Source organism: Aeromicrobium flavum, assembly GCF_007992115.1.
Classification (GTDB): domain Bacteria; phylum Actinomycetota; class Actinomycetes; order Propionibacteriales; family Nocardioidaceae; genus Aeromicrobium; species Aeromicrobium flavum.
The window spans coordinates 1-57,671 of the sequence record NZ_BJZQ01000017.1 but is presented as its reverse complement, the minus strand read 5'-3'; the positions used below and the strand labels follow the sequence as shown (position 1 = coordinate 57,671).

The following is a 57,671-nucleotide window of genomic DNA, read 5'->3' as shown; positions in this document are numbered from 1 at the left end:
CTGATCGCCTTCGACGAGACGAAGAAGATCATCCCGCAGCTCGTCGGCAAGGGTGTCGGCCCGCAGGACGTCGCGACGTACTTCGTCGACGGCAACGTGGCCGACTACTCCAAGGAGTCGTTCGCTCCGCAGCTCAAGGGCGTCAAGGGCACGGTCCCCGGCGCCGACGCGGGCGACGAGTTCAAGAAGCGCCTGCTCGAGATCAACCCGAAGCTGACGGACTACTCCTACGCGGCGGAGTCCTACGACGCGGTCGTCACGTCGGCCCTCGCGGCCATCGCGGCGGACAACGAGTCGGGCGAGGCCATCGCGGCCGAGCTGGTCGAGATCACCAAGGGCGGCGAGAAGTGCACGACGTTCCAGCAGTGCGCCGACTTGCTCGCCGAGGACAAGGACATCGACTACGACGGTGTCTCCGGTCCGATCGAGTTCGGTGAGACGGGCAGCCCCACGTCCGCCTCGATCGGCATCTACGAGTACGACGCCAAGGGCACCTACAAGGGCGTCGACTACATCGCGGGCGACATCTGAGTCGATGACTCAGCGTCCACGTGACGCGTAGGGGAAGGGCCCGGGGCACATGCCCCGGGCCCTTCCTCCGTTCCCGGAGGCTCGCCCCGGGAACGACGAACGCCCCGCCTCCTCACGGAGGCGGGGCGTCGCGGTGTTCGGGGTCAGCTGGCCTCGCGGCCCAGCGTGCCGAGGTAGAGCTCGATGACCTTGGGGTCGTTGGACAGGTCGCGTCCGCTGCCGCTGTAGGCCGTGGTGCCCTGGTCGAGCACGTAGCCGCGGTCGCAGATCTGCAGGCAGCGGCGTGCGTTCTGCTCGACCATGATGATCGAGACGCCGGCCTGGTTGATCTTGCGCGTCTGCACGAAGACCTCGTCCTGCATGACGGGGGAGAGGCCGGCGGACGGCTCGTCGAGCAGCAGCACCGACGGGTCCATCATGAGCGCGCGGCCCATCGCGACCATCTGGCGCTCGCCGCCGGACAGCGACCCGGCCCGCTGCTTGGCGCGCTGGCCGAGCGTCGGGAACAGATCGGTCACGAACGCGAAGCGGTCCTTGAACTTCGACGGGGCCTGGTAGCAGCCCATCTCGAGGTTCTCCTCGATCGTCAGGCTCGGGAAGACGTTGTTCGTCTGGGGGACGAAGCCGATCCCCTGGCTGACCAGGATGTCGGCGCGCTTGTTCGTGATGTCCTCGCCCTTCAGCGTGACCTCACCCGAGTGCACCTTGACCAGGCCGAACAGCGCCTTGAGCAGGGTCGACTTGCCGGCGCCGTTCGGGCCGATGATGCCGACCAGCTCGCCGGGCTGGCAGTACAGGTCGGCGCCGTTCAGGATGTTGACGCCCGGCAGGTAGCCCGCGATGAGGTTGTCGGCACGGACGACGGCGCCGTCGGCGCCGAGCCGGTGCTTCTCGCGCTCGGACTCGGGGGTCTGCGGGGTGGGGATGGCGTCGCTCATGCTTCGTTCTCCTCGGCGTTGATCTCGGCCTCGACCTGGGCGGCCAGGGCCTCCTCGTCCATCTCGCTGAGGTCGGCGTCGTGGTGCGCACCCAGGTAGGCGTCGATGACGCGCTGGTCGGCCATGACGGCCTCGGGGGTGCCCTCGGCGACGATCTGGCCCTGCGCCATGACGATGACCCAGTCGGAGATGTCGCGCACCATGTCCATGTCGTGCTCGACGAACAGCACGGTGCGGCCCTCGTCGCGCAGCGACTTCACGTGGCCCAGCAGCGACTGCTTGAGGGCGGGGTTCACGCCGGCCATGGGCTCGTCGAGCATGATCAGCTCGGGGTCGACCATGAGGGCGCGGGCCATCTCGAGCAGCTTGCGCTGGCCGCCGGACAGCGATCCGGCGAAGTCGCCGCGCTTCTTGTCGAGCTTGAACCGCGCCAGGAGGTCGTCGGCGCGGGACGTGATCTCGTCCTCCTGCGCTCGCCAGAACGCCTTGAAGATCGAGGGGAAGAACTTCTCGCCGCGCTGTCCGGTGGCACCGAGCCGCATGTTCTCGATGACCGTGAGCTTGGACAGCACCTTGGTCAGCTGGAACGTGCGCACCATGCCCAGGCGCGCCACCTTGTAGGCGGGGACCTTGGCCAGCGACTGGTCGTTGAAGGCCCACGAGCCGCTGTCGGGGACGTCGAAGCCCGTGAGCAGGTTGAACAGCGTCGTCTTGCCGGCGCCGTTCGGCCCGATCAGCGCGGTGATGACACCGCGCTGGATCTCGATGTGCTGCACGTCGACGGCCTTGAGTCCGCCGAACGTGCGGGTGATGTCGTCACCGACGACGATCGGGTCGGGCTTGCGCACTCCCGGATCGTTCGGCAGTGCGGCGAGCGCCTCGCGGGCGCTGGTGATGTCAACGGGCATCGAGCGCGATCTCCTTCCGGTCGCCGAAGATCCCCTGGGGTCGGTAGATCATCAGCAGCATGAGGCCGAGGCCCATGAGGATGTAACGGATGAGGCTGGCCTGCGTGTCGGTCATGACCGAGGCGGGGATCAACGGATCGATGCCGCTCGTGGCCTGGCTGAAGAACGCGCCGAGGCCACTGATGAGGAACCAGAAGATCATCGAGCCGACGACGGGACCCAGGACGCGGGCCGCGCCGCCGATCAACAACGCCGTGTAGGCGAAGAAGGTGAGGTTGGTGCTGTAGTCCGACGGGACGACCGAGGCCTGCTTGAGGGCGAAGAAGATGCCGCCCAGGCCGCCGATCACGCCACCAAGCATGAGCGCCTGCATCTTGTAGAGGAAGACGTTCTTGCCCAGGGAGCGGACGGCGTCCTCGTCCTCACGGATCGAGCGCAGGACGCGACCCCACGGGCTGCGCATGAGCGCCCACGTGAGGAGGCAGCACAACGCGACGACGACCCAGCCGACCGTCATCGCCCAGAGGTCGTTGCGACTCCAGGAGGCGAAGCCGACGTCGATGCCCTTGCTGTACGGGTTGAGGCTGTTCCACGTCTCGGTGAAGCCGTTGAGGCCGTTCGAGCCGCCGAAGACGGCCTTGGTCTCGACGGCGCCGAAGACCAGGCGCAGGATCTCGGCTGCGGCGATCGTGACGATCGCCAGGTAGTCGGCGCGGAGCCGCAGCGTGGGCACGCCGAGGATCAGGGCCAGCACGGCCGAGGCGACCAGGCCCACCAGGATGCCGACGGGCAGGGGCAGGTCGAGCCTGACCATGGCCACGGCCAGACCGAAGGCGCCGACGGCCATGAACCCGGCCTGACCGAAGTTCAGCAGGCCCGTGTAGCCGAAGTGGATGTTGAGGCCGATCGCGGCGAGCGCGAACACGATGGCCTGGGGGCCGAAGGCGTTGGAGAACGCCGCGTCGATGATGCTTCCGAAGTCCATGGGTCAGCCGATCCTCTCCGCGCGGCCCAAGATGCCCTGCGGCCTGATGAGCAGGATGAGGATGAGCACGACGAGCGCACCCACCTCCTTGATGGAGCCGGGCACGCCCAGCAGGGGGCCGACCTCGGTGATCACACCGATGATGAGCGAGCCGAGCACGGCGCCCCAGACGGTGCCCAGACCGCCCAGGATCGTGGCGGCGAAGACCATCAGCAGCAGCTGGTAGCCCATCATGAAGTTGACCTGGCTGTTGAGGCCGAGCAGGACGCCGGCCAGCGCCGAGAGCGCGGCGCCCATCGTCCACACGGACGAGATGACGCCGTCGACGCGCATGCCCGACGAGGCCGAGAGGGCCGGGTTGTCAGAGACAGCGCGCATCGCCTTGCCCAGGCGCGTGCGGGTCATGATCGTGGCGACGATGCCGATCGTGACGATCGCGATCACCATGATCGCGACCTCCTTGTCCGACAGGTCGAACAGTCCGTAGTCACGGGCCCGCTGCGACGTGTAGTCGGTGTAGGAGCGCGTGGAGGCGCCGAAGAAGAACTGGTACAGGTTGCGCAGCAGCAGCCCCAGGCCGATCGACACGATCATCATCGCGATGATGCCGGTGCCGCGGGAGCGCAGTGGTCGCCACAGCACCCGGTCCTGGCCCCAGCCGAACAGGCCACCGATGCCGATCGTCAGGATGCCGGCGAGGATGACCGGCAGCCCGAGTGTCGAGTTGAGGAAGTAGGCGGTGATCGCGCCGAAGGTGATCAGCTCGCCGTGCGAGAAGTTCGTCAGGCCGGTGGTGCCGAAGATGAGCGACAGGCCCATGGCGGCCAGCGCGATGATCAGGCCGTACTTCAGGCCCGAGACCACACTGTCGACGAAGCGCTCGACGAACGGGGTGGCCTCGACGACCTTGCCGTTCAGCGGGAACGCGACGTTCTGACCCGAGGTCAGGTTGACCGAGACGTCGAGGGTCTTCTTGCCGGTGAGCTTGACCCCGTCGGGGAGGGTCGACTCGTCGATGGAGACCGAGTACTTGCCCTTGCCGGGGATCGCCACGGCGGCGACGCCCGCGTCGTTGGTGACGGCCCGTCCGATCTCGGTGTCGGAGTCGTCCGACACGGTGACGGTGACGCCCGGGACCGGGGGCGGGTTGTTGCCCGCCTTGCCCTCCTGCTGGTCGAGCAGGCGGACCCGGATGGCGGGTCCTGTCACGGGAGCATCGGAGGCCGGCGCCGAGGCACTGGGTCCGGGGGAGGGGGACGTGGTCTCGGCCGAGGCGGGGGTCGCGAGAAACACGAGCCCGGCCATCATCACCGAGAACAGCGCCGCTGTTCGCAGTCGCACACATTCTCCTGTCGCAGTCTGCGCACCGGTCGGGCACGCCAGAGTCGATCTCGAAGAGCATAGCCATCAGAACGCTGCGCTGCCGGGCTCTCGGGCGCCCCGTTGGTAACAGTTCGGTTTCGATTCGACGGCCGGACCGGCCATTCCCCGCACGCATCCGGGGGCGTAGGCTGTCGCCCGTCCCGTTCCCCCGTCCGGAGGTGCCACGTCCGATGGCCTTGCGCCAGCCTGTCGAGATCCGCGACGTCGAGCCTGACGACGCGTCGTCCCTCATCGAGCTGTGGACGGCGTGTGCGGAGGCGGTCCAGGACGAGGGGTCGGAGGCCTACACGCAGCAGACGCTGTGGCGCTGCCCCAGTGAGGCCGAGGCCCGCGAGGCCCTCGCGTTCAACGCCCGCGAGCATCGCCGCCGGGTCTTCGTCGCCCTGGTCGGCGACGAGCTCGTGGGGTGCGCGGCGGCCGACCTGGCCACGTTGAACCCGATCACGATGTGCAAGGTCATGATCGTGTCCGACCTGCAGGTCAAGCCCACCCACCGGCGCCGCTCGATCGCCTCCGGCCTGCTGGCCGTCGTGGCGGCACACGCCGAGGAGCAGGACTGCGAGCTGGTGCTGTCCAACTCGGCCGCGCACGCGCGCGAGCCCAACCGCTACCTGACCAAGCTCGGCTTCAACCAGATCGCCGTCCTGCGCGCGATCCCGGTGGGCAAGCTGAACGCGCGGCTCGCGGCCAAGTCGTCGGGCTCGCGCGAGACCGGCCGCCTGCTGGCGGTCCGGCGGTCGCTGCGCCGCCGCGCGGCCGTCCGCGGCTGAGCCTGTCGGACCGGCCCATTAGGGTCGTGGCGTGGACCGACTCCTGCTGATCGACGGCCATTCCGTGGCCTATCGCGCCTTCTTCGCACTCCCGGTCGAGAACTTCGCGACCTCCACCGGCCAGAGCACGAACGCCGTCTTCGGCTTCACGTCGATGCTGATCAACGTGCTGCGCGACGAGGCCCCCACGCACGTGTGCGTCGCGTTCGACCTCTCGCGCCAGTCGTTCCGCACCGAGGAGTACGCCGAGTACAAGGCCAACCGCTCCAAGTCGCCCGAGGAGTTCTCCGGCCAGGTCGCCCTGGTCAAGGAGGTGCTCGACGCGATGGACATCCGTCACGTCGACAAGGCCGGGTACGAGGCCGACGACATCATCGCGACGCTCACGACGCGCGCCGAGGCCGCCGGCATGGAGGTCCTGGTCTGCTCGGGCGACCGCGACGCGATCCAGCTCGTCACCGACCAGGTCACGCTGCTGTACCCGCGCAAGGGCGTCTCCGACCTGGCCCGGATGACCCCGACGGCGGTGCAGGAGAAGTACGGCGTGCTGCCCGACTTCTACCCCGACATCGCCGCGCTCGTGGGCGAGACCAGCGACAACCTGCCCGGCGTGCCCGGGGTGGGTCCCAAGACCGCGGCGAAGTGGATCAACGGCTACGGCAGCCTCGACGCCCTCATCGGCCACGTCGAGGAGGTCCCGGGCAAGGCCGGCCAGTCGCTGCGCGACCACCTCGACTCGGTCATGCGCAACCGCCGCCTCAACGCCCTCGTGCGCGACCTCGACCTGCCGCTCGGCCCCGCCGACCTCGCGCTCGACACCGCGTTCGACCGCGAGAAGGTCCACACGGTCTTCGACTCCCTCGAGTTCACGGCCCTGCGCGAGCGGCTCTTCACCACGTTCCCCGGCACCGCCGACGAGGTCGAGCCCGAGGCCGGGTTCGACCTGTCCGGCCGGGTGCTGGCGTCCGGCGAGGTCGCCGGCTGGCTCGAGCAGCACGCCACCTCCGACGTGGGCCTGCACGTGCAGGGCTCCTGGGGTCGAGGTGGCGGCGACGTCGTCGCGCTCGCCCTGGCCACGCCCGACGAGGCGGCGTGGATTGACGTCGCCGACGTGTCCCCGGAGGACGACGCGGCCGTCGGCGCCTGGCTGGCCGACCCCGCGCGCGGCAAGGTCCTGCACGACGCGAAGGGACCGATGCTGGCGCTCGCCGAGCGCGGCTGGGGACTGCGCGGCCTGGTCGCCGACACCGCCCTGTCGGCCTACCTCGTGCGGCCCGACCAGCGGTCGTACGACCTGGCCGACCTCTCGGTGCGCTACCTCAAGCGCGAGCTGCGTGACGACGCCGCCGACAGCGGCCAGCTGTCCCTCGACACCGACGACGACGCCGAGGCGGCGATGCTGCGGGCCCGGGCCACGCTCGACCTGTCGCTCGCGCTCGCCACCGAGGTGGACCAGTCCGGCGGCACCACGCTGCTGGCCGAGGTCGAGCTGCCGCTGGTGTCCACCCTCGCCCGGATGGAGCAGGCCGGCATCGCCGTCGACGACGAGGCGCTGCTGACGCTCGAGTCCGAGTTCGCCTCGCGGGCCCAGGAGGCCGCCGACGCGGCCTACGCCTCGATCGGCGGCAAGGAGATCAACCTGGGGTCGCCCAAGCAGCTGCAGGTCGTGCTGTTCGACGACCTGGGCATGCCCAAGACCAAGCGCACCAAGACCGGCTACACGACCGACGCCGACTCGCTCCAGCAGCTGTACACGAAGACGGGCCACCCCTTCCTCGAGCACCTGCTCGCGCATCGCGACGTCACCAAGCTGCGCCAGACGGTCGAGACGCTGCGCCGCTCCATCTCCGACGACGGCCGCATCCACACCACGTACGCGCAGACGATCGCCGCGACGGGACGACTGAGCTCGAACGACCCCAATCTGCAGAACATCCCGATCCGCACGGCGTCGGGTCGTCGCATCCGCGAGGCGTTCGTGGTGGGCGAGGGCTACGACACGCTGCTCACCGCCGACTACAGCCAGATCGAGATGCGGATCATGGCCGACCTCTCCGAGGACGCCGACCTGATCGAGGCGTTCAACTCCGGCGAGGACTTCCACACCGTCATGGCCGCGAAGGTCTTCGAGCGCGATCCCGAGGACATCGGCACCGAGCTGCGCGCGCGGATCAAGGCGATGAACTACGGCCTCGCGTACGGCCTGTCGGCCTACGGCCTCAGCCAGCAGCTCTCGATCTCGACCGGTGAGGCCCAGGGCCTCATGGACGACTACTTCCAGCGGTTCGGCGGCGTGCGCGACTACCTGCGCAGCCTGGTCGACGAGGCCCGACAGACCGGCTTCACCGAGACGATCATGGGCCGGCGCCGCTACCTGCCCGACCTGCAGAGCGACAACCGCCAGCGCCGCGAGATGGCCGAGCGCATGGCGCTGAACGCGCCGATCCAGGGATCGGCGGCCGACATCATCAAGGTCGCGATGCTCAACGTCGAGCGCGCGATCGACGAGGCGGGCCTGTCGTCACGGATGCTGCTGCAGGTGCACGACGAGCTCGTGCTCGAGACCACCGACGCCGAGCTGGAGCAGCTGACGGCGCTGGTGCGTCGGGAGATGGCGGCCGCGGCCGACCTGTCAGTCCCGCTGGACGTGTCGGTCGGCGTCGGTCGCACCTGGCACGACGCCGGTCACTGAGCCGTCCCGGGCCGATCCGGGCCGCAGCAGCGGCCACACCAGCAGCAGGGCGGCGGCGACAGCGCCGGTCGCCGCCATCGTGACGACCAGGCCCACGATGCCGATCGACCAGAACCAGGCGATCGCGAACACGACGGCCGAGGCGATCCACAGCAGCACGGCGACCCCGGGGGAGCGGCGGGCCAGGGCGTCGAAGACGAGCAGGTAGACGATGGCCAGGAACGTGCCCGACAGCGCGAACAGCCACAGGTCGTCGGCCACCTCGCGGTACTGGTCGCCGCCGACCAGGATCAGCGCCAGCCGGGGCAGCAGGGCGCTGCCCGCCACCACCGCGAGGCCGAGCAGGGCGACCAACCCGGCGGCGCGGAGCCGGGTGCGGTGCGAGGAGTCGCGCGCGAGGCTGGGGAAGAAGACGACGCTCACGAACTGCGGCAGGAACATCGTCGACTTGGTCAGGATCAGCCCCGACGCGTACAGACCGCTGTCGTGCGCCGAGAACCCGCCGCGCGCCAGCAGCGCGTCGACGTTGCTGAACGCGAAGTAGGCCAGCAGGGTCGAGGCCGACGCCACCGTCTCGAACACGAGGGGACGGCGGCTGTGCACGTCGCCCTCGCCCGTGGCCTTGAGCAGCCCGGACCCGAGGATCACCGGCAGCCAGGCGCCGATCGCCAGACCGAGCATCGCGTTGGTCGCGGTCGGCTCGATCGCCACACCCGCGACGCCGCCGAGCAGGCGGCCGAAGCCGTTGCCGATGTACAGCGCGGCCAGCTTGCCCCATCGGCCGGTGCCCTGCGCGACGCCCAGCTGCGCGCCGGCGAGGGTCAGCGGCACGAGCATCGCGCCGCACCAGACGACCGCCCAGAGGGAGTCGAACGAGAACGCCGGCGTCAGCGCGGGGCTGGACAGGGCGACGGCCAGCCCGACGACCAGGGACACGGCCAGCGCGACCCGCGACGCCGTGTGGACGATCTCGGTGGTCTGGCCCGGGTGCACCGAGATCCGCCGGGCGATCGAGGCCTGCAGGGCCAGCGCCACGACGTTCGCGATGAGGATCAGGCTCAACAGTGCGGTCAGGGCGCCGAACTCGGCCGGGACGAGCAGGCGGGCGGCCACGAGGTTGAACCCGTACGTGGCCACGTTCATGACCATCATGGCGATCGCGACGATGGACCCGCTGGAGACGGCGGCTCGGGTGGAACGGTTCACGGTGCCTCCCCGTGGGCTGCGTCGGCGAATCGGAGGACCTGAGGCATCATCCAGGCCCAGACCAGCGGCGCGGACTCGCTGGTGAAGTGGAGCCCGTCCTCGTAGAGGGGGTCGTCGCCCAGCAGTGGCTGGTAGGTCCCTCCGGGACACAACGTGGCGAACGAGTCGATGATCGGCACGTCCTTCTCGGCGGCCCAGTCCGCCACCACGGCGTTGACGGCACGGACCCGCCGGACGTCGCTGACCTGCTGTGCCTCGGGGTTGTCGTAGGGGATGTGGTGGCAGGCCAGGGTGGACACGGCGATGGATCGTGCGTCGCGCGACTTCGCGGCCACCTCGTCCAGGGCTCCACGGATGAACTCGTCGTGCCGCGACGTCCCGAACGTCGCGACCTCGTCGTCGCGCACGAGGTCCGAGACGAAGGTCTGGGGGATGAAGAACAGCAGAACGTCGGGTCGGTTCGCCTCGACGGCGTCCGGCCAGGTGCGTCGCCAGTCCGTGCAGCTGCGGGTCGGCTCGGTCGGCTCCCCGTCGACGACCTTCTGCAGCTCGAAGGGATCGCAGCCGAAGTGGGTGGACTCGCTCAGGGACAGCTGACGGAACTCGCGCGTGGCGACGTTGCGATACAGGCTGAACGGGATCGAGTTGCCCAGGAGCATCGCCGACCGGCGAGCCTCGGCCGTGTACGGCGTGGGCGTGAGGTCCAGCGGTCGCTGGTTGGACGAGGCGGGCGGTGCGGCCACGTCGTCGTGGAGGGGCTGGGAGTGCGCGACCACGACGGCACCGGCCACGACCAGCGGCGCGGCGACCACCGTGACGGCCCGCGACACGCCGCGCAGGGAGCCGCCGAAGATGGGACGGCGACCCCGGATCGGCGCCTCGACGTAGCGGTACGTGAGCCACGCGAGCAGCACCGAGAGACCGACCCGGACGAGGTCGAGCGCGAGGCCGTCCAGGGGCGTCGTGTCCGGTCGCAGGAACACGATGATCGGCCAGTGCCAGAGGTACAGCGGGTAGCTGATCAGCCCGAGGAAGCGGGGCACCGGGCTGCCGAGGACCTTCGTGAAGGTGCCGGGGCGGCCGCCGGCGGCGCCGAGGATCGCCACCAGGGCGCTGACGCACACGACCACGAGGCCGCCGGTGAACACGACGCCGGAGTCCGAGCTCAGCAGGGCCATCGCGGCCACGACGCTCAGCAGGCCGGCCCAGGCGAGGGCGTCGCGCGCGTGCGACGCGGGCCGCTCGGCGAACGCGGAGCGGCCCAGCAGCAGCGCCGCGCACACGCCGATGAGCAGCTCGAACCCGCGGGTGAAGGTGCTGTAGTAGAGGTCGGTGATCTCGGCGCCGTTCACGTACCCGGACGCCATCGTGCCGGCCGACGCGACGGCCAGCAGGGCGAAGACCGCCGCCTGGCGGCGCCGCGTGCGCACCACGACGGCGACGGCGATCAGCAGCAACGGGAAGACCAGGTAGAACTGCTCCTCGATCGACAGCGACCAGGTGTGGCGCACCGGCGAGGGGAGGGCGAGCTCCTCGAAGTACTGCTCGTCGCCCAGCATGAACCGCCAGTTCGAGACGTAGAACAGCGACGAGACGATGTCCCATGCCACCGCCGACCGGCGGCCGGGAACGGTCCAGATCCAGGACGCCACCGCCACGGCGAGCAGGACGGTCAGCAGCGACGGCAGCAGCCGCCGCATCCGCGCGCCCCAGAACCGCACCAGGCTGATCCGGCCCCAGCGGTCCTGCTCGGTGATGAGCAGTTGGGTGATCAGGAAGCCCGAGAGGACGAAGAACAGGTCGACGCCGAGCCAGCCGCCGGGCAGCAGGTTCTCGTCGAGGTGGAACACCAGGACGCCGAGGATCGCGACCGCTCGGAGCCCGTCAAGGGCGGGGCGGTACGGCAGCCGCGCGCGCGGCGAGGGGGACGGAGTCGACATCGAGGCAGGTGGCGCCGGGCGCCGCCGTGGTCAGCGACCGTCGTCGAGGAGACGGCGTCGGGCCCCGCCGTCCGAGTAGTAGTCGTCCTCCTGCAGCGTGCTCTGCGGCTGCTGGGCCTGCTGGGCCGACGAGTCGCCGTGGCCGGAGCGGCCGATGGCGCGCTCGACCTGGTGGCTGAACCCGAACAGCGCGGCGCCGACGCCGGCGATGCCGAGGGCCGCGACGATCGACGCGATGCTGCGGTAGAGGTACTGGGTGTTGATCGTCCCGCAGACGGCCTCCTGGAAGTCGTCCGTCGGCGGCTGCAGCGCCGAGCCGCACTCGAAAATGGCTCCGGAGCTGGTCTGGATGTCCGTGATGGGCGTCAGCAGCAGGTAGATGCCGTAGGCCAAGAAGGGGATGGCGGCGAGGATCGCGACCTTCGTCCCCAGGTTGGGCATGGGGCGAGTACGCACATCGGAGTCGTCGAGCATGTGACGCATACTACTATGACGAGCGCCGTGCTTACGCACGGGTAACCAAGAGTTAAGGCAGGGATCTGTGCGACGAGGGATCGTCCTGGCGGGGGGTCTGGGCACCCGGCTGCGACCCGCGGTCGGCGACCTGCCGAAGCCCCTCGTCGACGTCGGGGGAGAGCCCCTGGTCGCCCATCAGATCCGCCGGCTCGTGGCTGCCGGTGTGCCCGATATCGTGCTCGCCGTGGGCTTCGGGGCCGACCGGGTCGAGCGCGAGCTGGGCGACGGCTCGCGCTGGGGAGCCCGACTGACCTACAGCCGCGAGACCGAGCCCCTCGGCACGGGCGGGGCGCTCGCGCTCGCCGCCCGGTCGGGCGTCGGCCGCTCCGACACCGTGGTGGTCGTCAACGGCGACCTGCTCTCGCGCCACGACCTCGTCGCGCACGTCGACGCCTTCGAGCGGTCGGGGGCCGACCTGTCGCTCCACGTCCGTGAGGTCGAGGACGCCCGGGCCTACGGCGTGGTCAGCGTCGACGCCGCGGATCGCGTCACCGGATTCCACGAGAAGCCGATCGATCCCGCCCCGGGTCTGGTGAACGCCGGCACCTACGTCGTGCGCGGCTCGGTGCTGCTGGCGCTGCCGGGCACGGTCCCGCTCTCGCTCGAGGTCGACGTCTTCCCGGGACTGGCCGCGGACGCGGACGTGCGTGCCCATCGCGACGACGCGCCCTTCCTCGACGTCGGCACCCCCGCCGCGCTCGAGCAGGCCCGGCAGGCGTGGGTGTGACGACAGCCACCGAGCGCCGCCCCCGGATCACGTCGCTGGACGGCATCCGGGGCGGCTTCATGCTCCTGTTCATGCTCTACCACCTCGGCGTGCCGGGGCTGCCCGGAGCCTGGACCGGCCTGAGCCTGTTCTTCGTCCTGTCCGCCTTCCTGATCACGCGGCTGCTGCTGAAGGAGCGCCGACGGTTCGGCCGCGTCGACGTGGCCGGCTTCTACCGCCGCCGGGCGCGCCGCCTGATGCCGGCGCTCGTGCTGCTGCTGCTCGTCCTCGGGGCCTGGGGGCTGTTCTTCGCGGACGAGTTCGCGCGCCGCCAGCTGCGCGGCGACATCCTGGCCACCCTCGGGTTCGTCATGAACTGGCGACTGGTGCTCGAGTCCGACCAGTACTTCTCGACCTTCGGCTCGCCGTCCCTGCTGCGGCACGCGTGGACGCTGTCGGTCGAGGAGCAGTTCTACCTGTGCGTGCCGCTGCTGCTGGCGATCCTGGCGCTGATGAGCCGCCGGCTCGGCCTCGCGGTGCTGGTCGTCGCGGCCGTCGGCTCGGCGTGGTGGACGGCGCAGGTCGGCCTGGGCGACGCCTCGGCCGTCGCCCACTCCTACTACGGCACCGACACCCGCGCCCAGTCCCTCCTGGTCGGCATGATCGTGGCCTTCGTCGACGACGGCTGGCGCGAGCGCACGCCCGCGTGGCTGAGTCGCGTGGGCACGCCGCTGGCGTGGGTCACGCTGGCCGGCGCGCTGGCGTTCGTGCTCCTGGTCGATCCGATGCAGCCGTTCATGTTCCTGCAGGGAGGCCTGCTGGCCCAGGCCGTCGTGGTGGGTCTGCTGATCCTGGCACTGTCCCGCGGGGTCGCCGGCTCGGCCGGCCGGGTGCTCGGCTGGGCACCGCTGGCCTACCTCGGCGTCCACAGCTACGGCCTCTACCTGTTCCACTGGCCGATCACGGTGTGGTTCGACGAGGCGTTCCCCGACCGCTCCGTGTGGATCGCCGTCCCCGTCGTGCTCACGCTGTCGGTGGGTGCCGCCGCCGCCAGCTACCGGTGGATCGAGGAGCCGGTCATGCGACACGGAGTCCGCGGCCTGTTCCCGCGCCTGCGCCGACCGGGCCGGGTCGCGCTCGCCGCACCCGTCGCCGTCGTCGCGGTCGCCGTCGCCGTCGGCCAGGTGGGCGCCACGGCGTCCCAGGTCGGCGGCCGCTCGGTCGACGTGCCGCCGCTCGTCGCGGGCAGCCCGGCGTACGAGCCCAGCGAGAAGCCGACCCGGATCGCCCTCTACGGCGACTCCGTGGCCGAGAACCTCGTCACCTACTTCCCGACCGCGGACTACCCCGACCTGCTGGTCAGCGGGCTCGCCGTGCCCGGCTGCGACCTCGTCGACCTCGAGCCGGCGTGGAACGAGGAGCTCGGCGGTGCGCCCGACGCGGAGTGCCGGCGCAGCTGGACCAACCTGGGGGAGCGGCTGAGGGACGTCGACGCCGACACGGTCGTGCTCGTGCTGGGCACGCTGCTGTCGATCCCGCACTACGCGCCCGACGGCGAGGTCTGGTGGCTCGACGACCGGCCGTACCGCGACGTCGTCGAGAAGGCGCTCGACGACCTCGTGTCGCAGGCGCAGGACGCCGGGGTCACGGCCCAGGTCGCCACCGTGCCGTGCCGCATCGACGGCCGGCGCGGGCAGTCGCCGGCGCTGCGCACCTACTTCGAGCAGAACCCGGAGGTGGCCGAGGCGACGTCCGACCCCCAGGTCGTGAACCGCTGGATCCGCGCGTGGGCGCGCGACCGCGACGTCGAGGTCCTCGACCTGTACGAGGTGCTCGAGTGCTCCGAGGGTTTCCGCCCCGAGGTGAACGGCGTCAACCTGTACGGCGACCAGCTGCACTTCTCGGACGAGGGCGCCGCGATGGTCTGGACGTGGCTCGCGCCGCGGATCCGCGACCACGCCGGCCGGGAGCCGGGCGAGTGAGGCTCGAAGAGCAGCTCGCACCCACCCAGGGCTCCCGCAGCAGCGCGCTCGACGGCGCTCGCGGCTACGCCGTGCTGGTGCTGCTGGCCTATCACTTCGGGGTCGAGGCGTTGCAGGGCGCGTGGGTCGGACTCAACCTGTTCTTCGTCTTCTCCGGCTACGTCATCGTCATGATCCTGCTGAAGGAGCACGCCCGCTTCGGCCGGGTGAGCGTCCTGGACTTCTACAGGCGCCGCGCCCGGCGACTGCTCCCCGCGCTCACGCTGCTGATCCTGGCGGTCGGCACGTGGGCCGTCGTGGCGGCGGACCACGCCACCCGCCGGCCGATGAAGGACGACATCCTGGCCACGGTCGGGTTCGTCATGAACTGGCGGCTGGTCTCCCAGGCCGACCAGTACTTCGCCGAGTTCGGCAATCCCTCGTTCTTCCGGCACGTGTGGACCCTGTCGGTCGAGGAGCAGTTCTACATCGTCGCTCCGATCGCCGCCGTGCTGCTGGTTCGGATGGTCGGCTCGCGGGCCCTGCGGGTGGGCATCATCCTGGCGGTCGCGGTGGCCTCGGCGGTGTGGACGGCCCAGATCGGCCTGGCCACCGCGGAGGCGCAGGCGCACGCCTACTACGGCACCGACACGCGCATCCAGGCGCTGCTCGCGGGCATGGCGATGGCGTTCGCCGTGGGGCCCGACCGGGAAGGACGCCGACCTCGCCAGATGAGCCCGCGAACCGCCGGCCTGCTGGCGTGGACCGCCACGCTCGTCACCACCGCCGGGTTCTTCCTCGTGCCGCCGATGGCGCCGCTGATGTTCGAGCGCGGCGGCATGCTGGCCCTGTCGCTGCTCACGGCGCTCGGCATCGCCGGCATCGTGCAGGTCGGCCCGGGCCCCTACCGCCGCATCTTCACCTGGGGTCCGCTGGTGTACCTCGGCATCCTGACGTACGGCCTGTACCTGTGGCACTGGCCCGTGAAGCTGTGGCTGGACCGGTACGCGGCCGACCTGCCGGTGGTCGCCGAGCTGCTCGTCGGATCGGTGGTGACCCTGGCGGTCGCCGCGCTCAGCTTCCACCTGGTCGAGGTGCCGGTGATGCGCGGCGGGCTGGGCCGCCTCACCGGCAGCCTCCGCAAGGGACGCGTCCTGGCGGTGGCGGCGACCGCCGTCGTCCTGGTCCTGGCGTTCAGGGTCGGCGCGGTGCCGACCGTCCAGGAGGACCTCGCCGCCGGCCGGATCCCCGAGCTCACGCCCGAGACCGCGCCGTACGAGCCGGGATCGGCCCCCCTGCGGGTGGCGATCTACGGCGACTCCGTCCCGTACTACCTGTCCGACGGCTTCCCGGCCGACCGCTACCCCGACCTCGAGCTGACGAACCTCGCCGTCGAGGGATGCGGGCTGCTGCCGCTGACGACCTACTGGTCGCCCGGCTATCGCGAGCCCGTGAAGCCGGAGTGCCGCGCCAGCCGCGAGGAGATGACCGAGCGGTTGCGCGACGCCCGCGCGGACGTCCTCGTGCTCATGGTCGGCACCGACCTGGGCACCCTGCACGAGCGTGACGACGGAACCCTCATCGGGCCCGACGACCCCGAGCTGGGCTCACTGGTCGACGAGCAGCTCGACGACCTGCGCGCCGCCGCCGAGGCCGCCGGGGTGCGCCAGGTGCAGGTGGCGACGCTGCCCTGCCGCGAGGTCTCGGTCGAGCGGCTGCCGTCGCCGCCCTTCGACCGCGACTGGATGCGCGAACACACCGAGGTCACGCGCAACCTCGCCGAGCCGGACCGCGCCAACCGCTGGCTCACCGAGTGGGCGAAGGGGACGGACACGCCCGTGCTCGACCTCAACGGGGCCCTCGGGTGCGACGATGGCTTCCGCAGGCAGATCAACGGCATCACCCTCTTCCGCGACGCACTCCACTTCTCGGACGAGGCCGCCCCGATGCTCTGGACCTGGCTCGCTCCGGCGGTCCGTGACGCGTGGGACGAACTCGCGTGACCGGCTCCGCGAGCGCACACCGACCGATAGGCTGATCGCCGCACGAAAGGCACTCATGGACACCTCTGCATTCTTCGACCGAGCCCCTACTCTCTTCCCCGGGGATCCCCAGGACACCGATCCGATCGATCCGTACTGGGACCAGGTCAAGGCCGACGTCACCGGCTTCACCTCCTCCAACGAGCTGGCGATGCTCAACCTCGCCGCCGAGATCATGCCCGCGGACGAGGCCTACCTCGAGGTCGGCACGTTCAAGGGCCGCTCCATGTGCGGCACGGTGCGCGACAACTCCGACAAGGTCTTCTACGCGATGGAGAACTTCCTGGAGTTCGGCATGGCCGGCCAGGAGGCGCGCGCCGAGCTCATGGACAACCTCGCGAAGTACGGCAAGGGCGCCGACGTGCGGCTCCTCGAGGGCGACTGCTTCGCCCTGATGGCCCAGAAGGGCATCATCGACCGCCCCGTCGGCGTCTACTTCTACGACGGCGAGCACACCCTGCTGGCGCACTACCTCGCGCTCGCGGTCGTCGAGCCGCTGCTGGCCGACGAGGCCCTCGTCCTGGTCGACGACGCCACGTGGCCCGTCGTCCAGCGCGCCCACCGGCTCTTCCTCGAGCGCCACCCGGGGTGGACGATCGACGCGACGTGGGACGCGAAGTCCGACGACGACCCGCGCTGGGCCAACGGTCTGCACGCGCTGACCTTCCGCCGCACCGGCCCGACGGTGCTCAAGGGCCGCGACGAGTGGCTGCGCCGCTACCAGGTGCACCTGCAGAACCGGTTGAACCGCGTCGCCTGGAAGGCCGCCACGAAGTTCCCCGGCGTCATGAAGTTCGGCGCCCGCATCATCATGGGCCGGTCGCGCGCGATCGAGCAGAAGCAGGACTGACGCAGGTCAGGAACGACCCAGGTTCCGGGAGCGGGCCAGCGCCGCCGCCACGATGACGGCGGCGCCGGCCGCGCACACCGCGACGAGCTCGTAGGGGCTGTCGTGGAACCACAGCACGATGGCCGCGCTCTGCAGCGCCAGCACGGCCCAGGTGAAGCGACCCAGCCAGGCGCTGTCCAGGCCCATCTCGGCGAACAGCGACACCTGCACCAGGGCCCACAGCACGCCGAGGGCGACGCAGGCGATCGCGAGCGGTCCGAACTCGGCGTACTCGGCTCCACCGGCCAGCCGGATCCAGAACGACGGCGCGACCGCAATGACGGCGACGCCCGCCAGGCCGAGCGCGAGGATCAGCCCCAGGGACCGGCGGAACGACCGGCCCGCCCCGGCCCCCTGCATCCGCGGGACCAGCAGCAGGGCGACGAACTGCGTGCCCCAGCCCATCGCCCGCCCGAACGTCGCGGCGAGCGCGTACCCCCCGGAGTCGTGGTCGTCCAGGTAGGCGCGCGCCAGGGTCACGTCGACGTTCGTCAGCGCGATGAACGCGCCCAGCGACATGGTGGCCCGCACGAGCTCGGTGCCGAGGCGCCGGTCGTCGTCGAGCGTGAGGTCGGCCCGGCACAGGGCAGCCCCCAGGACCGCGACGAGCGCCGCCACCACCAGCAGCAGGGCGAACACCTGCGCCACGGTCAGTCCCAGGGACGCACCGCCCGCACCGGCGGCCAGGCGGCCGGCCGCGGTGGCGACGTACACCGCCGAGAGCGCACCCAGCCGGCCCCGGCCGAGCAGGATGCCCTGGAAGGCGCCGGTGAGCGTCATCGGCACGAGCGTGAGGCCCAGCCAGACCACCGACCACGTCGTCTCGAGGCGGAACGCGTGCGCCAGGAGGGGAGCGGCGACGATCGTGGCCACGGCCAGGGCGACGCCGACGACCAGGGCCGTCCGCAGGCCGCGCGAGTGCGGCGGCGCACCCGCGACGTGCCGCGCGACGATGACCTGCAGCGCCCCGGCCGGGACCGACAGGACGATGCCGTAGGCCGAGAGCGCGGAGAAGCCGCCGAAGTCGCCCGGACCGAGCGCGCGCGACAGGATCAGGACGAAGACGTAGCTCAGGACGTTGGCCACGGCCATCGTGATGCCGAGTGCCGCTCCGGAGCCCGGGCGTGCGCGTGACGGGCGAGACGGACGGGGCATGGCGCCCTCAGCGTATCGGCTTCGTGACTCCCCGGTAACTGAACGTGTGACGCGGGCTATATTGGACGACGCTGTGCCAGCGGCTGTCCAGCCGAACCCCCGAGGGAGTACCTGTGCGTCTGTTCACCCACTACCGCGTCGTGGTGGGCTCGGCGATCCTCGCCCTCGCGCTGGTCATCGGGCTGAACGGCTGGGGCACGTTCTACACCGACATCAAGCCCGAGGTGTACGTGCGCCCGTGGGCGATGCTCGGCCAGTACATGTCGTCGTGGACGGCCTCGCCGTACCTGGGCTCGCCGAACTTCAACGTGGGTCTGGCCCCCGTGCTGCTCGTGCTGTCGGCGCTGCGCGGGATCGGCCTGTCGCCGGAGTGGACCTTCAAGGTGTTCCACCTCGTGCTGTGGCTGGTGGCCGCCTGGGGCGCCGCGCGGCTCACCCGCGCCGTCGCCCCGAGCGTCGGTCGCTGGGGCGGGCTGCTCGCCGCCGTGCTGTTCCTGGCCAACCCGTACACGATCAGCGCCGGCGCCACGTTGGCCATCGCCCTGCCGATGGCGCTGCTGCCGTGGCAGCTGCTGTGCCTCATCCACGCCCTGCGCCGCCCGCGCAGCTGGGCCTGGCCGGCGCTGTTCGGCCTCACCTTCTTCGCGATGAGCGGCATGAACGTCGCGGTCGTCCCGCTGCTGCAGCTGCTGGCCGTCGTCCCCGTCATCCTGGCGATCCGCGCGAGCGACGGGCTGCGCTGGCGCGACGCCGCGCTCGTCCTGGCGAAGTCGGCGCTCTTCGTCGTGGTGCTGTCGCTGTACTGGCTCGTCCCCGCAGCCGCGGCACTCACCACCGGCGCCCAGATCGTCGAGGGCTCCGAGACGCTCACCGGCATCGCGAAGGTGTCGTCGCTGACCGAGGTGCTGCGCGGCCTGGGCCTGTGGCCGCTGTACGGCTCCAGCTCGACCGGGCCGTGGGTGCCCGAGCACGCGGTCTACGTCGTCAGCCCGCTGGTCATGGTGCTCACCGCGCTCTGGCCGGCCCTGGGCCTGACGGCGCTGGCGTGGGCCCGCACGCGGGCCCGGGTCTTCGTGTCGGTCGCTGTCTTCGGTGCCGCGATCGTCATGGTCGGCGTCTTCCCGAGCGAGAGCGGTCCGGCCTCGCCGTTCGGCCGGCTGCTGGGCGAGGTGCTGCAGGTGCCCGCGCTGTCGGCGTTCCGCACGACCAACAAGATCGGTGCCGTCCTCGTCGTCGCGATGACCGTCGGGCTCGTCGTCACCCTGGTCCACCTCGTGCCTCGCGTCTGGAGCTGGCACCCCGGTCGCACGGTCGTGATCGTGGCGCTGGCCACCGTCTTCGCCGCCTGGTCGCTGCCGGCGCTGTCCGGACGCCTCTACATCTCGCCGATCGACGTCCCCGATTACTGGTCGGAGGCCGCCGAGGCCGTCGACGGGAGCAGCCAGCCCGGGTCCGTGCTCGTCCTGCCCGGTCAGGTCCGGCCGTTCTACCGCTGGACCGAGGAGCGTCCCGACGACGTCGTCAACGCCCTGTTCGACCGGCGCGCGGTCCTGCCCGAGACCACGCCCAACGCGTCGCCCGCCGGCGTCAACTTCCTGGCTGCGCTCGACGGCTCCGTGCAGTCCGGTACGTCGACGGGGCAGGTCGTCTCGGCGATGGCCCGCTACCTCGGCGCCGGCCAGGTGCTGCTGCGCAACGACGTCGTGTGGGAGAACACCGGCGGCGCCCGTCCGGCGGAGATGAACCAGCGGGTCTCGGCCGACCCCGGCCTCTTCGGCCGCCAGAACTTCGGCCAGCCCGGTGAGAACACGCTCTCCCCGGCGATGGAGAACCCGTACTTCTTCGGCGAGCAGCTGCTGCCGCCGGTCCAGGTCTACGACGTCCTCGGCGCCCGGTCCCCGCTGCGGGCCGTGCCGCTCGACGGACAGATCGTGGTCGCCGGCGACGGCTTCGCGTTCCCGGCCATGGCCGACGCGGGACTGCTCGACACGTCGCCGCTGGTCCGGTACGCCCAGGACCTCTCGACCGACGAGTTCGCGAAGGCGCTCGACACCGCCGGGCGGATGGTGCTCAGCGACACCAACGCGCGGCGCAGCGTCATCTCCAACCGGCTCACCGTCGGCCAGGGCCCGCTGCTGCGCGAGGACCAGGACCCCGGCGCCACCCGCACGCTCGGCACCGACGTCGCCGACCAGACCGTGCGCGTCGACTCGGTCGTCAAGGTCACCACGTCGCGCTCGGGCGGCACGTTCTTCGACCTGCCCTACGGCACGGGCGACTTCGCCGTCGACGGCGACCTGACCACCGGCTGGCGCTTCGGCGACTTCGGCACGGCGGCCGGCCAGCGACTCGTCGCCACGTTCGACGAGCCCGTCCGGCTCGACGAGGTGCCGATCGCGCAACTGCCGATCGGCGACGTGCAGATCGACGAGGTCACGGTGTCGGCCGGCGGGCGCAGCGACACGATCACGCTGCCCGAGTCCGGTCTGGCCACCGCCCGGCTGGGAGGCGTCGAGACCGACAAGCTGACGCTCTCGATCGACTCCACCCGGGGCAAGGGCTACAACTTCGTCGGCATCGCCGAGATCGGCGTCGGCCGCACGGCCCACGTCGCCGGGCGCACCCCGTTGACGCTGTCGAACACCTACGAGGAGCTCGACGAGGCGAACCGCGAGCGGTTCTCCCGCACGCCGCTCGACGTCCTGCTCACGCGGGTGCAGAACACGTCCTCGACCAGCGACGACTCCGAGCGCGAGCTCAACCGCGTCATCACCCTGCCCGACCGTCGCACCTTCGAGACCAGCGCGGACGTGCGGGTCAGCGGTCCGGTCGAGGTCATGTACGACCGCGTCGAGGGACGTGGCACCGACGTCGAGGCCGAGTCGAGCGGCTACTACTTCGACAACCCCGCCAACCGTGCCTCGCGCGCGGCCGACGGCGACGACGAGACCGGGTGGGTGCCCGGCGGCACCACCCGCGGTGCGTGGTGGGAGATCCGTGCCGACGAGCGCGCGATCGACCAGGTGCGGATCGTCCAGACGGCGGCCGACATCGAGGAGGGGCAGACCCGGCACCGCGCCTCGCGCGTGAGCGTCAGCGTCGACGGCGTCGAGGTGGCCGAGTCCGAGATCGGGCTGGGGGAGACCACCATCGCCCTCGACGAGCCAGTGCGCGGCTCCGCGGTGCGCGTCACGATCGAGGGCCTCTCGGGCGACCCCAACGGCGTCCCGGCGACCTTCACCGACATCGACACCGGCGTGGCGATGGACGAGGCCGACGACAGCGACCACTGCCTGCCCGTCGCGCTGGCCGACGGCGAGGGCCTGCTGATGAAGCCCGCCACCGGCCTCCTGGCGCGCAGCGACCAGCAGGGCACCCGGTGGGTCGGCTGCGAGCGCACCCGGTTCGGCTCGGGCGAGCACACCCTCGACGCCAACCCCGCCTTCGTCCTCGACTCCCTGCAGCTGCGAGACACGCGCGAGTCGCTCGAGCGGTTCGGGTCGCCGATCATCTCCGAGGTCACGCGCAACGGCGACACCCGCATGACCCTCGACGTCGAGGTCGCCGACGGCCCGTACGCGGTCGTCACGGGTCAGAGCCACAACCCCGACTGGCGGGCCTCCGCGAACGGCGAGGACCTCGGTGCCCCCGTGACGCTGGATGGCTTCTCGTCGGGCTGGATCGTCGAGGACGGCGCCCAGGCGTCGATCGACATTCGCTACACGCCCCAGCGTTGGTCCGACATCGCCCTCGGCATCAGCGGCCTGGGCTTGCTCGCGGCCCTCGCCCTCGTGATCGGCGCGCTCGTGCGCCGCCGCCTCTTCGCGCTGCCCGAGGGCCCCGCCGGCCCGACCGGACTGCGCCCGCCGTGGGCCACGGCTCCGGTCCTGACCGTCGCCGGCGTCGTCGGTGCGGGCCTGCTGCTCGGCTGGGGCGGCCTCGCCGGCGCCCTGGCCGTCGCGGCGCTGATGTGGGTGCGCCCGGTCGACCCGCGCCGCCTCGTGTACCTCGGCGCGGCGCTGACCTTCTCCTCGCTGGTGGCGCTGCTCGTGGTGCAGGCGCGTCGCGACGGCATCGGCGAGCTCTCGGCCGACATCTTCTCGGCGAGCCTCGTGCCCCACCACCTGGCGGGGGCCGGACTCGTCGTCGCGGTCGCCGGCAGCCTGATCCTGCTGTTCCGGAGGTCCGACGATGACTGAGCCGCTGGTGTCCGTGATCGTCCCGACGCGCAACAACCGCCGCACGATCGAGGCGTGCCTGCGATCCGTGCGGGCCCAGGACCATCCGCACGTCGAGCTGATCGTGGTGGACAACCACAGCACCGACGGCACCGACGACATCGCCCGCGGTATCGCCGACGTGGTCATCACGGGCGGCCCCGAGCGCAGCGCGCAGCGCAACCGCGGGATCAGGGCTGCCGAGGGCGTGTGGATCCTGTGGCTCGACAGCGACATGTACCTGCCGCCGGACGCGGTGAGCGCTGCCGTCCGCACCGCGGCCGCCACCGGCGCCACCGGCGTGGCGCTCCCCGAACGCACCATCGGCGAGGGCTTCTGGACGGCGTGCCGCGCCCTCGAGCGCGAGTGCTACCTCGACGCGCCCTGGCTGCACAACCCACGGCTCCTGCGCCGGGCCGACATGCTCGCTGACGGGTTCCACGAGTCGATGTCGGGCCCGGAGGACGCCGATCTGCGCTTCCGCATCCGCGCGTCGGGTGGCTCGGTCGAGCTCGCCCCGGTCCTGGTCGACCACGACGAGGGACGCCTCACGTTGTCCGACATCTGGCAGAAGCGGTACTACTACGGGCTCAGCCTGCCGACGCTGGTCGACCAGCACGACGGGGCCATGGCCGACCAGGGCACCGGCGTGCTGCGCGCCTACGCCCGCAACTGGCGCCGGCTGATCCGGCGCCCCATCCACGCGGTCGGCATGGCCGGCATGCGCGTGATGGAGGCCGCCGGCTACCTGTGGGGCGCGCGCGCCGGTCGTCGCCGGGCGCAGGCGTGAGGATCGTGGCGTGACGCGCGAACTGTTGTGGGTGTCGCTGCCCGACCAGCGGCCGCGCCGCGAGCTCTACTACATGTCGCTGATGGGCGATACGCACGTCACGGCCCTCGCCCGCGACGAGCCGGTCGGCGACCTGACGTGGATCCCCAGCACCTACCGACGTCCGATCAAGCGCTTCATCGAGGCCGGCGCGCTCGCGTGGGTGAACGAGCTGCGCGACCAGGACCCGGAGGAGTTCGACTGGGTCGCCTCCCTCGAGCTGTGCTCGCTCGTCACCGGCCAGGCCTCCCGGTGGCGCCGGCGGGGCACCGGCCGCCGGCCGCTGCAGGCGGTCGTGACCTGGGAGAACCTCGCGAACCAGCCGATCTACCGCGTGCCGCCGTACCGCCAGGCGCTCGAGTCCTGCCGCTCGGCCGAGCTGCTGCTGTGCATGGTCGACGCGGCGCGTGACCACCTGCTCGAGAACCGGTTCGACGACGCCGTCATCCGCGTCGTCAAGCCCGGCGTCGACACGCAGACGTTCACCCCGGCCGCCCGGCCGGCCGAGCGCCCCGTCGTCGCCTTCGTCAGCCCGCTGGCCGAGAACAAGGGCATCGACCGCATCCTCGCCGCGATGGCGCTCGTGCGGCGCCAGGTCCCCGAGGCCGAGCTGGTCGTGGCGGGGCGCGGACCCCTCGAGCCGATGGTCCGCGCCGCGGCCGACACCCCGGGCAGCGGGGTGACGCTCGTCGGCGGCCTCGACGCGGCCGGGGTCGCCGACCTGCTCCGTGGCGCCTCGGTCTTCACGACGGCCCCGCGCCCCACCTGGAAGTGGGAGGAGCAGTTCGGCCTGGCGTACATCGAGGCGCAGGCGTGCGGGCTGCCGGTCGTGACCACCCGGTGCGGCAGCAACCACGAGGCGATCGCGCCCGGCAACGACCTGCTCGACGTCGAGGGCGACGACCAGGTCGAGGCACTGGCCGCGGCGCTCGTCGCGTGGCTGACCGACCCCCCGCGGCGCCGGCGCCAGGGTGAGCTCAACCGCGCGTGGGTCACCGAGCACCACGACCTGCGCACGCAGTGCCGGCGGATGGGTGAGGCGTTCGGCGAGATAGAACGTCTGCACGGAGTCCGCTGATGCGCCGCCTGACCTCGCCGACCACCGTCGGCGGCGTCGTCGGCCTCGTGGCCGCCGTCGTGATCCTCGGTCCGGCGCTGCTGCCCGGGCTGCAGCTGAACTACGACATGGTGTTCGTGCCCGAGCTCGGCTTCGGCGAGCGCACCCTGGGCGTCGACGGCGCCGTGCCCCGGGCCGTCCCCAACGACCTCGTCGTGGCCGCGCTGTCGACGGTGCTGCCGGGCTGGCTGGTCCAGAAGCTCCTGCTCGTCGCGGTGTTCGTCGCCGCCGGCGCCGGGGCGGGATCCTTGCTGCCGGGCCGCCGCGCCGCGGTCGCCGGCGCCCTCGTCGCCTGCTGGAACCCGTGGGTCGCGGAGCGCCTCGCGATCGGTCACTGGGGCTACCTGCTGGGCTACGCGACCCTCTTCTGGGTGATCCGGACGGCCGGCCGCGCGCGTCGGGGCGAGGGTGCGGCGGGTCCGCTCGGCGTCGTGATGGCGCTGGCCGGCCTCTCCGGCTCGACCGGCGCGGTGCTGGCCGTGATCACCGCGACGGCGGTCCTGCTGGCCGGCTCCCGCTGGCCACGCGCGTGGCGCAGCTGGGGATGGGCGATGGTGGTCTCGGTCCTCGTCGCCGCCTCCTGGTGGTTCCCGTACCTGCGCTCGGAGGCGTCGTCCTCGGCCGACTCCGCCGGGGTCACGGCCTTCGCCGCCCGCGCCGACACGCCGTGGGGCATGCTCGGCTCCGTGCTGACCGGCGGCGGCATCTGGAACCAGGCGAGCTGGTTCGCCGAGCGGCAGAACCTGCTGATCTCGGGCGTGGCGCTGGTGGCCGTGCTGGTCGCGTGCGCCGTCGCCTGGGGCGACGCCCGGGTCCGGTCGCGCCCGGAGTACCTGGGTGCGGCGGTCGCCGGCCTGGTCGGCCTCGTCGCCGCGGTCGCGGCCGGCCTTCCCGGCGGACGCGAGCTGGTCTCGTTCGTCGTCCTGCAGGTCCCCGGCGGGGGACTGGTCCGCGACGGCCAGAAGTTCGCCGCGCTGTGGATGGTCGCGGTCTCGCTCGCCGCCGGGCTCGCCGCCTCGCGCCTCGCCGCCGCCTCCGCCCGGCGCCACGCCGGTCGCTGGCTGTCCGGCGGGCTGGCCGTCGCCTGCGGGCTGCTCGCCGTCGTCACGCTGCCCGGCCTCGCCGCGGGAGCGGGCGGCCGCTGGGGCTCGGTCGACCTGCCCGTCGACGTCACGTTCGTGGCCGAGCGACTGGAGGAGGCCGAGCCGGGTGCGGTCGCCGTGCTCCCGTGGACCCAGTACCGGCGGTACGACTGGAACGACGACCGCGTCGTGCTCGACCCGTGGCAGCGCCTGCTGGAGCGGGACGTGCGGGTCAACGATGCGTTGCCGTTGAAGGACGCGGTGGTCGCGGGGGAGGACCCCCGGGCCGCCGAGGTGACCCGCGCCCTGGCCGCTCCGGGCGACGACGTCCTCGCGGCACTGCGGGCCGCGGGCGTGCGGCACGTGCTGCTGCAGACCGACCAACCCGGACCCACCCTCACCGAGCTCCAGTTGGCCGACGCCGAGCTGCGGATCCGCACGGAGGACCTGCAGTGGTGGGACCTCGGCGACGAGGGTCTGGCCCCGGCGAGGACCGCCAGCCGGGTCGATCATGCCGGCCTGTGGCTCGCGGCCGCGGGGCTGCTGCTCGCCGTCGCGGGCGCGGCGGCGGGCGCAGTCCGGCGACGCTAGCGACACCCGTGTCCGGAAACGCGGCGGACTGCAGGACACCGTGTCGCGGGACTGCTACGCTGACGGAGCAGTATCGCCACGACTACGGAAATTGGGGCTCATGAGCGAGAGTTTGGTCATCATCATCGGCGGCACCATCGCAGGCAGCGTCCTCGGCGTCCTCGCGGTCGCGGGTCTCGTCGCCAGCCAGACCGCGGTCAAGCAGGATCAGACGCACTCGTCCGTCATCGCGTACGACGAGTCCTGATCGAACCGGGGTGAGACACCCCACCACCGACGAACCCGACGCGACGCCAGACGTCGCCCGACGGGTCAGAATCGCCGCCAGCACTTTGCTGGTGGCGATTCTTCCGTGGGTCGTCGCTCCCGGGCGCATCCAGCCCGACACCAAGCTCGATCTCACGGTCGCTCCGTGGGACTACCTCTCCCGCGCCCTGTCGGCGTGGAACTCCCATGCCGGCCTCGGTGAGCTGCAGAACCAGGCCTACGGCTACCTCTTCCCCCTCGGTCCCGTCATGGGCCTCTCCCACTCGGTCGGGCTTCCCGACTGGGCGGCGCAGCGCGTCTGGTGGAGCCTGCTGCTGGTCGTCGGATTCGTCGGCACCTACCTCGTCGGTCGCCGCATCGTCCGGCTCGCGCCCGACGTGGCGCTCGTCGCCGCAGCCCTGTACGCACTGGCCCCGCGGGTCGTCACCGTGCTGCCCGAGATCTCCGTCGAGGCGTGGCCCGGCGCCGTCGCGCCCTGGCTCGTCCTCGCCGCCTGGACGATGGTGCGGCCGTCGGCCGACCGGCGCAGCGTCCTGCGTGCGGCGGCCTGGACCGGGCTGCTCACGATCGCTCTCGGCGGCGTCAACGCCACCGCGTCCGCCGTGGTCCTCGTGCTGCCGCTGGTCGTGATCCTCACCGCGCCCCGGGCGGCGCGCCGGGGCCGGGCCCTGGCCGTCTGGTCCGCCGGGGTGGTCGTCGGCGCGGCCTGGTGGATCGTCCCGCTGCTCGTGCTGGGCCGGTACGGCTATCCGTTCCTGGACTTCATCGAGACCGCGCGGATCACGACGGCGGTCACCTCGGTGCCCAACGTCCTGCGCGGCGCCGACCACTGGATCGCCTACATCCTCGACGCCGAGTCGACCCCGGTCTGGCAGTCGGGCTGGGTCCAGGCGCAGGGCGTCGTGGCCATCCTCAGCTCGATGGTCGTGGCCGGTGCGGGCGTCGCCGGGCTGGTCGTGCTGGGCCGCGACCCGCAGCGGCGGCACGCCACGCGGTTCCTGGTCGCAGCGGCACTCGCGGGCGTCGTGATGATGACCATCGGCCATGGCGGCGTGCTGGGGTCGCCGCTGTCCGATCCGGTGCGCGACGTCCTCGACGGCATCGGCGCGGCGCTGCGCAACGTCCACAAGGCCGACCCGCTCGTGCGGCTGCCGATCGCGCTGGGCGTGGCCGTCCTCGTCGCCCACGGACTGTCCCGGGCCGCGCGCCTGCCGCGGATCGCCACGGCCGCCGTGCTCGTCGCGGCGATCGTGTCGCCCACTGCGCTGTGGTCGGGCCGTGGCGGCGACGCCAACCCCGTCACGGAGATCCCGGCCACCTGGACCCAGGCGGCCGACGAGATCGACGTGCTGGCCGAGCAGGACGGCGGCTCCACCCTCGTCCTCCCGGCCGCGCGCACGGCGGAGTTCACGTGGGGCAAGACGACCGACGAGCCGCTGGTGGCCCTGGCCGAGTCGCCGGTCATCGTCCGCGCCGCGGCTCCGTTGGGGCACCCGGGTGCCACGCGGCTGCTCGACCGGATCGACACGGCCGCGGCCTCGGGCACGGCCCAGACCGGCCTGGCCGACGTGCTGGCGCGGATGGGAGTGACGCGCGTGGTCGTCCGCCACGGTGTCCTGCCCCTCGTCCAGGCCCTGCCCGCCGAGCGCGTCGAGCGCACCCTCGCCGCGTCGCCCGGCTTCACCGAGCATCGCCGCTTCGGCGACCTGTCCGTCTGGACCGTGGGCTCGGGCGCGCGGGGGCCGGTCCGCGCGGTCGACGCCGAGGCGCACCTGGTGGTGGCGGGCGGACCCGAGTCCCTGGTCGACCTCGCCGAGGTCGGCCTGCCGGAGCGTGCGTGGACGACCATCGAGCCGGCGGCGCCGGATCCCGACGTCCTGACCGACTCCCTGCGCCGCCGCCAGTTCAACAGCGGGCGCCCGGCGCAGCTGGCGCAGGGTCCCACGCTCGCGGCCGACGACGACGCGCCGGAGCCGATCGGCGCCCGTGACCTCCCGCCCGCCGGCGACGCCGCGACACAGCCGGTCCGGGAGTGGGTCGGGCTTCGCGCGGTCGAGGCCAGCAGCACGGGGGCCGATCCGTTCGCCGCAGCGTGGGCGGGCACCCGCGCCGCGCCGGCGTCCGCGCTGGACGGGGACGTCGACACGGCGTGGCTCACCGACGAGGCGACCGACGGCCGGCTGACGCTCACGCTGCCGGAGGCCGCGCCGCTCGGCCGGATCACCGTGGTCGCCGCTGAGTCCACGCCGGTCCTCGACACCGTCACGCTCGTCGCCCGCCGACCCGACGGGTCCACCCGGCGCCAGCCCCTCGACCTCGCGGCCGGCACCGGCACGGCCGATCTCGGCACCGAGCGCTTCGAGCGGCTCGACGTGGTGATGCCCGCCGCTCCGCGCGAGGTCGTCCGGGGCATCGCCGAGATCCGCAGCGACCAGCACGCCTGGGGCGCGCGGATCAGGCTGCCGGGCGCGGTCGACCTCACGCAGTCCGCCGCCGTGCTCAGCCCGCGCGAGGAGGACGCGGCCGCCCCGCGGTGGGCTCTGCGCTCGGTCGCCCCGGCGCGCGTCCCGGTGGCGGTGACGGCCCGGGCTCGCGCAGGCGAGGCGCTGGACGCGCTGCTGGACGCCCCGGCGCGCTACACCTCTGCCGACCGTGTGGGCGACGACGCCCCGCACCGTCCGGGCGCGAGCTTCGACCGCGACCCGACCACGGGGTGGCTCGTCCCGGCCGACCGCGACGTGGCCCGGGTCGAGATCGCGCTGCCGGCACGTGGTCCCGTCGGTCGCCTCAGCTCGGACGGCACGGGGCTGGCCGCGATCCGGGTCTCGGTGGGCGGGCGCACCACCTCGCTGCCGCCGACCGGCGGCGCGGTCGACGGAACCGGTGAGCGCCTCACGCTCGAGTTCGTGCGAGGCCCCGGCGAGGGGGAGTGGACCGTCCCCGACGTCGAGCTCGACGCCGTGCAGGGTCCGGCGTCCCTCACGCTGCCGTGCTCGACGGTGTCGGTCGGCGAGTCCGTCGTCCGCGTCGGTGGGCGCGTCGCGCGCTCCGCGCTCGTCGACGGCGCCCCGCTGTCCTTGGCCGCGTGCGGGGACGACGCCGCACGCGTCGGGGCGGGCGAAGTGGACGTGCGGGTCGACCTGCCGGCCCCGTTCGAGGTCGAGCGGCTCGACCTCGGCACGGTCGAGGTGGCACCGGGCGCGGGCCGGTCGGTGGCCTCGCGCGAGACGGCGCCCGGGCGGCTCGTGGCGTCCGTCGGCGCCGGCGACGACGCCGTGCTGCTGACGACCCAGGGGGCCAACGACGGCTGGCGGGCGACCACATCGTCGGGCCGCGAGCTCGAGCCGGTCGTGGTCGATGGCTGGCGCCAGGGGTTCCGCCTGCCCGCGGCCGTCGACGGCGAGGTCGTCATCGACTTCGCGCCGACCACCGCGCACCGCTGGGGCCTGGCGATCGGACCGGTGGCGCTGCTCCTGCTGCTCGGCGCGCTGGTGCTCACCCGCCGCTCGCGCCTGCCGTGGGACGAGCCGGCGCCGCCCGTCCGCTCCGCTGACCGCCGGGTGGGTTGGGCGCTCGGGGGCGTCGTCGGGCTGCTCTGCGGGGGACTCCCCGGCGTCCTGCTGGCCATGATCGCGTGGTGCGTGCCGAAGCGGTTCGTCGTCGCGGTCGCCGTCACGACGATGGCCGTCGCCGGCGTCGCGATGGCCCTGCTGGGCGTGGTCGAGCGGACGTCCGTCGGTGCCGTGCTGGGTCAGGCGGCGGGACTGCTCACGCTCGCGCTGGTGTGTCGCGCGCCGTTCGACGACGCACGGCGGCGAGGATCGGGCGCTCGACGCACCACCACGACGCCGACGCCAGCGCCACGCTGAACCCCACGACCGCGTAGAGCACCCACCAGAAGCCGGCCGCGAACAGCGTCGCGCCGGTGGCGGCGAACAGCACCTGCAGCACGAGCACGTGCCACAGGAAGACGCCGTAGGAGATGTCGCCCAGCCACGCCGTCACGCCCGACCGCGCCACCGTGGCGGCGGGCGATCCCTCGGCCGGCTCCTGCACGGCCGCGGCCAGCAGCGCCAGCGCGAAGAGGGCGTAGAGCGCCTCCTTCGCGACGGCCTGGCCGACGGTGGGCGCGGTGAGGTCGCGTGGGCCGGCCAGGGGCGAGGACGCCAGGACGAACAGCACGACGGCGAGCAGCACCAGCGTCGGTCGCGACCGCCACACCGAGAGCAGGGCCGGCCGCGTGGCGAGGGGGCCCACGCCGCGGCGCCCGGCCTCCGTGAGCAGCGCGACCGCGACGCCCGCCCCGAACCAGGCCAGGTGGCCGACCACGCTCGTGGCCAGCACGCCGGCTCCGCCGTCGGACCCGGCCAGCGTCCAGGACGCGGCCACCGCCTGGGCGACCAGCCCGAGCACGGCGGCCAGCAGCGTCGCGGCCAGCAGCGCCCGGATGCCGCGCGCGCTGCCGCGACGCCACAGCACCCGCGTGAGCGCGGCGCCCAGGACGGGCACGACGACGTAGAAGGTCACCTCGGTCGTGAGGCTCCAGCTCTGCGTGAAGGACTGGTAGTACTCACCGGTCCACCCCTGCAGCACGAGCAGGTGGGGGAGGACCCGGTCCATCCCGCCGGTGCCGCCGGCGTCGGAGATCCACGCCGCCGCGGCCAGCACGCCGGCCAGGGCCACCCAGTAGGCCGGCAGGATCCGGGCCGCGCGCCGCGCCGCGTACCGCAGGGTCGAGCCGCGCTCGTTGGCGATGCCGTCCAGGCCGCGCCCGATCGCGGGGCGCACCAGCAGGAACGCCGAGATCGCGAAGAACACGGCGACGCCCGCGTCGCCGCGCGCCACCAGGCCGCCGACCAGGTCGATCTGCGACGCCCCGGTCCAGTAGCCGACGTGGGAGACCAGCACCAGGGCGGCCGCGACGGCGCGCAGTCCGTCGACGAGGCGCAGGTGACCCATGGAGCCTCCGGGATCAGTGGGGATCGGGTAGGTTGTCGTCGCATTGCGCCCGCTCGGGTGCCGCGTCACGTCTGGAGGCTAGTACGGATGGCACAGCAGTCCCACCTGGTGTCGCCCGAACCAGTCGCTCCGGACGTGCGCCGGCCCGTCCTGCGGGCCCGCGCGCCGCTGCGCATCTCCTTCGCGGGCGGCGGCACCGACGTCGCGCCGTTCCCCGAGCGGGAGGGCGGCGCCGTGCTGTCGGCCACGATCTCGGCCTACTCCTACTGCACGCTGCGCCCGCGCTCCGACGGCCAGGTGACGATCAAGTCGCTCGACTACGGGTACTCGGTCGGCTTCAACGTCGACGACGACCTCGAGCTCGACGGCCAGCTCGACCTGCCGAAGGCGACCATCGCGCGCCTGCGCCAGTACCCCGGCGCCGTCTCGGCGACGGGCTTCGACCTGTTCATCCACACGAACGCCCCGCCCGGCTCGGGCCTGGGCTCCTCGAGCGCGGTGATGGTCGCCGTGATCGGCGTCGTCGCCCAGCACCTCGGGCTGGACCTGACCGAGTACGAGGTCGCCGAGCTGGCGTACCGCCTCGAGCGCGAGGACCTGCAGATCCCCGGCGGCGCGCAGGACCAGTACGCCGCGGCGTTCGGCGGCTTCAACTACATCGAGTTCACCGACCAGGTGGTCGTCAACCCGCTGCGGATCCGCGACGCGACGATCCACGAGCTCGAGCACAACATGCTGCTGGCGTACACCGGCAACACCCGCGTCAGCGACCACATCATCGACGACCAGGTCTCGCGCTACGAGCGTGGCGAGGAGGCGGCGCTCGAGGGACTGCACGCGCAGAAGGAGCTCGCGGCCGAGATGAAGCTCGCGCTGGTGCGCGGCGAGGTCGACACGCTCGGACGCCTGCTGGGCCGCGCCTGGGACGAGAAGCGCAAGATGTCGGATCGCATCGCGACGCCGCTCATCGACGAGGCCATCACCAAGGCATTGTCGCTGGGAGCGCTCGGTGGCAAGGTCACCGGAGCCGGCGGCGGTGGCCACCTCGTCTTCATCTGCGAGTTCGAGCGCCGTCACGTCGTGGCCGAGGAGCTGACCCGGATGGGTCTGGGCGTCTCGGAGTTCACGTTCTCGAGGGAAGGTCTGGTCACGTGGAGGGGACAGAGTTGACGTACGAACACCCGGTGCACGCCGTGTCCGACGACGCCGTCGAGCAGGTCGTGGCCCAGCGCCAGACGCTCGGGATCGAGGCGTGGGCTGCCCTGGCGCGCGCGCTCGAGGAGCCCTCGCTCGTGGCGGCGGTCGACGCGGCCGGCCGCGCGGTCGTCGACGCGCTCCGTGGCGGCGGGACGATCCTCGTCGCCGGCAACGGCGGCAGTGCCGCGATCGCCAGCCACGTGGCGGCCGAGTTCGTGGGCAAGTGCATCCTCGACCGCGCCCCGCTGCCGGCCGTCTGCCTGGCCGACTCGCTCACCTCGATCACCGCGGTCGGCAACGACTACGGCTTCGACGACGTGTTCGTGCGCGGCGTCCAGTCGCTCGGGCGTCCCGGCGACCTGCTGATCGCGATGTCCACGAGCGGCCGCAGCCCCAGCATCCTGAAGGCCCTCGACGCCGCCCGCGAGCGGGGGATCACCACCGTCGCGCTGACCGGCGCGTCCGGCGGCGACCTGCCGGGCCGGGCCGACCACGTGCTGCACGTCCCCTCGGACTTCACGCCGCGGATCCAGGAGGTCCACATGCTGTGGGCCCACGCCTGGTGCGAGGCCGTCGACGTCCTGTCGCAGCCCACCGCCGACTGACCATGTGGACCGCGGAGGCGCTCCTCGGCCGGGACGACTCGCCGATCCCGCCTCCGGCCCGGCCGGGGCCGTGGGACCTCGTCCTGCTCGACCGCGACGGCACCCTCAACGTCCACCGGCCCGGCTACATCTCCTCGCCGGCGGCGCTGCGGCTCCGGCCGGGCGCGGCCGCGTCGGTCGGTCGACTGACCCAGGCCGGCATCCGCACGGTCCTGGTCACCAACCAGCGCGGACTGGCCACGGGCCTGCTCGCGGAGGACCAGCTGGTCGAGGTCCATCGCGCGCTCGTCGACCGGCTCGCCCGCTGGGGCGGTCGCCTCGACGCGATCGAGGTCTGCCCGCACCAGACCGGCACGTGCGACTGCCGCAAGCCGCTGCCGGGGATGCTCCTGCGAGCGATGGCGCGGGCCCCCTGGGCACGTCCCGAGCGCGTGGTGATGGTCGGCGACCAGCCCAGCGACGAGGCGGCGGCGGCAGCCGCCGGGGTCGCCTGGTTGGACGTCGGACGAGGCGGATCGGGAGCGTCCCGGATCGCCGATGTACTCATCGGTAGGGTTCCGCACTTGGCGTGATCCGTGGTGCTACGCTCTCGCGAGAGGTAACTCACAAATACGATTTTGCAAGACCCTAGACCGGAGGCACTTGTGCGGAAGTTTTCTCGTGGCGCCGTGGCGTTCCTGACGCTCGGAGCGTTCCTGCTCACTCTCGGGGTCGCGATGAAGGTCTACGCGTACGACCGGCTCGCCGTGGTCCCCAAGGACCAGAACACCCAGCAGATCCTCGGCGACGACAACGCGAACTTCTTCGACGCCGACAACGTGGCACCCGGCTCGGGTCCCATCAGCACCGTCGCGACCGTCATCGGTGATCCCGACCTGGCCAAGGAGGCCGCCGACGAGAACGACGGCGCCGACATCGCCGTGTTCACGAAGGGCCAGAGCACCGACAACAACGACCAGGCCCCGCCGATCGACTTCCTCGAGCAGACGTTCGCGATCGATCGCTACACCGGTGCGGCCGTGCCGTGGTCCGGCGCCTCGCAGAACGGCGAGCCGATCGAGTACGAGGGCCAGATCATCAAGTTCCCGTTCAACACCCAGAAGAAGAGTTACGACTACTGGGACGCGACGGTCAAGGCTCCGATGAAGATGGAGTACGAGGGAACCGAGAAGGTCGAGGGCACCGACGGCTCCATCGACACCTACCGCTTCAGCGGCTCCATCCCCGAGACGGAGTTCGGCGTCCGCGAGGTGCCTCGCGCGATCTTCGGCCTGGCCGACACCGGCCCGGTCGAGGCCACCCGCACGTACGCCAACGAGCGCACCGTCTGGGTCGAGCCCGAGACCGGCGTCATGGTGAAGATCGAAGAGGCCCAGAAGCAGTGGCTCAAGCACGATGAGCGTGGCGCGAAGGACGTCGTCGCGATGGACACCGTCAGCTCGTCCTCGCCCGAGACGATCCAGGCCAACATCGACGAGTACGGCTCCAAGTCCGCCTCACTGAAGGCCGTCCGCACGTGGCTGCCGCTGGCCCTGGGTGGTCTGGGCGTCCTGTCGCTGCTCGCCGGCGTGGCCCTGGCCCTTCGGTTCCGCAGCCGTCGCAACGCCGACGTCGACGACGACGCGTACGCGAACGCCTGACGCAGTCCGGCACCGCAAGGGCCGCCGTCCCCCTCGGGGGACGGCGGCCCTTCGTCGTGCCGGGTGGGGGAGCGCCGGGTCAGGAGCCGGCGACGCGCTCGACCAGGTCGGTCAGCTCGTTGCCGGTGCGGTCCCAGTCGAACCGCAGCGCGAACTCGCGGGCCGCGGCACCCAGCTTGGCGCGCTCGTCGTCCTGCGTCAGCAGGTGGCGCAGCCCGTCGATGAACTCCTCGTCGGTGTCGACCAGCAGGCCGGTGTGACCGTCCTGGACCGACTCCTGCGTGCCGCCGGCGTAGCGGAACGCCACGGTGGGCACGGCGTGGTAGCCGGCCTCGAGGATCGTCAGGCCCCACCCCTCCTTGATGGAGGGCATCGCCAGGACGGCTGCCTGGCTGAGCAGCGCGTGCTTCTGGTCGTCGGACACGTGGCCGTGGAAGACGACCCGGTCGCTGACGCCGAGCCGGCGGGCGTGCTCGACGAGCGGGTCCATCCAGTCGCCGCCGCCGATCACGTCCAGGCCGATGTCGTCGAACGTGTCGGCGAGGGCGGCCACGGCGTCGATCGCCAGCTCGACCCGCTTGTGGGGCACCAGGCGGCCGAGGCACGCCAGTCGCGTGCCGCGCACCAGGTCGGGCTCCAGCTCGAGGACGTGCTCGGGCGCCTCGTTGCCGCTGTAGACGACCGAGACGCGCGCGGGATCGACCCCGACGGCCGCGAGCTCGCGCCGCGAGGCCTCCGACACGGTGACGTAGTGCTGCCGGCGGTAGACGAAGGGTGCGACGCGCGACTCGAGGAACCAGCCGATCGACGACACCGGGCGCGGGAAGAACGTGAACCACTGCTCGCGGTGCACGTGGTGCACGACGGCCAGCAGCGGCTTGGCGAAGACCAGGGGAGTCCAGAAGGGGACGCCGTTCTGGACGTCGATGACGACGTCGTACCGGCGACGACGGCGCCACACGTGCCACAGGCCGCGCGGGTAGACCGTGAAGCGGCCGCCGGCGCGCGCCAGCGTGAAGCCGTGGCGCTCGGCGTGGGCCGATCCGCCCGGGAACGACGAGGCGAACAGCACCACGTCGTGGCCGCGCTCAGCCATCGTGGCGGCGGTGCGTTCGGCGAAGACCTCGGCGCCGCCGGCCTCGGGATGCTCCAGGTCACGCCAACTGAGGATGGCGATGCGCAATCCGCTGATAGCGTGCTCTCCTGTCCAGCGAGGGGTGAGGTGACCGATGTCCTGTGAGGTGTGTTCGACACCGATGACGTCCGTGACCCTGCGGGACGGCCGCTCGGTGCTCGCGACCTGTCCGAAATGCTCTCACATCGAGCGCGATCCCAAGGCGGCTCCGGCACATCACCGCGACGTCGCCTACGGCGGCGACCCCGGGCTCGACCGCGTGCGGCTCGCCCTGACGTCCCGCACGCTGCGCCGCGCCGCGCCCCTCGAGGCCCGGTCGCGCGTGTTCGAGATCGGCTTCGGCGCCGGCGCGATGCTGCGCGGCTACCTCGACGAGGGGCACCGGGTCGCCGGCTGCGACCCCGACCAGCTGCACGTCGCGGTCGACCCGCAGGTGCGGGCCCGGGCCGAGCTGCACGCCTGCGGCATCGAGGACGTCCCGGTCTCCGCCGAGCCGGCCGACCTCGTCTACGGCGTCCACGTCGTCGAGCACGTCCAGGACGTGCGCGCCCTGTCCGCGGCGGCGCACCGGCTCCTGAAGCCCGGCGGCCGCGTCCTGTTCCTCACGCCCGCGGCCGACAGCACGTCCCTGCGCGCGTTCTCCGACGCGTGGTGGCTGCTGGAGGACCCCACCCACGTGCGGTTCTTCTCGAAGGCGTCGATCACCCGCCTGCTGCGCGACGCCGGGTTCGTCGACGTCCGCGTCAGACGCTCGCTCACCGACAACCTCACGATGGAGGGCGCCAGCGTCGTCCGACGCCTGCGCCCGAGCGACCGCCCCGCCGGCGTCCTCGCGGCGCGTGCCACCCGCTGGTTCGCGATGGCCCTCGCGCCGCTGGCGGTGCTGGTGCGGCTCGTGCTCCCGCGCTGGCGTCCCACGCTCGTCGTCACCGCCTCCCGAGGCGACGCATGAGTCCCGACGGCCTGCGTCGCTCGGTCCGGCTGTTCCGTTCCTTCCTGGTCGAGCAGACCGACCCGGACCACTTCTACGGCGTGCTCGCGCGCGACTCCGCCGACCTCGTCGAGCAGGAGCTGCCGCTCGCGGGCAAGGTCGTCGTCGACGTGGGCGCCGGTCCGGTGCAGTTCGCGCAGGAGTTCCGCCGCCGGGGTGCCCGCTACATCGCGGTCGACCTCGACCCCGAGGTCTCGGCCCTGGCCGACGGCGGGGTGGCCGCGGACGCCGCGCTGCTGCCCTTCGCGACCGGCTCGGCCGATCTGGTCTTCTCGTCCAACCTGCTCGAGCACGTGCGCGAGCCCGCGGTCGTCGCCGACGAGCTGGTCCGGGTGGCCAAGCCCGGGGGACTGGTGTTCCTGTCCTACACGAACTGGTGGTCGCCGTGGGGAGGCCACGAGACGTCTCCGTGGCACTGGCTGGGGGGCCGCCGGGCGGTCGCGCGCTACACCCGTCGGCACGGCCACGCGCCCAAGAACCGGGTCGGCGAGACGCTGTTCAAGATCTCCGTCGCCTGGGGCATGCGCTGGGCCGCTCGGCCGGGCGTGCACGTCGTCTCGGCGCGGCCGCGCTACCTGCCGCGCTGGGCCGCGCCGCTCGTCCGGGTCCCGCTCCTGCGCGAGGTGCTGTCGTGGAACCTGCTGCTGCTGGTGCGGCGCGAAGATCCCAAGTCCTCCCGATAGCCCCGGATCGCGGGGTACGCTGTGAACTGGGTCCTACTCGTCAGTAGAAACTGACGGACCCGGACGAAGGGATCACGGATGCGCGCGTTGGTGGCTGGCGGCGCCGGTTTCGTCGGATCGCACCTGGTGGAGCGACTGGTGGACGCGGGGCACGACGTCGTGGTGGTGGACGACTTCAGCACGGGACGGCGCGAGAACCTCGCCGGCGTGGCCCACGAGGTCACCATCGTCGATGCGGACGTCTCCGATCCGGTCGCGATCGACGCGATCGAGGGACCCTTCGACCAGGTCTTCAACCTCGCCTCGCCGGCGTCCCCGGTCGACTACCACCGGCTGCCGATCCACACGCTGATGACCGGCTCGATGGGCGTCAAGAACACCCTCGACCTCGCCCACGCGCACGGCGCGCGCTACCTGCTGGCGTCGACCTCGGAGGTCTACGGCGACCCGCAGGTGCACCCGCAGCCCGAGACCTACCTGGGCCACGTCAACCCCGTCGGTCCCCGGTCGGTCTACGACGAGGCCAAGCGCTTCGGCGAGGCGATGACCGCCGCGTACCGTCGCGAGTTCGGCGTCGACACCAAGATCGTGCGCATCTTCAACACCTTCGGCCCGCGGATGCGCGTCGAGGACGGCCGCGCCATTCCCAACTTCGTCCACCAGGCCCTGACGGGACGCGAGATCACCGTCGCGGGCGACGGTCACCAGACCCGCTCCATCTGCTTCGTCGACGACCTCGTGTCCGGGCTCGTGGCGATGATGGAGTCCAGCGCCTCCGGCCCGGTCAACCTCGGCAACCCCGAGGAGATCTCGATGCTCGACCTGGCCACGTGGATCCGCGACCTCGCCGAGTCGGCGTCGGAGATCGTCCACGTGCCGCGGCCCGTGGACGACCCGCAGATCCGTCGTCCCGACATCACGCTGGCGCGCGACCTGCTCGACTGGGCGCCGTCCACGACGGCCGAGATCGGCCTCAAGGCCACCATCGAGGACTTCCGCAGCCGTCGCTAGGGTGACGCCATGGACGCCGCCGACCGCCTGATCTCCTTCGTCGACGCGTCGCCGACGCCCTTCCACGCCTGCGCCACCGCGGCCGAGCGGCTGCGCGGGGCGGGGTTCGCCGAGGTCGACCCGCGCGACGCCTGGCCCACCGAGCCCGGCCACCACTTCATCGTCACCGGCGGCACGCTCGTGGCCTGGTCGGTCGGGCCCGAGGCCCCGGCCCACGCCGGCTTCCGCATCGTCGGGGCGCACACCGACAGCCCCAACCTGCGGCTCAAGCAGCACCACGACGGGTGGCGCGGCGAGCAGGCCACGGTCGCGCTGGAGCCCTACGGCGGTCCGCTGCTGGAGTCCTGGCTCGACCTCGACCTCGGGATCGCGGGCCGGGTCGTCCTGCGCGACGGCACCACGCGGCTGGTCCGCGTCGACGAGCCGCTGCTGCGCGTGCCGCGCCTGGCCATCCACCTCGACCGCGACGGGTCCAAGCTCGACCGCCAGCGTCACCTCGATGCCATCAGCGGGCTGACCCGCCGGCCGTTCCTCGACGTCGTGGGGGAGCGGGCCGGGTTCGCGGGGGCCGAGGTCACCGGCTTCGACCTCATGACGTTCGACCTGCGCCCGTCCGCCCGCACCGGCGTCGCCGGCGAGCTCGTCGCGGCGCCGCGGCTCGACAACCAGGCGACCTGCTCGGCCGCGCTCGACGCGCTCCTGCACGCCGTCGGCTCCGCCGACCCGGCCGGTCGCTACGTCATGGTGCTGTTCGACCACGAGGAGGTCGGCAGCACCTCCGAGCGTGGCGCCGACTCGCCGCTGCTGTCGACCGTGCTCGAGCGCACCGTGCTGGCGGCCGGCGGCTCGCGCGACGACGTCTTCCGGGCCGTCGCCGACTCGGTGTGCGTCTCCGGCGACATGGCCCACGCCACCCACCCGAACCAGCCCGACAAGCACGAGCCGCTGCACCGCATCGCCCTCGGCGGCGGTCCGGTGCTCAAGGTCAACCAGAACCTGCGGTACGCCACCGACGGCGTCGGGGCGGGGCTCTTCGCCGCCGCGTGCGAGAGCGCCGGGGTGCCGCTGCAGCGGTACGTGCACCGGGCCGACCTGCCGTGCGGGTCCACGATCGGGCCCACCAGCGCCGCCCGCACGGGCATCCTGACGGTCGACGTCGGCGCCCCGCAGCTGGCGATGCACTCCGCGCGCGAGGTCATGGCGGCGGCCGACGTCGACACGTACGGCCGGGCGCTGGCCGCCTTCCTGACGTCGCACTGACGGGAGCGGGATCGGGGGCGCTCGGACCGTCCGGCCGCTGGGCCGCCGGGTTTTACGCGGGCGCGGGTGTGCCCTAGACTGAGAGATGCGCTGGGTCCGGCATGTCCGGATCCGGGCGCAAATCCTGTCCACACTTCAATTCCATCCATCCATCGGAGCCCCTCTACATGACTTCTGGCCTCGCAACTCCTTCTGCGGCCCCGCAGGTTGCGGTCAACGACATCGGCAGCGAAGAAGACTTCCTCGCCGCGATCGACAAGACCATCAAGTACTTCAACGACGGCGACATCGTCGACGGCACCATCGTCAAGGTGGACCGCGACGAGGTCCTGCTCGACATCGGCTACAAGACCGAGGGCGTCATCCCCTCGCGTGAGCTGTCCATCAAGCACGACGTCGATCCGAACGAGGTCGTCCAGGTGGGCGACTCGGTCGAGGCCCTCGTCCTCCAGAAGGAGGACAAGGAAGGCCGTCTGATCCTGAGCAAGAAGCGGGCTCAGTACGAGCGCGCCTGGGGTGACATCGAGAAGATCAAGGAAGAGGACGGCGTCGTCGAGGGCACCGTCATCGAGGTCGTCAAGGGCGGCCTGATCATGGACATCGGCCTGCGTGGCTTCCTGCCCGCGTCGCTGGTCGAGATGCGCCGCGTGCGCGACCTGGACCCGTACATCGGCCAGAAGCTCGAGGCGAAGATCATCGAGCTCGACAAGAACCGCAACAACGTGGTCCTGTCGCGCCGTGCCTGGCTCGAGCAGACGCAGTCCGCCGTGCGCCAGAACTTCCTCAACGAGCTCAAGAAGGGCCAGGTCCGCAAGGGCGTCATCAGCTCGATCGTCAACTTCGGCGCCTTCGTCGATCTCGGTGGCGTCGACGGCCTGGTGCACGTCTCGGAGCTGTCCTGGAAGCACATCGACCACCCGAACGAGGTCGTTCAGGTCGGCGACGAGGTCACCGTCGAGGTGCTCGAGGTCGACCTGGAGCGCGAGCGCGTGTCGCTGTCGCTCAAGGCGACCCAGGAGGATCCGTGGCAGCACTTCGCCCGGACCCACCAGATCGGTCAGATCGTTCCGGGCAAGGTCACCAAGCTCGTCCCGTTCGGCGCGTTCGTCCGCGTCGAGGAGGGCATCGAGGGCCTCGTGCACATCTCCGAGCTCGCCGAGCGTCACGTCGAGATCCCCGAGCAGGTCGTCCAGATCGGCGACTCGGTCATGGTCAAGATCATCGACATCGACCTCGAGCGTCGTCGGATCTCGCTGTCGCTGAAGCAGGCCAACGAGACCGAGGTCGCGACCGACGACAGCTTCGATCCGACGCTGTACGGCATGGCCTCGTCCTACGACGAGCAGGGCAACTACATCTACCCGGACGGGTTCGACCCCGAGACGGGCGAATGGCAGGAGGGCTTCGAAGAGGCCCGCGCCACGTGGGAGCGTCAGTACGCCGAGGCGCACGAGCGCTGGGAGGCCCACAAGAAGCAGGTCGCCGACGCCGAGAAGGCGAACCTCGAGGCCGGCGAGGTGGGCGAGTACACGTCCGCCCCCGCGGCCGACGAGCAGAGCACCGGCGGCTCGCTGGCTTCCGACGAGGCCCTGCAGGCCCTGCGTGAGAAGCTGACCGGCGGCGAGTGATCTCCCGCTGAGAACGACGAAGGCCCCCGACCACGCGGTCGGGGGCCTTCGTCGTTCCCGGGGTCGGGCGGTCCGTCAGGAGTCATACGACGCCCCGAACGCATCGCGGATGTGGCTCCGGGGAGCGGGGCGGACGCCGAGTCCGTCATGGGTGATGGTCGACCACAGGGTCGCCACCGCGAAGGCGGCGACCAGGGCCAGCAGGAGGAGAGCGATGATCATGGCACTAATCCTGCGCTCCGTGATATCCTGCCACCAGTGGCGGGAATGCCAGGTCTCGTCAAGATCCCGCCAAGAGGAGTTCCGATGACGAAGGTCGCGATGATCGTCTCCGACCACGCGGAGCCGTTCGGCATGGGCGTGCTGGCCGAGGTGTGGGCCGAGCCCCACCACCCCGGCGACGACAGCCCGGTGTTCGACTTCGTCGTGTGCACGCCGGTGCCCGGCGTCGTCTCCGGTGCGTCGGGCTTCGACTTCGTGATCCGCCACGGACTGGAGGCCGCCGCCGACGCCGACCTCGTGGCCGTCGCGGCCAAGCGCGACTACCGCGCCGAGGACCCTCGGGTCAGCGAGGCCCTGCGCGCCGCGCACGAGCGCGGCGCGACGATCATGGCGTCCTGCACGGCGGCGTTCCAGCTGGGGCACGCCGGGCTGCTCGACGGGCGCCGGTGCACCACCCACTGGCGGTACGGCGACGAGCTCGCCGACCGGTTCCCGCTGGCCGAGGTCGACACCGACGTGCTCTACGTGGACGACGACCGCATCGTCACTGGCGCCGGCTCCGCCGCCGGGATCGACGCCAACCTGCACCTCATGCGGCAGTGGTTCGGGGCCCGGGTCGCCGCGACGGCCGCGCGTCGCATCGTGGTGCCGCCCCACCGCGACGGCGGGCAGGCCCAGTTCGTGCGCACGCCCATGGCCGCCGTCGAGGCCGAGACGCTGTCGCCGGTGCTCGATTGGGCGGAGGAGCACCTGGCCGAGCCGCTCACCGTCGCCGTGTTGGCCCGTCGGGCGCACCTGTCCGAGCGCACCTTCGCCCGCCGGTTCCGCGACGAGACGGGCACCACGCCGTGGCAGTGGCTGCTCGGGCGCCGCGTGGCCCTGGCGGAGGAGCTGCTGGAGACGACGGAGCTCTCCGTCGAGCACGTCGCCGGGCGCGTCGGCTTCGGCAACGCGGCGACGCTGCGCCACCACTTCTCGGCCGTGCGCGGCACCAGCCCTCAGGCCTACCGCCGGTCGTTCTCCCGGGTCGAGTCTGCCTGACGCGTTCGAGGTGAAGGAAACTCACAGGTGGGTGCGCCGCACCTTGCCGGTCGCGGTGCGTGGCAGGGCGGTCACCCGCTCGTACTCCTTCGGCCGCTTCGGTGGGGCGAGCCGCTGCCGGGCCGCCTCGCGGAGGGTGTCCTCGTCGGCGTCGCCGACGTACGCCGCCACCACGCGCTGGCCCCACCGCTCGTCGGTCCGCCCGAACACGGCGATCTCGACGACTCCCGGCACCTCGACGAGGGCGGCCTCCACCTCGGCCGGGTAGACGTTGACACCACCGCTGATGATCAGGTCGGTGCGTCGCGAGTCGAGGTACACGTACCCCTCGGCGTCGACGCGTCCGAGATCGCCCACGGTGAACGCGGGACCGTGCTCGGTGTCGCGCCAGGCCTGCGCCGTGCGCTCCGGATCGTTCCAGTAGGAGAAGCGCCCCCACGGCGGAACGGCGCACCACAGCTCGCTGTCGTCGTCCACGCCGATCACCCGGCCCGGCCGCGCCCGGCCGACGGTGCCGGGGTGCTCGGCCCACTCCGGCGCGGAGCACGCGGTGAACTGGCCCTCGGTGGATCCGTAGAACTCCCACACGACCTCGGTGCCGAACAGCGCATGGGCTCCCCGGCGGACCGGGTCCGGGCACGGCGCGCCGGCGTGGGCCACGAGACGGAAGCAGGACAGGTCGGGCGCCGGCGACGTCTCGAGGTGGGCCAGCAACCGCTGAAGATGGGCGGGCACGCAGAACATCGACGTCGGGCGCAGGCGCTCGACGGCCTCGCAGAAGCCCTCGGGCGTGAAGGCCGGCAGGACGGCGACGGCGCCGCGGGCCAGGGCCGTGCCGAGGGCGAAGCGCAGGGGAGCGGAGTGGTAGAGCGGGGACAGCACGAGGTTCACGTCGGTGGCGGCGAAGCCCCACAGCTCACGCTCCTCGAGGACCGCCGCCCGGGCGTCCTCCGCGTCCCAGAACCCCGACCACACGCCCTTGGGCCGGCCGGTCGTGCCCGACGTGAAGTGCATCGGCCGACACCGCGGGTGGGCGTCGAGCTCGTCACGGTCGTCGCCGAGCAGCTCGCCGAACCGGGCGAGCGAGTCCAGCACCACGGCCGGGGCGACGTCGTCCACGATCGGGCCCCGCTCGTGCGTCGTGAGCCGGGGGTCGAGGGGCACGGGAACGCGGCCCGTCGCCACGCACGCCCACACGGCGGCGAGCAGCTCGATCCCGTTGGGCAGGCTGACGACGACCCGGTCGCCCTCGACGACCCCGCGGTGGCGCAGACCGGCCGCCACGGCGGATGCGAGGTCCCGCAGCTCGGCGGCCGTCGTGGCGCGCGGTGCCTGGTCGTGTGACATCGCTCATTCCTCTCGCGTGGGTTCTCCCGACTCACTGGGATCTGCGTCGTCAGTATGGTTGACTGGCGGACGGCCGTACCCCCCCCGACCTGCATTGGTATCGATGACCCAGTCCCCCAAGCCCGGACACCGGCGCAAGCCCGTCGTCCGCGACCCTTGGTACGTCCGCGCCCGCAAGCACGGGGCGATCTCGATCGGTGTCGCGTCGCTCGGAGTCGCGGCGGTCGCCGCCCTCAGCACCTCCTCGCTGACCGTCGCCCCCGCGGCCGACGCCGCCCGCGCCGCCGACACGTCCGTGGCCGCGCACGGCGACATCGTCACCGAGGCCCTCGACGGGTCGGCCCCCGCCCGCGCCAGCCGCAGCAGCGCCGAGCGCGCACCCCTCCCGTCCGCGGTCGAGGCCGACGCCATGATCGAGGGCTCCCTGTACGCCCAGAAGACCGTGCCCGTCCGGGCCGACGCGTCCGACGACTCGCCCGTGCTCGCCACGGTCGGCAAGGGCAAGAAGCTCCAGGTCACCGGCAAGACCCGCGGCGCGTGGACCCAGGTCGTGCACAACGACCTCCCGCGCTGGGTGGCCACCGAGCTCGTCGACGACGAGGAGCCCAAGCTCGCTCCCGCCGAGGGCGCGATCTCCACGGCCGCCTGTGCGCGCGGGTCGGCGGTCGAGTCGGGTCTCCAGGCCGACACCGTGCGGGTCTACCGCGCCGTCTGCGCCCGCTTCCCCGAGGTCGCCAGCTACGGCGGCCTCGCCGGCCGCGGCGAGCACGCCACCGGGCACTCGCTCGACATCATGGTCCGCGGCCAGCTCGGCTGGGACATCGCCGCCTTCCTGCAGGCCAACCGCACGAAGCTGGGCGTCAGCTACCTGATCTACGAACAGCGCATCTGGACCGTCGAGCGCGGCGGCGAGGGATGGCGCGGCATGAGCGACCGCGGCGGCGACACGGCCAACCACTACGACCACGTCCACGTCACGACGTTCGGCAACTCCGGCAGCCTGTGAGCGTGCGCTGATGGCACGGCGCGTGGGCCTGACGGGCGGCATCGCCTCGGGCAAGAGCACCGTGAGTGCCCGCCTGGCCGCGCTGGGCGCGGTCGTCATCGATTACGACCGGCTCGCCCGTGACGTCGTCGAGCCCGGAAGCCCCGCGCTCGACCTGATCGCCGACCGCTTCGGCGCCGGGGTCATCGCCGCGGACGGCACGCTCGACCGGCCCGGCCTCGGCGCCGTCGTGTTCGCCGACCCGTCGGCGCTGAAGGACCTCGAGGCGATCACGCACCCGGCCATCCGCGACCTCGCCGCCCGCCGTGAGGCCGACGCCGGTCCCGACGCCGTCGTCGTGCACGACAACCCGCTCCTGGTGGAGATGGGCGCGGCCGCGGCGTGCGACGTCGTCATCGTGGTGGACGTCCCCGAGCCGGTCCAGGTCGCCCGCATGGTCTCCGACCGGGGCATGACCGAGCAGGACGCCCGAGCGCGCATCGCGGCGCAGGCCTCCCGTGAGGAGCGGCTCGCGGCCGCGGACGTCGTCATCGACAACACGGGCAGCCTGGAACAACTGAGCGCCCGGATCGACGAGGTCTGGAAGGACCTGGTCGCGCCGAGCGCTCAGTGACTGGTTGCCCAGTGCGTCGGTCGCCGCTGCATAGCGACCGACCGGGGATGGCCGCCTAGGCGGCCAGTTCGGGATCGGCGATCTCTCGCAGTCGCGCGATCGCCTGTCGCTCCACCTGACGCACGCGCTCGGCGGAGATGCCGTGGCGCTTGCCGATGTCGGCGAGCTTCTGCTGACGGCCGTCCAGCAGGCCGTAGCGCGCCTTGACGATGTCGGCCTCACGGTCGTCGAGACGATCGACGAGGGCCAACAACTGGTCGCGGGCGTCGTGGTCGAGCATCGCCAGGTCGGGACCGGGCGAGCTGTCACGGGCGATCAGGTCGCCCAGGCTCGTGTCGCCGTCCTCGTCGACGGGGGAGTCGAGGCTGACGTGGTCGCGGCCCCAGGAGAGCAGGTCGATGACCCGCTCGACGTCCATGTCGAGCTCGGCGGCGATCTCGGCGGGCTCGGGGTCGTAGCCCAGCTGCCGCTCGAGGTTGCGGCGAGCGCCGGAGACCTGGTTGAGCTCCTCGACGACGTGCACCGGCAGGCGCACGACACGGGCCTGCTGGGCGACGCCGCGGGTGATGGCCTGGCGGACCCACCACGTGGCGTACGTCGAGAACTTGAAGCCCTTGGCGTAGTCGAACTTCTCGACCGCGCGGATGAGGCCGGTGTTGCCCTCCTGGATGAGGTCGAGCATCGGCATCTGCGCGCGGCCGTACTTGCGCGCGATGGATACGACGAGGCGCAGGTTCGCCTGGACGAACTCCTGCACGGCGCGGTCGCCCTCCTCGGCGAGCCACTCCAACTCCTCCCGGGTCGCGCGCTTCGGGGCTCCACCCTTCGCGCGGCCGACACGGCCGCTCTCGAGCAGATGGCGGGCGAACAGCCCGGCCTCGATCGTGCGGCTCAGCTCGACCTCGCGCTCGGCGTCGAGCAGCGGGGTGCGCGCGATCTCGGACAGGTACATGCCGACGCTGTCCTTGCCCTCGAATTCACGGTCTTCCACGGTGATCCTCCTGACGGTGGCTTCACCCGGTACAACGACGGAAAAGCGCTGAGGATTCCGTTCTCAGGAGTTTCTTGGATTGGCTCGCGTCACAGCCGTCGCGGTGTCGATGATCCATGCCAGCTCCCAGGCCCGCTGGTGCCACGCGGCGTACCGGCCGCTGACACCGCCGTGCCCCGCCGACATCTCGGTGCGCAGCAGGACCGACCGCTCGGCGCCGGTGACCTCGCGGAGCCGGGCCACCCACTTGGCGGGCTCGACGTAGAGGACGCGCGTGTCGTTGAGCGACGTGCCGGCGAGGATCTTGGGGTACGCGACGTCGGCCACGTTCTCGTACGGCGCGTAGCGCTTCATGTACGCATAGACCTCCGGGTCGTGCAGCGGGTCGCCCCACTCGTCCCACTCGATGACCGTCAGCGGCAGCGACGGGTCGAGGATCGAGGTGAGGGGGTCGACGAACGGCACGTCGGCGAAGATGCCCGCGAAGGCGTCGGGCGCCAGGTTGGCCACGGCGCCCATGAGCAGGCCGCCGGCGCTGCCGCCCTCGGCGACGAGCCGGTCGGCCGAGGTCCACCGCTCGTCGGCGAGGTGGCGGGCGCACGCGACGAAGTCGGTGAAGGTGTTCATCTTCGCCAGCTGCTTGCCCTCGTCGTACCAGCGCCGGCCGAGCTCGCCGCCGCCGCGGACGTGCGCGACCGCGTAGACGAACCCGCGGTCGAGCAGGCTCAGCCGCGAGATGGAGAAGTCGGGATCGAGGCTGATCTCGTACGAGCCGTAGCCGTAGAGCAGGGCCGGCGCCGAGCCGTCGCGCGGGGTGTCGCGCCGGCACACGATCGACAGGGGCACCAGGGCGCCGTCGTCGGCACGCACCCACGCGCGGTGCTGCTCGTAGTCGGCCGGGTCGAAGTCGCCCAGCACGGGGGCGCGACGGCGCAGGATCCGCTCGCCGGTGGCGGGGTCGAGGTCCCAGATCGTGGCGGGCTCGACGTAGGAGGTGTAGCCGATGCGCAGGTAGCGCGGGTCCCACTCGGCGTTGCCCGCCAGGCCGCAGGTGAACAGCTCGGCGTCGAAGTCGAGCTCGATCGGGGCGCCGATCCCGTCGGCCCCGATCGGCATGAGCGCGAGCCGGGTGGTGGCGTCGCTCCGGTAGGACAGCACGAGGTGGCGCGCGAACGCGTCGGCCGCCTCGAGCCGGACGTCGTCCGAGCCGGGGACGAGCACGGTGGTGGCGGTGGGGTCCTCCAGCGGCGCCAGGACGAGCTCGAAGTTCACGGCGCCGTCGTTGTGCAGGATCGCCAGGAGGTCGCGACCGCCGACGACGACGTGCTCGACGGAGTAGTCGACGCCCTCGCGCCGCTCCCAGACGACCGTGAACGCGCCGGTGGGGTCGGTGGCGTCGAGCAGCCGCACCTCGGTGGTGACCTTCGACCCGACCGCGATGACCAGGAAGCGGTCGGAGCTGCTGCGCCCCAGGCCGACGAAGTAGCGCTCGTCGGGCTCCTCGAAGACCAGGACGTCGTCGCCGGTCGAGCCGAGCTCGTGGCGCCAGACCCGGTGGGGGCGCCACGCGTCGTCGACGGTGACGTAGAACAGGTGGCGGCCGTCGGCGGACCAGGTGGCGCCCGGCGCCGCGCCCTCGACGACGTCGGACAGGACCTCGCCGGTGGAGATGCGGCGCACGCGGATCGTGTAGCGCTCGTCGCCGGCCGTGTCGACGGACCACGCGAGGAGGTCGCCGTCGTCGGACACGCTGAAGGCGCCCAGCGAGAAGAACTCGTGCCCCTCGGCCTCGTCGTTGGAGTCGAGCAGCACCTCCTCGCCCTCGGGGGCGCGACCGTCCGCGACGACGGGCGGGTCCCAGTCGTCCGGTCCGGCGATCGGGACCCGGGCACGGATCGCGTAATGGCGGCCCTCCTCGGTGCGCGAGTAGTACCACCAGCGGTCGTGACGGACCGGGACCGACATGTCGGTCTCGAGCGTGCGCTCCTTGATCTCGGTGAAGATCTGCTCGCGCAGGTCGGCCAGGTGCGCGGTGGTGTCCTCGGACCAGGCGTTCTCGGCCTCGAGGTAGGCGATCGTCTCGGGATCGTCCTTGTCGCGCAGCCAGTCGTAGGCGTCCACGAACGTGTCGCCGTGGTGGGTGCGCTCACGGGGACGACGCGGGGCACGAGGAGCGGCGTCCTGCCGCAGATCGGTCATCCTCCGACCGTACCGGCCGGGTGCGACACGGGATCGGCGTGCCCGGGCGAGAGGTCGGGGTCGTCGGCGCGCAGGGTGCGCACCGGCCCGACCGGGGTGTGACGCGTCTCGAACCGCACGGTGACGAGGCCCAGCCCTCGCCCCCACACCCAGCCGTCGCCGTGCTCGGCGTGGTGGACGTCCATCCCGGGCGACCACTCCTGGGCCCGGGGCGGCGCCTGGGCGCCACGCTCCTGCGGCTCCTGCACGGGCTCGGCGTGCTCGTCGTCCGCCTCGGCCTCGGCGGTGAAGAGGTCGTCCTGGACCCAGTCGGCCAGGCCGCTGATCCCCACGCCGAGCAGGCGCAGGCCACCGCCGGTGTCGGTCGCGTCCAGCAGGCGCCGCGCCATCTGGACGATCACCCGCGTCTGGTCGGTCGGCGCCGCGACGGTCGTCGACCGGGTGTGGGTGCTGAAGTCGTGGTACCTCACCTTGAGGGTGACCGTGCGGCCCGAGAGGCCCGCCTTGCGCAACCGCTCCGCCGTGCGCCGGGCCATGGCGTCGCAGATCAGCCCCAGCTCGGTCCGGTCGACGATGTCGGTCTCGAACGTGTCCTCGGAGCTGACCGACTTGTTCTCGCGATGGGAGCTGACGCCGCGGTCGTCGATCCCGCGGGAGAGCCGGTGCAGGGAGGCGCCGGCCGCCTGTCCGAGGAGGTCGACCAGCTCGGCCTCGCCGTGGCGCCAGACGTCGCCGACGCGGGTGATCCCCACGTGGTGCAGCCGTGCCGCCGTCGCCGGTCCCACGCCCGCGATCACGGTGATCGGCATGGGCTCGAGCAGGTCGCGCTCCGTGCCGGGAGCGACGATGAAGGACCCGTCCGGCTTCTCGATCTCGCTGGCGATCTTCGCCATGAGCTTGGAGGAGGCCACCCCCACCGAGGCGGTGAGTCCCTCGGTGAGGCGCGTGACGTCGGCGCGCAGCTCGGCGACCAGCTCGGGCACGGCGTCGGGATCGAACGCGTCGCCCGCCGCCAGGTCGACGAACGCCTCGTCGAGGGAGAGCGGCTCGACGGCGGGGGAGAGGCGGCGCAGGCGCTCCATCACGATCGTCGACGCCGCGCGGTAGGCGTCGAAGCGGCCCGAAAGGAAGGCGGCGTACGGACAGCGGGACCGGGCCTCGGCCATGCTCATCGCCGAGCGGACCCCGTACCGGCGGGCCTCGTACGACGCGGTGGACACCACGCCGCGCTGCCCGATGCCGCCGACGATCACCGGCTTGCCGCGCAGGGACGGCTTGTCGCGCTGCTCGACCGAGGCGAAGAACGCATCGAGATCCAGGTGCAGGATCGACGCGGTCGGACGCATGGGCCCAGTCTGTCCGATCCCTCCTGCACGGGAGGCGCGGCGGTCGTCCACAGGCCGCCGCCGGTGGTCGCGTCCCCTCCACAGGGTCCGGCGCGGGGCTACTGCGGCAGGCCCGCGCTCGCGAGGCTCGTCGCATGCCCGACGACGTCTACCGAGCCCACACCTACGAGGACCTGATCAACGCGCTGCCGACGTTCTTCGGCTTCGTGCCCCGCGAGTGCGTGATCGCGGTGGCCGTCTCCGGCCCGTACTGCGCGTTCGGCTTCCGCCTGCGGAACGACCTCCCCCCGCGCGGTTCGGAGTCGCGCCTGGCGGCCGAGCTCGCTCCGCACCTGCTCCGGAACGGGACGGAGGGGTTCTTCGTCTTCGTGCTGTCGTCCGACGCCGAGCGGGCGCGCACGATGGCGCTCGCGATGCGGGACGCCCTGCCGGCCCGCCGGGACTGGCTGACGATCTGGGCCGACGACCACCGCATCTGGGCCGACGTCCCGGGTCATCCGCCGGAGGGCGAGCCGTACACCCGCGACGCGCACCACGAGGCGATCGTGCGCGCGGTCGCCAACGGCCAGGTGATCCTGCCCGACCGGTCCGATCTCGCCCGTGAGGTCGCCGCGGCGCCGGAGCCGCGGCGATCGTGGCTCGACCGGGCGCACGACGTCGTCCTGGACCGGTTCCTCCAGCGAGCGGCGGCCGCGGACGAGACCACCTTCCTGCGGTCGGAGTGCGCTCGTGTCGAGTGCCTCGTGACCCGGGCGCTGGGCGGGTCGGCGCTGGACGACGGTGAGCTGGTCGAGCTGGCCGTGCTGACGTCGTCGATCAACGTCCGCGACGCGGTGTGGCTGCGGATCGATCGGGACAACGCCCCGGCCATGCATGCGCTGTGGGCAGCGGTCTCGCGCGTCGCCGCCGACGACTTCGCGCCCGCGCCGCTGTGCCTCACGTCGTTCGCCGCGTGGCAGATGGGCGACGGCGCGCGCGCCCTGGTCGCTCTCGATCGGGTGCGCGAGGTCGAGCCCCGGTACCGGATGGGGATCCTGCTGCAGCAGACCCTCGACGCGGGGCTGCATCCTGACAGCTGGTCGGCGATCGATGCGAGCGCGTGATCCGCCCTAGGGTGGTTTCCATGGGACAAGACGTCGAAGCCCGGGAGTTCACCGGAGAGGACCGCGCTCGCTACCGCGCCAAGGTGCGCCGCAACCTCGATGTGCTGGCGGCGATGCTGGGGGAGCAGGACTTCTCGGTGCCCGACCCGCACGTCGGGATCGAGATCGAGTTCAACCTCGTGGACGCGGCCGGCGACCCGGCGCTGCGCAACTCCGAGACCCTCGACGCGATCGCCACCGACGACTTCCAGACCGAGCTGGGACAGTTCAACGTCGAGATCAACGTCCCGCCCTCGCCCGTCGCGGGCCGCGGCCTGGCCGAGATGGCCGACCGGATGACCGCGGACCTCAACGCGGCCCAGGACAAGGCGCAGGGCGTCGGCACCGGCCTGACCATGATCGGCATCCTGCCCACCCTCGGACCCGAGCACCTGACGCGGGAGGCGATCTCGGCCAACCCCCGCTACCACCTGCTGTCCGACCAGATCCTCACCGCGCGCGGCGAGGACATCCACATCGTCATCAACGGCGTCGAGCGGCTGCGCACGACGATCGACACGATCATCGCCGAGGCGGCCTGCACCAGCACGCAGCTGCACCTGCAGGTCGAGCCGGACGACTTCGCGCCCACCTGGAACGCGGCGCAGGCGATCGCGGGCGTGCAGATCGCGGTCGGGGCGAACTCGCCGTTCTTCCTGGGCAAGCGGCTGTGGCACGAGACCCGCATCGCGCTGTTCGAGCAGGCCACCGACACCCGCACCGCCGAGCTGAAGGCCCAGGGCGTCCGCCCGCGGGTGTGGTTCGGCGAGCGATGGGTCACCTCGGTCTTCGACCTGTTCGAGGAGAACTCGCGCTACTTCCCGGCGCTGCTGCCGATCGTCGACGAGGAGGACCCCGTCGCCGAGGTCGAGGCCGGCCGGGTGCCGGTGCTGCCCGAGCTGCGCCTGCACAACGGCACGATCTGGCGCTGGAACCGGCCGATCTACGACGTCGTCGACGGCAAGCCGCACCTGCGCGTCGAGAACCGGCTGCTGCCCGCCGGGCCCACGGTCAAGGACACGGTCGCGAACGCCGCCCTGTTCTACGGCCTCGTGACGGCGCTGACCGAGCAGGAGCGCCCGGTGTGGAGCCAGCTGCCGTTCAAGACGGCCGAGCAGGGCTTCCACGAGGCGGCGATCGCCGGCATCGAGGCGGACGCCTTCTGGCCGGGCGTGGGCACGGTGCCGGTGCGCGAACTGGTGCTCACCCACCTGCTGCCGCTGGCCCATGTCGGGCTCGAGCGCCGGGGCGTGGACCGTGCGGTGATCGACGAGTACCTGCAGATCATCGAGCGTCGCTGCGTCACCGGCCGCAACGGATCGACGTGGATGATCGACCAGTTCGACCGACTGCACGCGCGCGGCGCGGACGTCCAGGACTCGATGCGCGCCCTGACACGGCGCTATGTCGACCACATGCACACGGGTGAGCCGGTGCACTCCTGGCCCGTGGAGTGAACCGGTTCCGGAGCGGCTGGGGGACCGTGGCACACTGGTGACAGAGGTTGACCGCAGGCCTCATTGTCATGCCCAGAACGACGTTGTGAGGTTGATGTCCCGGTGACTCGTGCCACCCAGACCGCAAAGGCAGCGACCACGAAGAAGGCGCCTGCAAAGGCTGCCAAGAAGGCCGCTCCGCAGTCGTCCGAGGTTGACGCCGGCGTCGACGGTGCGAGCCCCGTGGTGAAGAAGGCCGCCGCCAAGAAGGCGCCCGCCAAGAAGACCGCCGCGAAGAAGGCCCCGGCCAAGAAGTCGGCCGTCAAGACGCCCGAGGAGGTCGTGCTCGGCGACGCCGTCGACCTGGCCGACGTGCTCGAGAAGCCCGCCCCGGCCGTCGACGCCGACGGCAAGAAGGTGCTCCCCGACATCGCCGACGAGGTGTTCGAGAAGGATCTCGCCACCGACCCGACGCTGAAGGAGGACGAGGAGGCCAGCGCCAGCTTCACGATCTCCAGCGCCGACGACACCGATGAGCCCGCCGTCCAGGTGACGGTCGCCGGCGCCACGGCCGACCCGGTCAAGGACTACCTCAAGCAGATCGGCAAGGTCGCGCTGCTGACCGCCGCCGAGGAGGTCGAGCTGGCCAAGCGCATCGAGGCCGGCCTGTTCGCCGAGGAGAAGCTCGCCAAGTCCAAGCGCGTCACCGAGAAGCTCCGCGAGGAGCTCGAGTGGATCATCGTCGACGGCCGTCGCGCGAAGAACCACCTGCTCGAGGCCAACCTGCGCCTCGTCGTCTCGCTGGCCAAGCGCTACACCGGTCGCGGCATGCTCTTCCTGGACCTGATCCAGGAGGGCAACCTGGGCCTCATCCGCGCGGTCGAGAAGTTCGACTACACCAAGGGCTTCAAGTTCTCGACGTACGCCACGTGGTGGATCCGCCAGGCGATCACCCGCGCCATGGCCGACCAGGCCCGCACGATCCGCATCCCGGTGCACATGGTCGAGGTCATCAACAAGCTGGCCCGCGTCCAGCGCCAGATGCTGCAGGACCTGGGTCGCGAGCCCACGCCCGAGGAGCTGGCGATCGAGCTGGACATGACGCCCGAGAAGGTCGTCGAGGTCCAGAAGTACGGTCGCGAGCCGATCAGCCTCCACACGCCCCTGGGCGAGGACGGCGACAGCGAGTTCGGCGACCTCATCGAGGACTCCGAGGCGATCGTCCCGGCCGACGCCGTCTCGTTCACGCTGCTGCAGGAGCAGCTGCACGCGGTGCTCGACACGCTCAGCGAGCGGGAGTCCGGCGTCGTGTCGATGCGCTTCGGCCTGACCGACGGCCAGCCCAAGACGCTCGACGAGATCGGCAAGGTCTACGGCGTGACGCGCGAGCGCATCCGCCAGATCGAGTCCAAGACGATGAGCAAGCTGCGTCACCCGTCGCGCTCGCAGGTCCTGCGCGACTACCTCGACTGATCGCACGGTCTCCAGCAACGCCCGCCCGGCATCGCCGGGCGGGCGTTCTGCATGTCCGAGGGGAACTGCGCGTCAGGGCAGGCGGCGACGCACCGCGCGCGCGAGGCGGCGCAGCGGGGGAGGGGGCCCGGCGTTCGACTGCACGACCGGCGGGAAGCCGGGGTCCTGGGCAACCGCAGCCACGGCAGCGTCGAAGGTCTCGACCCCGCCCTCGGGACCGAACCCGTGCTTGAGTCCGTGGCGGTCGAGGAACGTCGCGTAGGTGTCCCAGCGCTCCCGGTGCCCGCCGGTCAGCGCCGCCCAGTCGGCCTCGGCGAAGAGGTCGGGCACCGAGAGCTGCTGCGGGTCGGCCTCGTCGAGGCGGACGAACGGGATGCGGTGGTACCGCGCGAGCTCGAGGGTGCGCGAGTCGTGGGCCAGCAGCACGGCCGGGGTGCCGGAGACCAGCGAGACGATCGTGCCGTGGATCCGCGTGCCGAACGTGAAGCGCTGGGTGCGCAGGAAGTCCTGCCAGGCGGGGATGCTCAGCGGGAACACGGTGCGGCCGGGCGCGAAGACCGGGTGCTCGGGGGACAGCGGGAGCCGCTGGTCGTCCCCGCTGAGGGGCGTCCCGCGCACGAGGAGCCGCAGCGTGTTGACGTCCTGGCCGATGTACGTCAGGCGGCGGTGGCGGCGCAGGCTCCGGCTCAGGACGTCGCCCATCTCCCTCACGTACGGCGAGATCGTGATGGCGATCGGGTCGCCGGGCTCGACGGACGCCGGCAGCCGCAGCGGCAGCTCCGGCCCGTGCAGGAACATCGACGGGCAGCCGATGACGTCGACGCGGTCCTCGTCGAAGCCCAGCCCCACCAGGTACTCCCTGGTGAAGTCGCCGCGCACGCCGATCGACGGACCCCGGTCGAGGACGGCCCGCACGAACCGGCGCGTGGCCCGGTCGACCGCGTCGCGCTCGTCCTGCGGGGCGTTGCCGTCGAGGTCGGCCTGGGCGCCGACGCCCAGCACGGTGAACCCCGTCGTCAGCTGCTCGATCGCCGCCGACTGACGCTCCAGCGCCTTGAGGTTCGACGCGCGGAAGTGGTTGGCCAGCGGGAACACGACGTGGTCGAACTCGCGGTTGACGCGGGCGGGATCGGCGAACCACGGACCCGTCGGGGCGGCGGTGACCTCGTCGCCCGGGTGGGTGAGGAGGCGCTCGGCGGCGTAGCTGAACGCCAGGTTGCCGACGTTGTTGCCGATCAGGTTGCGCGAGAGGACGGTGGCGGCGTCGGCCGGTTCGCGCGTCGGGTGGTGGACCTTCAGGAGAATGCGCGCCACGCCCGGGACTATACCGGCGTCCCGGACCCTCGCCGCGGTCCCGGGAGACCCCGAGCCCATGGGTTACTGTGGGTCGACCTATGTTTTCGTCTCGGGGGAGTTCCTCAGTGTCCGTCAGTCACCGCCTGCGACTCGCCGGAGTCGCCGCCGTCGGCGCGCTCGTGCTGCCGCTCGTCGCCGCCAGCACGACCTTCGGCGCCGACGAGACCGGGACCGCTGACTCTGCCCCCGCCGCCGTCGAACCGCAACCCGAGCCCGCGGCCCCGCAGGTCGAGCCCCAGGCGGCGGCTCCGAAGGCCGCCGTTCCGGCCGCGGCCGCCGCGTCCAAGCGTCCCTACGGCTCGGCGTACCCCGTCGACGTCGAGGCCAACTTCTCGCGCCCCTACTTCGACCGGGGCGGCTCGAACCGCGACTACTCGCTGCTGAACGACCTCGAGCGCCTCATCCGCGGCTCGTACAAGACGCCCGCCGGCAAGTACAAGTCCAAGAAGCAGCGCCGCGCCACCTCGGTCTACGCCGCCAACTCCCGCATGGAGGACTCCGTCCGGGTCGGCCGTGAGCTGGTCAAGGCCGCCAAGGCCGGCGTCAACGTGAGGTTCATCCACCCCAACGCGCACCAGTCGCCGGCGTCGAAGAAGCTCAAGAAGCAGCTCAACCGGACGAAGTACGGCAAGTTCAAGACCTGCGCCAACGGCAAGTCGATGGCCTGCCTCTCGCGCGTCAACGGCGCGATCATGCACTCGAAGGTCGTCATGGTCAGCGACACGTACACCCGCAGCGGCAAGCGCGCCAAGGGCGTCGTCTGGACCGGCTCGTCCAACTTCGGCGGCCGCAGCGCCGAGCGCACGTACAACAACGGCACGACCGTCTACAACGACAAGAAGCTGTGGTACCAGATGCGCGCCGTCTGGAACGACATGTGGGCCGAGCGCCGCATCGGCAAGGACTACATGAAGTACATCGCCAAGCGCAACAAGCGGTACGGCTACCGCACGGCCACGCGCGACGGCTACAGCAGCGCGTACGCCCGCCGCGGCGTCCTGTACTCGAACCTGGCCAACTACACGGTCCACGTGAGCCCACTGCGCGCGACGCCCACGAACGGTCGCGACCCCATCCTCAACATGCTCAACCGGGTCGTCCCCGACGACCAGTGCCGCATCCGCGTGATGGAGAACCGCTTCAAGTACCGCCGCATCGCGCTGGCCTACAAGCTGGCCGCCCTCAACGACGGCGGGTGCCGCGTGTCGGTCGTCGCGTTCAAGGACGACCTGAAGAAGAACTACCTCGAGCACTGCCGCCAGCTGCTGCGCGTGTGCAAGCCGATCCTCGACGTCCTCAAGACCTCGCGCACCGAGGTCGACGCGGCGTACGCGCAGATCCACGACAAGACGATCCTGGTGGACGCCAAGCTGAAGCCGAACCGGCTGAACGCGGAGGAGCGCCTGCCCAACGGCGGCGCGTGGCCGAAGGGCGGCGCCCGGGTGAAGCTCACCCTCGCCGGCTCGGCGAACCTCACCGGATCGAACCTGGTCGCCAGTGACGAGATCACGACGATCACGACCGACCCGGACGTGTACGACGCCTACGTCGAGCACTGGCGCTCGGTCACGCAGACCAAGGCGTACGGCAGCTTCCGCTACTGAGCCCGTCCGCACGCACGGAAACGGCTCGCGGAGCGCACCCCGAGGGGAGCGTTCCGCGAGC

At 71.9% G+C, this 57,671-nt stretch carries 45 protein-coding genes (1 of these 45 running past the window's edge); 29 read left to right on the top strand and 16 right to left on the bottom strand.

The window, feature by feature from the left end; translation table 11 throughout:
* Nucleotides 1-531, top strand: the 3' end of a protein-coding gene (locus tag AFL01nite_RS13460; protein WP_146828218.1) for an ABC transporter substrate-binding protein. Its footprint begins 729 nt before the window's first position; only the last 531 of its 1,260 coding nucleotides appear in the window; its start codon lies off the left edge, out of view; it ends in the stop codon at nucleotides 529-531.
* 143 nt (nucleotides 532-674) lie between these two features.
* Here AFL01nite_RS13460 and AFL01nite_RS13455 read toward each other — a convergent pair whose 3' ends face one another.
* The 4 genes from AFL01nite_RS13455 to AFL01nite_RS13440 are packed head-to-tail and all read right to left on the bottom strand — an operon-like array spanning nucleotide 675 to nucleotide 4,571.
* Entirely contained in the window at nucleotides 675-1,469 is a 795-nt protein-coding gene (locus AFL01nite_RS13455; protein WP_146828216.1) for an ABC transporter ATP-binding protein, read from the bottom strand.
* Complete coding sequence (locus AFL01nite_RS13450; protein ID WP_146828214.1) at nucleotides 1,466-2,377, bottom strand: ABC transporter ATP-binding protein; 912 nt, start codon at nucleotides 2,375-2,377, stop codon at nucleotides 1,466-1,468. Before AFL01nite_RS13450 ends, AFL01nite_RS13455 begins: the two co-directional genes overlap by 4 nt.
* A complete protein-coding gene (locus AFL01nite_RS13445) occupies nucleotides 2,367-3,362 on the bottom strand; it encodes a branched-chain amino acid ABC transporter permease (RefSeq protein ID WP_146828212.1) in 996 nt (331 codons plus the stop codon). Before AFL01nite_RS13445 ends, AFL01nite_RS13450 begins: the two co-directional genes overlap by 11 nt.
* 3 nt (nucleotides 3,363-3,365) lie before the next feature.
* On the bottom strand, nucleotides 3,366-4,571 hold the full coding sequence (locus AFL01nite_RS13440) for a branched-chain amino acid ABC transporter permease (RefSeq protein WP_186813956.1): 1,206 nt from the start codon (nucleotides 4,569-4,571) through the stop codon (nucleotides 3,366-3,368).
* A 344-nt stretch (nucleotides 4,572-4,915) separates the two neighbouring features.
* Here AFL01nite_RS13440 and AFL01nite_RS13435 point away from each other — a divergent pair, with 344 nt between their 5' ends.
* On the top strand, nucleotides 4,916-5,515 hold the full coding sequence (locus tag AFL01nite_RS13435; RefSeq protein WP_146828208.1) for a GNAT family N-acetyltransferase: 600 nt from the start codon (nucleotides 4,916-4,918) through the stop codon (nucleotides 5,513-5,515).
* 31 nt (nucleotides 5,516-5,546) lie between these two features.
* Nucleotides 5,547-8,207, top strand: a complete 2,661-nt coding sequence (gene polA, locus AFL01nite_RS13430; RefSeq protein WP_146828207.1) for a DNA polymerase I — start codon at nucleotides 5,547-5,549, stop codon at nucleotides 8,205-8,207.
* Here the strand turns inward: polA and AFL01nite_RS13425 are convergent.
* Genes AFL01nite_RS13425 through AFL01nite_RS13415 form a run of 3 tightly spaced genes read right to left on the bottom strand, consistent with a single transcriptional unit; the run spans nucleotide 8,148 to nucleotide 11,794 of the window.
* The gene (locus AFL01nite_RS13425; RefSeq protein WP_146828205.1) at nucleotides 8,148-9,413 is read right to left on the bottom strand and encodes a lipopolysaccharide biosynthesis protein; all 1,266 of its coding nucleotides are present in this window, start codon (nucleotides 9,411-9,413) and stop codon (nucleotides 8,148-8,150) included. The two genes, polA and AFL01nite_RS13425, sit on opposite strands and share 60 nt — an antisense overlap.
* Nucleotides 9,410-11,353, bottom strand: a complete 1,944-nt coding sequence (locus tag AFL01nite_RS13420) for an SGNH/GDSL hydrolase family protein (RefSeq protein ID WP_146828203.1) — start codon at nucleotides 11,351-11,353, stop codon at nucleotides 9,410-9,412. Before AFL01nite_RS13420 ends, AFL01nite_RS13425 begins: the two co-directional genes overlap by 4 nt.
* Nucleotides 11,354-11,383: 30 nt before the next feature.
* Nucleotides 11,384-11,794, bottom strand: coding sequence for a hypothetical protein (locus AFL01nite_RS13415; RefSeq protein ID WP_146828202.1), 411 nt, complete (start codon nucleotides 11,792-11,794; stop codon nucleotides 11,384-11,386).
* A 100-nt stretch (nucleotides 11,795-11,894) separates the two neighbouring features.
* Between AFL01nite_RS13415 and AFL01nite_RS13410 the strand changes: the two genes are divergently transcribed.
* Genes AFL01nite_RS13410 through AFL01nite_RS13395 form a run of 4 tightly spaced genes read left to right on the top strand, consistent with a single transcriptional unit; the run spans nucleotide 11,895 to nucleotide 17,428 of the window.
* The gene (locus tag AFL01nite_RS13410; protein ID WP_146828201.1) at nucleotides 11,895-12,596 is read left to right on the top strand and encodes a nucleotidyltransferase family protein; all 702 of its coding nucleotides are present in this window, start codon (nucleotides 11,895-11,897) and stop codon (nucleotides 12,594-12,596) included.
* Nucleotides 12,593-14,557, top strand: a complete 1,965-nt coding sequence (locus tag AFL01nite_RS13405) for an acyltransferase family protein (RefSeq protein WP_146828200.1) — start codon at nucleotides 12,593-12,595, stop codon at nucleotides 14,555-14,557. Before AFL01nite_RS13410 ends, AFL01nite_RS13405 begins: the two co-directional genes overlap by 4 nt.
* Nucleotides 14,554-16,539: an acyltransferase family protein gene (locus tag AFL01nite_RS13400; protein WP_186813955.1), complete on the top strand. Its 1,986-nt coding sequence runs from the start codon at nucleotides 14,554-14,556 to the stop codon at nucleotides 16,537-16,539. Before AFL01nite_RS13405 ends, AFL01nite_RS13400 begins: the two co-directional genes overlap by 4 nt.
* A 55-nt stretch (nucleotides 16,540-16,594) precedes the next feature.
* Entirely contained in the window at nucleotides 16,595-17,428 is an 834-nt protein-coding gene (locus tag AFL01nite_RS13395) for a class I SAM-dependent methyltransferase (RefSeq protein WP_146828198.1), read from the top strand.
* A gap of 6 nt (nucleotides 17,429-17,434) precedes the next feature.
* Here AFL01nite_RS13395 and AFL01nite_RS13390 read toward each other — a convergent pair whose 3' ends face one another.
* On the bottom strand, nucleotides 17,435-18,622 hold the full coding sequence (locus AFL01nite_RS13390; protein ID WP_146828197.1) for a lipopolysaccharide biosynthesis protein: 1,188 nt from the start codon (nucleotides 18,620-18,622) through the stop codon (nucleotides 17,435-17,437).
* Between the two features lie 113 nt (nucleotides 18,623-18,735).
* On the opposite strand from AFL01nite_RS13390, the gene AFL01nite_RS13385 reads away from it, so the two are divergent.
* From AFL01nite_RS13385 to AFL01nite_RS13365, 6 genes are all read left to right on the top strand, one after another.
* On the top strand, nucleotides 18,736-22,821 hold the full coding sequence (locus AFL01nite_RS13385; RefSeq protein ID WP_146828196.1) for an alpha-(1->3)-arabinofuranosyltransferase domain-containing protein: 4,086 nt from the start codon (nucleotides 18,736-18,738) through the stop codon (nucleotides 22,819-22,821).
* A complete protein-coding gene (locus AFL01nite_RS13380; RefSeq protein WP_146828195.1) occupies nucleotides 22,814-23,629 on the top strand; it encodes a glycosyltransferase family 2 protein in 816 nt (271 codons plus the stop codon). Before AFL01nite_RS13385 ends, AFL01nite_RS13380 begins: the two co-directional genes overlap by 8 nt.
* 10 nt (nucleotides 23,630-23,639) lie before the next feature.
* Complete coding sequence (locus AFL01nite_RS13375; RefSeq protein WP_222593539.1) at nucleotides 23,640-24,746, top strand: glycosyltransferase; 1,107 nt, start codon at nucleotides 23,640-23,642, stop codon at nucleotides 24,744-24,746.
* Nucleotides 24,746-26,458 carry an MmpA family trehalose lipid delivery protein gene (locus AFL01nite_RS13370; RefSeq protein ID WP_146828194.1) on the top strand — a complete coding sequence of 571 codons (1,713 nt, stop codon included), beginning with the start codon at nucleotides 24,746-24,748 and terminating at the stop codon, nucleotides 26,456-26,458. The genes AFL01nite_RS13375 and AFL01nite_RS13370 overlap by 1 nt, the downstream gene beginning before the upstream one ends.
* 100 nt (nucleotides 26,459-26,558) lie before the next feature.
* Nucleotides 26,559-26,705 carry a hypothetical protein gene (locus tag AFL01nite_RS15365; protein ID WP_186813954.1) on the top strand — a complete coding sequence of 49 codons (147 nt, stop codon included), beginning with the start codon at nucleotides 26,559-26,561 and terminating at the stop codon, nucleotides 26,703-26,705.
* A 91-nt stretch (nucleotides 26,706-26,796) separates the two neighbouring features.
* Entirely contained in the window at nucleotides 26,797-30,594 is a 3,798-nt protein-coding gene (locus tag AFL01nite_RS13365; RefSeq protein ID WP_146828193.1) for an alpha-(1->3)-arabinofuranosyltransferase domain-containing protein, read from the top strand.
* Here the strand turns inward: AFL01nite_RS13365 and AFL01nite_RS13360 are convergent.
* Entirely contained in the window at nucleotides 30,494-31,753 is a 1,260-nt protein-coding gene (locus tag AFL01nite_RS13360; RefSeq protein ID WP_146828192.1) for an acyltransferase family protein, read from the bottom strand. The two genes, AFL01nite_RS13365 and AFL01nite_RS13360, sit on opposite strands and share 101 nt — an antisense overlap.
* Nucleotides 31,754-31,771: 18 nt before the next feature.
* Between AFL01nite_RS13360 and AFL01nite_RS13355 the strand changes: the two genes are divergently transcribed.
* The 4 genes from AFL01nite_RS13355 (at nucleotide 31,772) to pgfA (ending at nucleotide 35,126) form a co-directional block, all read left to right on the top strand.
* Nucleotides 31,772-32,854, top strand: coding sequence for a GHMP family kinase ATP-binding protein (locus tag AFL01nite_RS13355; RefSeq protein ID WP_246119721.1), 1,083 nt, complete (start codon nucleotides 31,772-31,774; stop codon nucleotides 32,852-32,854).
* Complete coding sequence (locus tag AFL01nite_RS13350; protein ID WP_222593538.1) at nucleotides 32,851-33,486, top strand: D-sedoheptulose-7-phosphate isomerase; 636 nt, start codon at nucleotides 32,851-32,853, stop codon at nucleotides 33,484-33,486. The genes AFL01nite_RS13355 and AFL01nite_RS13350 overlap by 4 nt, the downstream gene beginning before the upstream one ends.
* A gap of 2 nt (nucleotides 33,487-33,488) precedes the next feature.
* The gene (locus AFL01nite_RS13345; RefSeq protein WP_146828190.1) at nucleotides 33,489-34,058 is read left to right on the top strand and encodes a D-glycero-alpha-D-manno-heptose-1,7-bisphosphate 7-phosphatase; all 570 of its coding nucleotides are present in this window, start codon (nucleotides 33,489-33,491) and stop codon (nucleotides 34,056-34,058) included.
* Between the two features lie 96 nt (nucleotides 34,059-34,154).
* Nucleotides 34,155-35,126, top strand: coding sequence for a cell envelope lipid trafficking protein PgfA (gene pgfA, locus AFL01nite_RS13340; RefSeq protein ID WP_186813953.1), 972 nt, complete (start codon nucleotides 34,155-34,157; stop codon nucleotides 35,124-35,126).
* Nucleotides 35,127-35,205: 79 nt separating this feature from the next.
* Here pgfA and AFL01nite_RS13335 read toward each other — a convergent pair whose 3' ends face one another.
* Nucleotides 35,206-36,309: a glycosyltransferase family 4 protein gene (locus tag AFL01nite_RS13335; protein ID WP_146828188.1), complete on the bottom strand. Its 1,104-nt coding sequence runs from the start codon at nucleotides 36,307-36,309 to the stop codon at nucleotides 35,206-35,208.
* Between the two features lie 82 nt (nucleotides 36,310-36,391).
* Between AFL01nite_RS13335 and AFL01nite_RS13330 the strand changes: the two genes are divergently transcribed.
* The 5 genes from AFL01nite_RS13330 to rpsA all read left to right on the top strand — a co-directional run bounded on the left by AFL01nite_RS13330 (nucleotide 36,392) and on the right by rpsA (nucleotide 41,834).
* Nucleotides 36,392-37,213: a class I SAM-dependent methyltransferase gene (locus AFL01nite_RS13330; protein WP_222593537.1), complete on the top strand. Its 822-nt coding sequence runs from the start codon at nucleotides 36,392-36,394 to the stop codon at nucleotides 37,211-37,213.
* Nucleotides 37,210-37,935 (top strand): class I SAM-dependent methyltransferase, encoded by a 726-nt coding sequence (locus AFL01nite_RS13325; RefSeq protein ID WP_146828186.1) that lies wholly within the window; start codon nucleotides 37,210-37,212, stop codon nucleotides 37,933-37,935. Before AFL01nite_RS13330 ends, AFL01nite_RS13325 begins: the two co-directional genes overlap by 4 nt.
* A 78-nt stretch (nucleotides 37,936-38,013) precedes the next feature.
* Nucleotides 38,014-38,946, top strand: coding sequence for an NAD-dependent epimerase/dehydratase family protein (locus AFL01nite_RS13320; protein WP_146828185.1), 933 nt, complete (start codon nucleotides 38,014-38,016; stop codon nucleotides 38,944-38,946).
* A gap of 9 nt (nucleotides 38,947-38,955) precedes the next feature.
* The gene (locus AFL01nite_RS13315; RefSeq protein WP_146828184.1) at nucleotides 38,956-40,206 is read left to right on the top strand and encodes a M18 family aminopeptidase; all 1,251 of its coding nucleotides are present in this window, start codon (nucleotides 38,956-38,958) and stop codon (nucleotides 40,204-40,206) included.
* 167 nt (nucleotides 40,207-40,373) lie between these two features.
* Nucleotides 40,374-41,834: a 30S ribosomal protein S1 gene (rpsA, locus tag AFL01nite_RS13310; protein ID WP_146828183.1), complete on the top strand. Its 1,461-nt coding sequence runs from the start codon at nucleotides 40,374-40,376 to the stop codon at nucleotides 41,832-41,834.
* Between the two features lie 75 nt (nucleotides 41,835-41,909).
* Here rpsA and AFL01nite_RS15645 read toward each other — a convergent pair whose 3' ends face one another.
* On the bottom strand, nucleotides 41,910-42,056 hold the full coding sequence (locus tag AFL01nite_RS15645) for a hypothetical protein (protein ID WP_186813952.1): 147 nt from the start codon (nucleotides 42,054-42,056) through the stop codon (nucleotides 41,910-41,912).
* 84 nt (nucleotides 42,057-42,140) lie between these two features.
* On the opposite strand from AFL01nite_RS15645, the gene AFL01nite_RS13305 reads away from it, so the two are divergent.
* Entirely contained in the window at nucleotides 42,141-43,097 is a 957-nt protein-coding gene (locus AFL01nite_RS13305; RefSeq protein WP_186813951.1) for a helix-turn-helix domain-containing protein, read from the top strand.
* Nucleotides 43,098-43,118: 21 nt separating this feature from the next.
* On the opposite strand, the gene AFL01nite_RS13300 is transcribed toward AFL01nite_RS13305, so the two are convergent.
* Nucleotides 43,119-44,444: a class I adenylate-forming enzyme family protein gene (locus tag AFL01nite_RS13300; protein ID WP_146828181.1), complete on the bottom strand. Its 1,326-nt coding sequence runs from the start codon at nucleotides 44,442-44,444 to the stop codon at nucleotides 43,119-43,121.
* A 103-nt stretch (nucleotides 44,445-44,547) separates the two neighbouring features.
* Here AFL01nite_RS13300 and AFL01nite_RS13295 point away from each other — a divergent pair, with 103 nt between their 5' ends.
* Both AFL01nite_RS13295 and coaE read left to right on the top strand, forming a co-directional pair.
* Nucleotides 44,548-45,450, top strand: coding sequence for an SH3 domain-containing protein (locus tag AFL01nite_RS13295; protein ID WP_146828180.1), 903 nt, complete (start codon nucleotides 44,548-44,550; stop codon nucleotides 45,448-45,450).
* A gap of 10 nt (nucleotides 45,451-45,460) precedes the next feature.
* On the top strand, nucleotides 45,461-46,063 hold the full coding sequence (gene coaE, locus AFL01nite_RS13290) for a dephospho-CoA kinase (protein ID WP_146828179.1): 603 nt from the start codon (nucleotides 45,461-45,463) through the stop codon (nucleotides 46,061-46,063).
* Nucleotides 46,064-46,118: 55 nt separating this feature from the next.
* On the opposite strand, the gene AFL01nite_RS13285 is transcribed toward coaE, so the two are convergent.
* The 3 genes from AFL01nite_RS13285 to AFL01nite_RS13275 form a co-directional block, all read right to left on the bottom strand.
* Nucleotides 46,119-47,015, bottom strand: a complete 897-nt coding sequence (locus tag AFL01nite_RS13285) for a sigma-70 family RNA polymerase sigma factor (RefSeq protein ID WP_146828238.1) — start codon at nucleotides 47,013-47,015, stop codon at nucleotides 46,119-46,121.
* 102 nt (nucleotides 47,016-47,117) lie between these two features.
* The gene (locus AFL01nite_RS13280; protein ID WP_146828178.1) at nucleotides 47,118-49,253 is read right to left on the bottom strand and encodes a S9 family peptidase; all 2,136 of its coding nucleotides are present in this window, start codon (nucleotides 49,251-49,253) and stop codon (nucleotides 47,118-47,120) included.
* Nucleotides 49,250-50,599, bottom strand: coding sequence for a DNA polymerase IV (locus AFL01nite_RS13275; protein WP_146828177.1), 1,350 nt, complete (start codon nucleotides 50,597-50,599; stop codon nucleotides 49,250-49,252). The genes AFL01nite_RS13280 and AFL01nite_RS13275 overlap by 4 nt, the downstream gene beginning before the upstream one ends.
* A gap of 134 nt (nucleotides 50,600-50,733) precedes the next feature.
* Between AFL01nite_RS13275 and AFL01nite_RS13270 the strand changes: the two genes are divergently transcribed.
* The 3 genes from AFL01nite_RS13270 to AFL01nite_RS13260 all read left to right on the top strand — a co-directional run bounded on the left by AFL01nite_RS13270 (nucleotide 50,734) and on the right by AFL01nite_RS13260 (nucleotide 54,650).
* Nucleotides 50,734-51,702 (top strand): DUF4192 domain-containing protein, encoded by a 969-nt coding sequence (locus tag AFL01nite_RS13270; protein WP_146828176.1) that lies wholly within the window; start codon nucleotides 50,734-50,736, stop codon nucleotides 51,700-51,702.
* A 20-nt stretch (nucleotides 51,703-51,722) separates the two neighbouring features.
* Nucleotides 51,723-53,198, top strand: a complete 1,476-nt coding sequence (locus AFL01nite_RS13265) for a glutamate-cysteine ligase family protein (protein WP_146828175.1) — start codon at nucleotides 51,723-51,725, stop codon at nucleotides 53,196-53,198.
* 102 nt (nucleotides 53,199-53,300) lie between these two features.
* Nucleotides 53,301-54,650, top strand: coding sequence for an RNA polymerase sigma factor (locus AFL01nite_RS13260; RefSeq protein ID WP_222593536.1), 1,350 nt, complete (start codon nucleotides 53,301-53,303; stop codon nucleotides 54,648-54,650).
* Between the two features lie 72 nt (nucleotides 54,651-54,722).
* On the opposite strand, the gene AFL01nite_RS13255 is transcribed toward AFL01nite_RS13260, so the two are convergent.
* Nucleotides 54,723-55,964: a polysaccharide pyruvyl transferase family protein gene (locus AFL01nite_RS13255; protein ID WP_186813950.1), complete on the bottom strand. Its 1,242-nt coding sequence runs from the start codon at nucleotides 55,962-55,964 to the stop codon at nucleotides 54,723-54,725.
* A gap of 107 nt (nucleotides 55,965-56,071) precedes the next feature.
* On the opposite strand from AFL01nite_RS13255, the gene AFL01nite_RS13250 reads away from it, so the two are divergent.
* Nucleotides 56,072-57,610, top strand: a complete 1,539-nt coding sequence (locus AFL01nite_RS13250) for a phospholipase D-like domain-containing protein (protein WP_146828173.1) — start codon at nucleotides 56,072-56,074, stop codon at nucleotides 57,608-57,610.
* Nucleotides 57,611-57,671 lie beyond the last annotated feature (61 nt).

Excerpts from the sequence above, each read along its gene's own strand:
- AFL01nite_RS13320 (WP_146828185.1), top strand. The coding sequence starts at position 38,014 with ATGCGCGCGTTGGTGGCTGGCGGCGCCGGTTTCGTCGGATCGCACCTG.
- AFL01nite_RS13275 (WP_146828177.1), bottom strand. The coding sequence starts at position 50,599 with ATGCGTCCGACCGCGTCGATCCTGCACCTGGATCTCGATGCGTTCTTC.
- AFL01nite_RS13270 (WP_146828176.1), top strand. The coding sequence starts at position 50,734 with ATGCCCGACGACGTCTACCGAGCCCACACCTACGAGGACCTGATCAAC.
- AFL01nite_RS13455 (WP_146828216.1), bottom strand. The coding sequence starts at position 1,469 with ATGAGCGACGCCATCCCCACCCCGCAGACCCCCGAGTCCGAGCGCGAG.
- AFL01nite_RS13315 (WP_146828184.1), top strand. The coding sequence starts at position 38,956 with ATGGACGCCGCCGACCGCCTGATCTCCTTCGTCGACGCGTCGCCGACG.
- AFL01nite_RS13435 (WP_146828208.1), top strand. The coding sequence starts at position 4,916 with ATGGCCTTGCGCCAGCCTGTCGAGATCCGCGACGTCGAGCCTGACGAC.
- AFL01nite_RS13450 (WP_146828214.1), bottom strand. The coding sequence starts at position 2,377 with ATGCCCGTTGACATCACCAGCGCCCGCGAGGCGCTCGCCGCACTGCCG.
- AFL01nite_RS13300 (WP_146828181.1), bottom strand. The coding sequence starts at position 44,444 with ATGTCACACGACCAGGCACCGCGCGCCACGACGGCCGCCGAGCTGCGG.
- AFL01nite_RS13395 (WP_146828198.1), top strand. The coding sequence starts at position 16,595 with ATGGACACCTCTGCATTCTTCGACCGAGCCCCTACTCTCTTCCCCGGG.
- AFL01nite_RS13355 (WP_246119721.1), top strand. The coding sequence starts at position 31,772 with ATGGCACAGCAGTCCCACCTGGTGTCGCCCGAACCAGTCGCTCCGGAC.
- AFL01nite_RS13345 (WP_146828190.1), top strand. The coding sequence starts at position 33,489 with ATGTGGACCGCGGAGGCGCTCCTCGGCCGGGACGACTCGCCGATCCCG.
- AFL01nite_RS13325 (WP_146828186.1), top strand. The coding sequence starts at position 37,210 with ATGAGTCCCGACGGCCTGCGTCGCTCGGTCCGGCTGTTCCGTTCCTTC.
- AFL01nite_RS13380 (WP_146828195.1), top strand. The coding sequence starts at position 22,814 with ATGACTGAGCCGCTGGTGTCCGTGATCGTCCCGACGCGCAACAACCGC.
- AFL01nite_RS13280 (WP_146828178.1), bottom strand. The coding sequence starts at position 49,253 with ATGACCGATCTGCGGCAGGACGCCGCTCCTCGTGCCCCGCGTCGTCCC.
- AFL01nite_RS13390 (WP_146828197.1), bottom strand. The coding sequence starts at position 18,622 with ATGCCCCGTCCGTCTCGCCCGTCACGCGCACGCCCGGGCTCCGGAGCG.
- AFL01nite_RS13295 (WP_146828180.1), top strand. The coding sequence starts at position 44,548 with ATGACCCAGTCCCCCAAGCCCGGACACCGGCGCAAGCCCGTCGTCCGC.
- coaE (WP_146828179.1), top strand. The coding sequence starts at position 45,461 with ATGGCACGGCGCGTGGGCCTGACGGGCGGCATCGCCTCGGGCAAGAGC.
- AFL01nite_RS13305 (WP_186813951.1), top strand. The coding sequence starts at position 42,141 with ATGACGAAGGTCGCGATGATCGTCTCCGACCACGCGGAGCCGTTCGGC.
- AFL01nite_RS15365 (WP_186813954.1), top strand. The coding sequence starts at position 26,559 with ATGAGCGAGAGTTTGGTCATCATCATCGGCGGCACCATCGCAGGCAGC.
- AFL01nite_RS13420 (WP_146828203.1), bottom strand. The coding sequence starts at position 11,353 with ATGTCGACTCCGTCCCCCTCGCCGCGCGCGCGGCTGCCGTACCGCCCC.
- AFL01nite_RS13370 (WP_146828194.1), top strand. The coding sequence starts at position 24,746 with ATGCGCCGCCTGACCTCGCCGACCACCGTCGGCGGCGTCGTCGGCCTC.
- rpsA (WP_146828183.1), top strand. The coding sequence starts at position 40,374 with ATGACTTCTGGCCTCGCAACTCCTTCTGCGGCCCCGCAGGTTGCGGTC.
- AFL01nite_RS13445 (WP_146828212.1), bottom strand. The coding sequence starts at position 3,362 with ATGGACTTCGGAAGCATCATCGACGCGGCGTTCTCCAACGCCTTCGGC.
- AFL01nite_RS15645 (WP_186813952.1), bottom strand. The coding sequence starts at position 42,056 with ATGATCATCGCTCTCCTCCTGCTGGCCCTGGTCGCCGCCTTCGCGGTG.
- AFL01nite_RS13285 (WP_146828238.1), bottom strand. The coding sequence starts at position 47,015 with ATGTACCTGTCCGAGATCGCGCGCACCCCGCTGCTCGACGCCGAGCGC.
- AFL01nite_RS13265 (WP_146828175.1), top strand. The coding sequence starts at position 51,723 with ATGGGACAAGACGTCGAAGCCCGGGAGTTCACCGGAGAGGACCGCGCT.
- AFL01nite_RS13415 (WP_146828202.1), bottom strand. The coding sequence starts at position 11,794 with ATGCCCAACCTGGGGACGAAGGTCGCGATCCTCGCCGCCATCCCCTTC.